The organism is Kolteria novifilia, assembly GCA_007748055.1.
Taxonomy (GTDB): domain Bacteria; phylum Planctomycetota; class Planctomycetia; order Kolteriales; family Kolteriaceae; genus Kolteria; species Kolteria novifilia.
This window is the reverse complement of sequence record CP036279.1, coordinates 2,249,190-2,306,860: the sequence shown is the minus strand read 5'-3', so window position 1 is coordinate 2,306,860 and position 57,671 is coordinate 2,249,190. Positions and strand designations below refer to the sequence as shown.

43 protein-coding genes (1 of these 43 only partly in view) are annotated in these 57,671 nt (G+C 62.6%); 23 read left to right on the top strand and 20 right to left on the bottom strand.

Features of this window, described 5'->3' with window-relative positions:
* The 3 genes from Pan216_RS08505 to Pan216_RS08495 all read left to right on the top strand — a co-directional run.
* Window positions 1-1,010, top strand: the 3' portion of a protein-coding gene (locus tag Pan216_RS08505) for a SpoIIE family protein phosphatase (protein WP_145257507.1). It extends 673 nt beyond the left edge of the window; only the last 1,010 of its 1,683 coding nucleotides appear in the window; the start codon falls outside the window, past its left edge; it ends in the stop codon at window positions 1,008-1,010.
* Between the two features lie 586 nt (window positions 1,011-1,596).
* The gene (locus tag Pan216_RS08500; protein WP_145257504.1) at window positions 1,597-1,866 is read left to right on the top strand and encodes a DUF5132 domain-containing protein; all 270 of its coding nucleotides are present in this window, start codon (window positions 1,597-1,599) and stop codon (window positions 1,864-1,866) included.
* Between the two features lie 3 nt (window positions 1,867-1,869).
* Entirely contained in the window at window positions 1,870-4,143 is a 2,274-nt protein-coding gene (locus Pan216_RS08495; protein ID WP_145257501.1) for a heavy metal translocating P-type ATPase, read from the top strand.
* 455 nt (window positions 4,144-4,598) lie between these two features.
* On the opposite strand, the gene Pan216_RS08490 is transcribed toward Pan216_RS08495, so the two are convergent.
* The gene (locus tag Pan216_RS08490; RefSeq protein WP_419193416.1) at window positions 4,599-5,918 is read right to left on the bottom strand and encodes a rhomboid family intramembrane serine protease; all 1,320 of its coding nucleotides are present in this window, start codon (window positions 5,916-5,918) and stop codon (window positions 4,599-4,601) included.
* A 287-nt stretch (window positions 5,919-6,205) separates the two neighbouring features.
* Here Pan216_RS08490 and Pan216_RS08485 point away from each other — a divergent pair, with 287 nt between their 5' ends.
* On the top strand, window positions 6,206-7,927 hold the full coding sequence (locus tag Pan216_RS08485; protein ID WP_145257495.1) for a serine/threonine-protein kinase: 1,722 nt from the start codon (window positions 6,206-6,208) through the stop codon (window positions 7,925-7,927).
* A gap of 146 nt (window positions 7,928-8,073) precedes the next feature.
* On the opposite strand, the gene Pan216_RS08480 is transcribed toward Pan216_RS08485, so the two are convergent.
* Entirely contained in the window at window positions 8,074-8,982 is a 909-nt protein-coding gene (locus tag Pan216_RS08480; protein WP_419193415.1) for a HEAT repeat domain-containing protein, read from the bottom strand.
* Window positions 8,983-9,365: 383 nt separating this feature from the next.
* On the bottom strand, window positions 9,366-10,007 hold the full coding sequence (locus tag Pan216_RS28135) for a pentapeptide repeat-containing protein (protein WP_419193414.1): 642 nt from the start codon (window positions 10,005-10,007) through the stop codon (window positions 9,366-9,368).
* 226 nt (window positions 10,008-10,233) lie between these two features.
* On the opposite strand from Pan216_RS28135, the gene Pan216_RS08470 reads away from it, so the two are divergent.
* The 4 genes from Pan216_RS08470 (at window position 10,234) to Pan216_RS08455 (ending at window position 12,738) form a co-directional block, all read left to right on the top strand.
* Window positions 10,234-10,686, top strand: a complete 453-nt coding sequence (locus Pan216_RS08470; protein WP_419193413.1) for an Hsp20/alpha crystallin family protein — start codon at window positions 10,234-10,236, stop codon at window positions 10,684-10,686.
* A gap of 11 nt (window positions 10,687-10,697) precedes the next feature.
* Entirely contained in the window at window positions 10,698-11,063 is a 366-nt protein-coding gene (locus Pan216_RS08465) for an Hsp20/alpha crystallin family protein (protein ID WP_419193412.1), read from the top strand.
* A gap of 129 nt (window positions 11,064-11,192) precedes the next feature.
* A complete protein-coding gene (locus Pan216_RS08460; protein ID WP_145257482.1) occupies window positions 11,193-11,720 on the top strand; it encodes an Hsp20/alpha crystallin family protein in 528 nt (175 codons plus the stop codon).
* A 361-nt stretch (window positions 11,721-12,081) separates the two neighbouring features.
* Window positions 12,082-12,738, top strand: coding sequence for a 5-formyltetrahydrofolate cyclo-ligase (locus tag Pan216_RS08455; protein WP_145257479.1), 657 nt, complete (start codon window positions 12,082-12,084; stop codon window positions 12,736-12,738).
* Here the strand turns inward: Pan216_RS08455 and Pan216_RS08450 are convergent.
* Together Pan216_RS08450 and Pan216_RS08445 are read right to left on the bottom strand one after the other, a co-directional pair.
* A complete protein-coding gene (locus tag Pan216_RS08450) occupies window positions 12,695-13,684 on the bottom strand; it encodes a calcium/sodium antiporter (RefSeq protein WP_145257475.1) in 990 nt (329 codons plus the stop codon). The two genes, Pan216_RS08455 and Pan216_RS08450, sit on opposite strands and share 44 nt — an antisense overlap.
* Before the next feature lie 7 nt (window positions 13,685-13,691).
* Window positions 13,692-14,474: a DUF480 domain-containing protein gene (locus Pan216_RS08445; RefSeq protein WP_145257472.1), complete on the bottom strand. Its 783-nt coding sequence runs from the start codon at window positions 14,472-14,474 to the stop codon at window positions 13,692-13,694.
* A gap of 273 nt (window positions 14,475-14,747) precedes the next feature.
* Between Pan216_RS08445 and Pan216_RS28130 the strand changes: the two genes are divergently transcribed.
* Both Pan216_RS28130 and Pan216_RS08420 read left to right on the top strand, forming a co-directional pair.
* Window positions 14,748-18,428: a helix-hairpin-helix domain-containing protein gene (locus Pan216_RS28130; RefSeq protein ID WP_419193411.1), complete on the top strand. Its 3,681-nt coding sequence runs from the start codon at window positions 14,748-14,750 to the stop codon at window positions 18,426-18,428.
* Window positions 18,429-18,547: 119 nt separating this feature from the next.
* Entirely contained in the window at window positions 18,548-20,047 is a 1,500-nt protein-coding gene (locus tag Pan216_RS08420) for an ArnT family glycosyltransferase (protein WP_145257470.1), read from the top strand.
* Window positions 20,048-20,199: 152 nt separating this feature from the next.
* Here Pan216_RS08420 and Pan216_RS08415 read toward each other — a convergent pair whose 3' ends face one another.
* On the bottom strand, window positions 20,200-20,964 hold the full coding sequence (locus Pan216_RS08415) for a sugar phosphate isomerase/epimerase family protein (protein ID WP_145257468.1): 765 nt from the start codon (window positions 20,962-20,964) through the stop codon (window positions 20,200-20,202).
* 502 nt (window positions 20,965-21,466) lie between these two features.
* The gene (locus Pan216_RS28125; RefSeq protein ID WP_419193410.1) at window positions 21,467-21,643 is read right to left on the bottom strand and encodes a hypothetical protein; all 177 of its coding nucleotides are present in this window, start codon (window positions 21,641-21,643) and stop codon (window positions 21,467-21,469) included.
* A 772-nt stretch (window positions 21,644-22,415) separates the two neighbouring features.
* On the opposite strand from Pan216_RS28125, the gene Pan216_RS08410 reads away from it, so the two are divergent.
* From Pan216_RS08410 to Pan216_RS08385, 6 genes are all read left to right on the top strand, one after another.
* A complete protein-coding gene (locus Pan216_RS08410; RefSeq protein WP_145257465.1) occupies window positions 22,416-22,997 on the top strand; it encodes a DJ-1/PfpI family protein in 582 nt (193 codons plus the stop codon).
* A 588-nt stretch (window positions 22,998-23,585) separates the two neighbouring features.
* Window positions 23,586-26,909, top strand: a complete 3,324-nt coding sequence (locus tag Pan216_RS08405; protein WP_419193409.1) for a type VI secretion system Vgr family protein — start codon at window positions 23,586-23,588, stop codon at window positions 26,907-26,909.
* 89 nt (window positions 26,910-26,998) lie between these two features.
* Complete coding sequence (locus Pan216_RS08400) at window positions 26,999-27,604, top strand: DUF6931 family protein (RefSeq protein ID WP_145257459.1); 606 nt, start codon at window positions 26,999-27,001, stop codon at window positions 27,602-27,604.
* A 48-nt stretch (window positions 27,605-27,652) separates the two neighbouring features.
* Window positions 27,653-28,483, top strand: a complete 831-nt coding sequence (locus Pan216_RS08395; protein WP_145257456.1) for a hypothetical protein — start codon at window positions 27,653-27,655, stop codon at window positions 28,481-28,483.
* A gap of 367 nt (window positions 28,484-28,850) precedes the next feature.
* Complete coding sequence (locus Pan216_RS08390; RefSeq protein ID WP_145257453.1) at window positions 28,851-31,244, top strand: serine/threonine-protein kinase; 2,394 nt, start codon at window positions 28,851-28,853, stop codon at window positions 31,242-31,244.
* Between the two features lie 207 nt (window positions 31,245-31,451).
* Complete coding sequence (locus Pan216_RS08385) at window positions 31,452-32,342, top strand: TIGR01777 family oxidoreductase (RefSeq protein WP_145257451.1); 891 nt, start codon at window positions 31,452-31,454, stop codon at window positions 32,340-32,342.
* A gap of 443 nt (window positions 32,343-32,785) precedes the next feature.
* Here the strand turns inward: Pan216_RS08385 and Pan216_RS08380 are convergent, their stop codons facing one another.
* Both Pan216_RS08380 and Pan216_RS08375 read right to left on the bottom strand, forming a co-directional pair.
* Window positions 32,786-34,102, bottom strand: a complete 1,317-nt coding sequence (locus Pan216_RS08380; RefSeq protein WP_145257449.1) for a hypothetical protein — start codon at window positions 34,100-34,102, stop codon at window positions 32,786-32,788.
* Window positions 34,099-35,523 carry a hypothetical protein gene (locus Pan216_RS08375; protein WP_145257446.1) on the bottom strand — a complete coding sequence of 475 codons (1,425 nt, stop codon included), beginning with the start codon at window positions 35,521-35,523 and terminating at the stop codon, window positions 34,099-34,101. Before Pan216_RS08375 ends, Pan216_RS08380 begins: the two co-directional genes overlap by 4 nt.
* Window positions 35,524-35,754: 231 nt before the next feature.
* On the opposite strand from Pan216_RS08375, the gene Pan216_RS08370 reads away from it, so the two are divergent.
* Together Pan216_RS08370 and Pan216_RS28120 are read left to right on the top strand one after the other, a co-directional pair.
* Window positions 35,755-36,708 (top strand): ATP-grasp domain-containing protein, encoded by a 954-nt coding sequence (locus Pan216_RS08370; protein WP_145257443.1) that lies wholly within the window; start codon window positions 35,755-35,757, stop codon window positions 36,706-36,708.
* A 389-nt stretch (window positions 36,709-37,097) separates the two neighbouring features.
* Entirely contained in the window at window positions 37,098-37,460 is a 363-nt protein-coding gene (locus Pan216_RS28120) for a hypothetical protein (protein ID WP_419193408.1), read from the top strand.
* 108 nt (window positions 37,461-37,568) lie between these two features.
* On the opposite strand, the gene Pan216_RS08360 is transcribed toward Pan216_RS28120, so the two are convergent.
* From Pan216_RS08360 to Pan216_RS08350, 3 genes are all read right to left on the bottom strand, one after another.
* On the bottom strand, window positions 37,569-38,156 hold the full coding sequence (locus Pan216_RS08360) for a hypothetical protein (RefSeq protein WP_145257440.1): 588 nt from the start codon (window positions 38,154-38,156) through the stop codon (window positions 37,569-37,571).
* 8 nt (window positions 38,157-38,164) lie between these two features.
* Entirely contained in the window at window positions 38,165-39,802 is a 1,638-nt protein-coding gene (locus Pan216_RS08355) for a sodium:proton antiporter (RefSeq protein WP_145257437.1), read from the bottom strand.
* Window positions 39,803-40,126: 324 nt separating this feature from the next.
* On the bottom strand, window positions 40,127-42,478 hold the full coding sequence (locus Pan216_RS08350) for an FHA domain-containing protein (protein WP_145257433.1): 2,352 nt from the start codon (window positions 42,476-42,478) through the stop codon (window positions 40,127-40,129).
* Window positions 42,479-42,943: 465 nt separating this feature from the next.
* Here Pan216_RS08350 and mch point away from each other — a divergent pair, with 465 nt between their 5' ends.
* Both mch and Pan216_RS08340 read left to right on the top strand, forming a co-directional pair.
* Window positions 42,944-43,900: a methenyltetrahydromethanopterin cyclohydrolase gene (gene mch, locus Pan216_RS08345; RefSeq protein ID WP_145257430.1), complete on the top strand. Its 957-nt coding sequence runs from the start codon at window positions 42,944-42,946 to the stop codon at window positions 43,898-43,900.
* A gap of 5 nt (window positions 43,901-43,905) precedes the next feature.
* Window positions 43,906-44,283, top strand: coding sequence for a hypothetical protein (locus Pan216_RS08340; protein ID WP_145257427.1), 378 nt, complete (start codon window positions 43,906-43,908; stop codon window positions 44,281-44,283).
* 114 nt (window positions 44,284-44,397) lie between these two features.
* On the opposite strand, the gene Pan216_RS08335 is transcribed toward Pan216_RS08340, so the two are convergent.
* The 3 genes from Pan216_RS08335 to gcvT all read right to left on the bottom strand — a co-directional run bounded on the left by Pan216_RS08335 (window position 44,398) and on the right by gcvT (window position 46,786).
* Window positions 44,398-45,159: a cyclase family protein gene (locus tag Pan216_RS08335; RefSeq protein WP_419193407.1), complete on the bottom strand. Its 762-nt coding sequence runs from the start codon at window positions 45,157-45,159 to the stop codon at window positions 44,398-44,400.
* A gap of 143 nt (window positions 45,160-45,302) precedes the next feature.
* Window positions 45,303-45,692, bottom strand: coding sequence for a glycine cleavage system protein GcvH (gene gcvH / locus Pan216_RS08330; RefSeq protein WP_419193406.1), 390 nt, complete (start codon window positions 45,690-45,692; stop codon window positions 45,303-45,305).
* Between the two features lie 5 nt (window positions 45,693-45,697).
* Entirely contained in the window at window positions 45,698-46,786 is a 1,089-nt protein-coding gene (gene gcvT / locus Pan216_RS08325; protein WP_419193405.1) for a glycine cleavage system aminomethyltransferase GcvT, read from the bottom strand.
* A 77-nt stretch (window positions 46,787-46,863) separates the two neighbouring features.
* On the opposite strand from gcvT, the gene Pan216_RS08320 reads away from it, so the two are divergent.
* The 3 genes from Pan216_RS08320 to Pan216_RS08310 all read left to right on the top strand — a co-directional run bounded on the left by Pan216_RS08320 (window position 46,864) and on the right by Pan216_RS08310 (window position 50,532).
* Complete coding sequence (locus tag Pan216_RS08320) at window positions 46,864-48,225, top strand: sigma 54-interacting transcriptional regulator (protein ID WP_145257419.1); 1,362 nt, start codon at window positions 46,864-46,866, stop codon at window positions 48,223-48,225.
* A 318-nt stretch (window positions 48,226-48,543) separates the two neighbouring features.
* Entirely contained in the window at window positions 48,544-49,572 is a 1,029-nt protein-coding gene (locus tag Pan216_RS08315; RefSeq protein WP_145257416.1) for a hypothetical protein, read from the top strand.
* Window positions 49,573-49,986: 414 nt separating this feature from the next.
* Complete coding sequence (locus Pan216_RS08310; RefSeq protein ID WP_145257413.1) at window positions 49,987-50,532, top strand: hypothetical protein; 546 nt, start codon at window positions 49,987-49,989, stop codon at window positions 50,530-50,532.
* 108 nt (window positions 50,533-50,640) lie between these two features.
* On the opposite strand, the gene Pan216_RS08305 is transcribed toward Pan216_RS08310, so the two are convergent.
* From Pan216_RS08305 to Pan216_RS08285, 5 genes are all read right to left on the bottom strand, one after another.
* Window positions 50,641-51,864, bottom strand: coding sequence for a cation:proton antiporter (locus tag Pan216_RS08305; RefSeq protein WP_145257411.1), 1,224 nt, complete (start codon window positions 51,862-51,864; stop codon window positions 50,641-50,643).
* A 264-nt stretch (window positions 51,865-52,128) separates the two neighbouring features.
* Entirely contained in the window at window positions 52,129-53,691 is a 1,563-nt protein-coding gene (locus Pan216_RS08300; protein WP_145257408.1) for a sulfatase family protein, read from the bottom strand.
* A gap of 117 nt (window positions 53,692-53,808) precedes the next feature.
* Window positions 53,809-54,078 (bottom strand): hypothetical protein, encoded by a 270-nt coding sequence (locus Pan216_RS08295; protein WP_145257406.1) that lies wholly within the window; start codon window positions 54,076-54,078, stop codon window positions 53,809-53,811.
* Between the two features lie 185 nt (window positions 54,079-54,263).
* Entirely contained in the window at window positions 54,264-55,127 is an 864-nt protein-coding gene (locus Pan216_RS08290; RefSeq protein ID WP_145257403.1) for an endonuclease/exonuclease/phosphatase family protein, read from the bottom strand.
* A complete protein-coding gene (locus Pan216_RS08285) occupies window positions 55,124-57,211 on the bottom strand; it encodes a heavy metal translocating P-type ATPase (protein ID WP_419193404.1) in 2,088 nt (695 codons plus the stop codon). Before Pan216_RS08285 ends, Pan216_RS08290 begins: the two co-directional genes overlap by 4 nt.
* Between the last annotated feature and the right edge of the window lie 460 nt (window positions 57,212-57,671).

Genomic DNA, 57,671 nt, shown 5'->3' with positions numbered 1-57,671 from the left:
ACGAGCGCAAAGCGATCCTCTCGGCGGACGCGGCCAGCGACGAGCGTTTCGCCATGAGCCAGAGTATCGCGGAATTCCGAATCCGCTCGGTGATGTGCGCCCCGCTGCTCGCCCAAGACCAGGACGCTCTCGGCGTCATCCAGATTGACACGCAAAGCACGCACGAACGCTTCGAGGAAGACGATCTGCAGATCCTCGTCAGCGTCGCGTCCCAAGCCGCCGTCTCGCTGCTGAACGCGCAAATGCACGAAGACGTACTGCGCCAACAGCGAACCGAGCAGGAACTCGCGTTCGCGCGCCGCGTTCAGACCGCTTTTTTGCCGCAAGAGATGCCGGAACTCGACGGCTACAGCTTCTGGGCCTACTACGAGGCCGCCGGCCAAGTCGGCGGCGACTACTACGACTTCGTCAAGCTCTCCAACGGAAACCAAGCGGTCATCCTCGGCGACGTTTCCGGGAAGGGCGTTCCCGCGGCGTTGATGATGTCGAAAGTGACCAGCGACACGAAAGTGAGCCTGTTGAGCCTCGCCGACAATCCTCCCGAGGCAATGGGGCGAATCAACAACGCGATCTGTTCGGCGGGTCTCGACGACCGTTTCATCACGATGGCGATCTGCGTCATCGACCCGACCACCCACAAAATCACGATGGTCAACGCCGGCCACATGTCGCCGATGATCTTGAAGTTGGATGGTTCCGTCGCCGAGCCGGCGGGTGACGACATCGCCGGTCTCCCCGCGGGCGTAATGGACGACTTCGACTACGAATCGACCGAGGTCGTCTTGGAGCCGGGCGAAACCGTCGTCCTCTTCAGTGATGGCGTCGACGAGGCGATGAATTCCAAGAACGAGCAGTATGGATTGGTGAGGCTGCGAGAGGTGGTCGCCTCGGGCCCGCGCGTGCCCGGAGAGCTCGGCCCGCACATTCTCGCCGACGTCCAGAAGCACGTCGCCGGCTACAAGCAGAGCGACGACATGACGATGGTCGCCTTCGGCCGCAATGCGAATTGAAGAGGCGTCTTCGCAGGCGTTTGTTCCCCTCTCCCCGTGGGAGAGTGAGCCTTTTGTTCCCCTCTCCCCGTGGGAAAGTGAGCCTTTTGTTCCCCTCTCCCCGTGGGAAAGTGAGCCTTTTGTTCCCCTCTCCCCGTGGGAAAGTGAGCCTTTTGTTCCCCTCTCCCCGTGGGAGAGTGAGCCTTTTGTTCCCCTCTCCCCGTGGGAGAGTGAGCCTTTTGTTCCCCTCTCCCCGTGGGAGAGGGGTTAGGGGTGAGGGGGTTTGGGTTCAACAAATCGCCTCCTCTACGCAGGCGTTTGCTCCCCCCGGTTGGGCAGCAGTGCCGCTCCGCGACTGGGAGAAGTCCCAAGTCAACCAACCACTCGCCAATCGGGACCAGTCGGTGGGCCACCGCGTTGGATCAATCGCGTGCGCCGCTTCCCGCCCATACGCAACGACCATGACGCCAGAGTCCATCTTGCCTGAATCCGCCACGATCATACGCTGTCATACTCATTTGCCGAGTGAGCCATTCATCCGGCGGCGGCCGCGACTCGTATAACAAGAAATGATGAATACTGACGAGCTTCCTCCAGGAGCCAAACAATGCTTCCCCTGAAATTCCTCCTCTCCCCGCCCGCGATGTTCGCTTTGGGGGCCGTGGCGGCCAATGTCTTCAAATCCGAAGGCATCAAGCAATCCGTTCGCACGGCACTGCGCGGCACCATCAAGGGTGGACTTGTCCTCAAGGACCAAATCGAGGCGATCGCCGACAACGTGCGTGAGGAACTCGAGGACGTGACCGCCGAGGCCAAAGCCGAGCTCGATTCGTCCAAGGACTCGGAGAGCACCGGATCCCCCAATCCCGGAGTGTGACGCTTGGTCATCCCGCTGTCGATCGTCGGCGAACCGAGAATTCGGTCCGCCATCCCCGGACGGATTCGTTGGGACGTCGCGGCGCTGCGCGATCGTCCCGACTTGGCCCGCGGCCTTGCCGCCATCCTCGCCGGCCAAGAGGGAATCCAAAGCGCCGAAGCCAACCCGAGAACGGGTCGGCTATTGGTCCACCATGGGGAGAGCTGGACGCCGTCGGCCTTGACCGATCTGGTCGCCGACGCCCTCTCCAACGGGGCGGCCCACGCGGTCCCCGAACACGGTCATGATCACGATCACGAGAACACCTCCTGTGCTCCCTCCTCGGGATGTTCTCACGATCACGATCACGACAGCGACGAACAACTCGAAAGCTATGTCCGCAACTTGACGATCGGGGGCGTCGTCCTCGCCGGGATCGGTATCAAGCGACTCCTGCTGGGGCCAAGTGTCTTGGCGGGGAGTCCGGTCCTCTTCGCGGTCAGCGCCCTGGCGACCATCGTTTCGGGCTACCCCTTCATCCGCGGGGCGCTGCGTAGCGCTAGCGGCGAGTCGGGCATCAACACCGACACTCTGGTCGGCTCGGCGACGATCGCCAGCATCCTCATGCGCGAGAACGTCACCGCGCTGACGGTGATCTGGCTACTTAACCTCGGCGAGTATCTGCAAGCGATCACGCTTCGACGAACCCGCCGGGCCATTCGCCAGTTGCTCGAGGTCGAGGACGAGGAGATTTGGCTCGTCGTCGGGGAATCGGGTCAAACCGAGATCCGTCGCCCCTTGGCCGAGGTCGTGCCGGGCAACACCCTCGCGGTCTACGCGGGCGAGCGCATCCCCGTCGATGGCAAGATCTCCGCTGGCGCCGGGACCATCAACGAGTCTCCCATCACCGGCGAGAGCATGCCGGTCCTGAAGAACCCCGGTGATCAGGTCTTCGCCGGCACCGTCCTGCTCACCGGGGATCTCAAGATCGCTGTCGAGAAGGTCGGCGACGAGACCGCGGTCGGCCGCCTCATCCAACGGGTCGAGAAAGCGCAAGCCCTCAAGGCTCCGATCCAGACCATCGGCGAGCGATTCTCGGCGAAATTCGTCCCGGCTTCCTTCATTCTCGCCGGTGTCGTCTTCGTGGTGACGGGAGACTTCTCCCGAGCCTTGACGATGCTGCTGGTGGCTTGCCCTTGCGCCGCGGGACTCGCGACGCCCACGGCGGTCAGCGCGGCGATCGGGAACGCCGCCGGTCGAGGCATTCTCATCAAGGGGGGCACCCATCTCGAGGCCGCCTCGCGACTGGATACGATGGTCTTCGACAAGACGGGAACGCTCACCGTTGGGCTGCCGGGCGTCGAACGGGTCGTCTCCCTGGTCAGTGACGTCACCGCTCAGGAAGTGCTGGCGCTTGCCGCTTCGGGCGAACTCCACTCGCAACATCCGTTGGCGCTGGCCGTCGTCCGACATGCGACCGAACAGGAAATCGTCATCCCCCCGCACGAGGAGTGCGAGATCATCGTCGGCCGGGGGATGAAGGCGATCGGTCCGAACAACCGGGTCCTCGTCGGCAATCAGTTGCTCCTTGAGCAGTTCGGCGTCACCATCCCCGAGGAGGCGGCCGCGCTCTACCAGAAGCACGCGCAAGCGGGCGAGACGATGATGTACATCGTCCATCAGGATCGGCTCATCGGCTTGATCGGCGTTCGCGACAAGATCCGCCCCGAGGCGGCCGACGCCCTCGAGGGTCTGCGCCGCGAGGGGATCGGTCAGCTCTTGATGCTCACCGGCGATGGGGAGGAAGCCGCCTCCTCGGTCGCGTCGATCGTCGGGCTAACCGCGTGGCGATCGCGTCTGCTGCCCGAGGAGAAGTACGAGACGATCGAACGACTCAAGGAACAGGGTCACCGCGTCGCGATGGCCGGAGACGGAATCAACGACGCCCCCGCGTTGGCGCGAGCCGATGTCGGGATCGCGATGGGGACCGCCGGCTCGGACGTGGCGATCGAAGCGGCCGACATCGCGCTGGCAGCGGACGATCTTCGCCAGATCACGACGACCGTTCGCTTGAGTCGGCAGACGATTCAGATCATTCGCGAGAACTACGCGATGGCGTTGGGCGTCAACTCGATCGGGGTCGCGATCGGAGCTTTCGGGGTGATCAATCCCTTCATCGCCGCGGCACTGCACAACTTGAGCACGCTGCTGGTCGTCATCAACTCGGCGCGTCTGATTACCTACAACCCCTCGCCGCGCAAGCGACCGAATCCCGCCGAGACATCACCGGGAGGTTGACGCGTTCCCCTAACGCTTGGCGTATCTGGCATGCCCACGCAGGCGTGAGTCTTTTCAGCATGCCCACGCAGGCGTGAGCATGGCACCCCAAACCATGACGGGATGGCCCCCAGGAGGAAGGGATCGATCACTCGACACCTTGCGATGACTGATGTCACCGGCTCGCGGGAGGTCGATCGGCGAGCGAGTCGTTGGGAGCCCCTGATCGGCGAGTTCGGAAAAGTCTCGGAAAAGGGCCGCGAATCCGCATTGACCCCTTTTTTGTCCCATGCCATAAGCACGACGTCGGTACTCGAACTCCATGGTCCTGCAACTCTGACGTTTGCCGACAGCCGATCCTGTCTTCGCTCAGCCGAGGATGCGATCGGCCCTTTCCAACATCCCACGATTTCTGCACCTTCACATACTTCTTGAGTTTTCCCCCGCGACCATGGATCTTTTCTTGACGTGCTTTTTTACCGCGAACCCGAGTGCTCCAACCGCGACTCGATCGCCGCGAGCATCTTCTCCTGATGCGGATCGAGGTTGCCGCGATCGACGAGCCGGAGAAAGCCTCGCGTCGCTTTGGGTTTGTTGGAGATGACCGCGAACCGCGCCGCCTCGAGAGCGAGCGACGTGGGACGTTTCCGCGCCTTGATCGCCTCGCGGTAAGCGCTCAAACTCGCGGCGACGACCTTCTCCGACGCGAAGAGCCTGGCCATTCCGATCAGGACCTTGGGAGTCAATCCGACGTCCCCCTCCTCCGACGTCGCTTGCCGATACCACCGCTTGAGCTTCACGCGTTGGTCTTCGTCGATGTCCTCGACGCGGACGGTCTCGCGAAAAAAGTCGTTGAGCGCCCTGGTCGCCGAGCGGGCCGCGGCCGGCGGTCTGTTCGCCGCCTCCGGTTTGCTCGCGGCGTTGCCCTCTTCTCCATCAAGGGGAATCGGGTCGTCCGGCATGGTCCGCAGCAAGACCGGTTCCGGTTCCGCGACAACTTGCGCTCTCTTGCGACGATCGCTCGGCCGCTTCCCCTTCTTCACCCGCGGCAACTCGGCATCGAAGTAGGCGCTGAGCAAGTCGTGACCATCCGACTCGACCCATCCGAGCTTGAGCATCAGGATCCCCAGTCCGAACCCCAGCAGGGATCCCGCGAGATGGGCCCCGTAGGCGACCGGCGAGGAGTCGCCTCCCACGAACTGGCCGTAGAGATCGAACGCGAACCACGCGCCGACCACCACCAACGCGGGGCACTCGAAGACGCCGACCCGAACGAAGTAGAAGATCCAGACAAGCCAACCGATGCGCACGTCGTTGCGGGGATAGAGCGCCGCCACCATACCGGTGACCGCGCAAACGCCGCCGCTGGCGCCGATCACCGGGGCGTCGCTGAGCAGCACGTGACCGAGCCCCGAGACGATGCATCCCGCCAGGAAGAAACCGAGATAGCGTAGTTGCCCGAGCTCGCTGTTGAGCGCAGAGCCGAAGCAGAAGAGAAAGAGCATGTTGCCGAAGAGGTGAAGAAATTCGAGATGCAAGAACGCGTAGGTGACCAGCGTCCAAGGGCGGTAGGCCCAGCCGATCTTCTCGGGCAACTCGAAGAGGATTCCCTCCTGGTCGACGATGTCCAAGCCGAACTCGGCCCAGCCGGGAAAGAGCATCAAGAGGACAAACCAGACGCCGGGAAAGAAGATCGTCGCGAGGAAGACGAGGGTGCAAATGGCGATCAAGCCAACGTTGACCCAGGGTAGGCGTTCGAAGACCTTGTCGAACCCGATCGGGAGAAAGAAGAACATTCCGAGCCTCGTCCAGGCCTTTCGCCCCAACTGGCAAGCGTTGTCGACGCGCGTTCGCTCGCGCCGCATGCCAATAGTCCGGCAGGCCCAATCAATGGTCGTCACGTTCCCGCGGCTACCATCATACCTCGCGGCAAGCGATCGTCGAGCGACTTCGGTCAACAACACTCCCTTCCCCTCGCCCTCCCGACTCGCGTCGACTACATTGGCTTCGGGGGGAGGCGCGGGCCCAATCGCGTTGGGACGCGAGACGACAGGCGTGGTTCGCATCGGGGAACGTCGATTCGATGGGCGATGCCGCACAGAAGCCGAGACCGGGTACTTCAGGTTCACCAACGACGCCTCCCGCGTCGTCATTCAATTCGATCGAGGGCAACCCGATCGACTTCGTCCTCGACTCCGAGCAGAGCCTTCAGACCGAGACCGAGCAGCTCCTGCGCGACCGCTTGCGGACCGCCGCCACCCTCCTGACGATCATCCTGCTCACGTACTTGCTGCTCTATCTGCTCCGCGCCCCCTATCGCGACATGCTCAACAAGGTCGACGGCATTGCCGCGGGCGTCACGGTCTTCTTGACCTCGATGATCACCGGCTTCCTCTGGTACCGTCGCGTCTTCACCATGCTGACATTGCGGCTGGTCGAGCATCTACTGTTCGGGTTTACCGCGGTCTTTCTCGCCTGGACGCAGATCAGTTGGTTCCATCAGGGCTGGGTGGTGGGCTACGCGGCCAAGGGTCACGAATTGACCGTCGAGCTTTTGGCGGCCTCGAGCGCCGTCTACTCGTGGTTCATCCTGATCGTGCTCTACGGAGCCTTCATCCCCAACACCTGGAAGCGGGCGGTCTGCGTCCTCTCCGTCCTGATGATGATGCCGTTGGCCGTCAGCGCGGTCGCGGCGTACGTCGACACCAACGCGAAGATCGACCATCTCGACGAGATCCTCGTCGAGCAGGCGACGCTGATGCTCACCGCCGGAGCGATCGCGATTTACAGCTCCCATCGTCTGACGGAACTGCGGCTCGAAGCCCACGAAGCCAAGCGGTTGGGGAAGTATCGACTCGGGCAAAAGCTCGGCGCCGGTGGGATGGGGGAAGTCTACCTCGCCGAACATAGCCTGATTCGTCGACCGTGCGCGGTGAAGCTGATCCACCCCAGCCAATCGAGGGATCGAGTCCTTCTGCGCCGCTTCGCCCGCGAGGTGCAAGCGACCGCGGCGCTGACTCACTGGAACACCATCGAGATCTACGACTTCGGCTACGCCAACGACGGGACCTTCTACTACGTGATGGAGTACCTGCCGGGGCTGAACCTCAATCAGCTCGTCCGTAGTTATGGCCCTCAGCCGCCTGGCCGCGTCGTCCACATTGTTCGGCAAGCGTGCGCCGCCCTCAACGAGGCCCACCAACGGGGGCTGATTCACCGGGACATCAAGCCGGGCAATCTCATCATCGGTCCGCGCGGCGGCATCCCCGATATCGTCAAGATCCTCGACTTCGGGCTGGTGCTCGTTCCCGAGGAGTCGCGGGTCAACCCCAAACTGACAATGCACGGCCAAGTCGCCGGCTCCCCCGCCTACATGGCGCCCGAACAAGCGAGCGGCACGGGGGTCTACGGACCGCAGAGCGACCTCTATTCCTTGGGGGCGGTCGCCTACTGGCTGCTGACGGCGAACTTGGTTTTCGACCGAACGACGGCCATGATGATGATGGCCGCTCACATCAACGAGACGCCCGCGGTTCCGAGCCAGCTCCGTGCCGACACGCCGCGCGACCTGGAGAAGGTCGTCATGCGATGCCTCGAGAAGGACCCCGCCGATCGTTTTGCGAGTGCGAAGGAACTCGATTTGGCGCTGTCGCAGTGCGCCTGCGCGAACGACTGGCCCCAAGAGCGCGGGGAACGATGGTGGAGGGAGAACGCTCAGATCCTCGATCGGAGGCAGGACGATGACGAGTCAAATCCCAGACTTGATAGCACCCTGACGCGCAATGCGTCGTCGAGCACGGGGTGAGCGTCTTGGTGGCGCCGAGCACGCTCACGCAGGCGTGGGGTCTCGTTGCACGCTCACGCAGGCGTGGGGTCTCGTTGCACGCTCACGCAGGCGTGGGGTCTCGTTGCACGCTCACGCAGGCGTGAGCGTGGCCCCAGCAGCAAGCGTTAGTTGGCGGCTTCGATGCTCGTAAGGGCCTGCTTCGCCGCTTGCTGAACCATCGCGTCGCCAGTCTTGGCCAGTTCGCGAAGCCGGCCCGCCGCGGGCTTGGCCGACGCTCCGATTCTGCCCAAAACCTCGGCGGTGTACCGCTGCACGTCGCGATTGTCGCTGCCCAACGTCTTGGTCAAGTAACTGATCGAGGCTCCGTCGTCGCCCGAGATGCTCGTCAGCGCATAGGCGGCATTGACGCGCGAGATCTCATCGTCGCGCTCAAGCACCGACTTGACCAACCCCTGGACTCCAAGCCCCAACGACTTGGGCGGCGGAAGCTCACCGGCCATTAGGCTCGTCAGCCTCGGAATCGCCTCTTCGGCTTCGGGACCGAGTTCGCCCAGCGCGAGCGCGGAATTCGACCGGATCACGGGATTGTCGGCGCTGAGTGCCTTGGTGAGCGCGGGTACCAGGATGTCCCGTGGCCCCGTCCCAATATTGGCGATCGCTTGCGACGCCGCGACACGGACTTCGCGATGATTCGATTCGAGTGCCTTCACCAGTGCCGGGATCGCGTCGGTCGCCGAGTCTCCCATCTCCCCAAGCCCGAGGCAAGCGGCGACTCTCGTCTCGGGATAGCCCTTCTCCAGCGAAGTGATCAGCGGCTTCATGCCCTCCTCGCCCATGGATGCGAGTGCCTGCGCCGAGAGACGACGGACCTCCTGGTTGGCATCGCCAAGAGACTCCGCGAGCAACGGAATAGCGCGTTTGGCCTTGGGCCCCATCTCCCCCAAACGGCGCGCACCGTACTGCCGCAAGTCGACTTGCTTGCTTTGGAGATCCCTCATCAGACCTTCGACCGGATCCCGGTTGAAACAACCGGCGACCCCGAAAATCGCCATCAAGAGCACGGCGTTGCGCATCGACTCCTCCACGGAAACCCTATCCGGTTGATGGGAAGGACTCCCAGGTGAATGCATGAGAACTTAGAAAGACGAGTGTCCGGCCCGAAGTCAGCGTACGGCTCGGCGCCCTTGCGATTATGGGGAGATGAAGGCGTTCTGAACAACAGGAACCATGAGGAACAAAAAAGAAGACCCGACCGCTCCCATGATCCGAGGATCACGTTTGCGATCGGGCCTTCCAGCGCAGGAGGGGTCAAGAGGCGACGTCTTGTCGTCTGCCTCCACCTGCTAATACGTCCCGCCGGCGAGCGAGCGTTGGCGCCCTTCATGAAGAGATGATCCTTTTTCTTGAGCGAGAGAGAAGTTCCCTCATCAAACCCGTGCCCGGAGCGTTGGCGCGATCATGGCAACATCAGCAAACTTCCGCTTTGGTCGCGGCGAACGCTTTGAGCCTGGGCTCCGGAAAGATTGACCGCCCGTAGATCGGTCCGCTGGGAAACGCGAGCCGCGTCGAACGTCGCGCCGAAGACGTCGGCGCCGTGGAAGTTCGCGCCGCGAAGATCCGCCTCGGTGAGATCGGCCGCATGGAAGAAGGCTTGGCGAAAGTCGACGCCACGAAGTCGCGCTTCGCGTAGCGTCGCTTGGCTGAGGTTCGCGTGGCGAAAATCGGCCCGGACTCGAATGCGAGCCTCTCGGAGATCTGCCCCCGTGAAATCGGCGTGGCGGGCATCGACATGATCGAGGTAGGCTCCTCGAAGATCCCCATGAATGAGATAGGCTCCCCCCAGGAGGGCGGACGACAAGTCGGCACCGCTCAGATCGGCGTCGCTAAGGTCGGCTCCGCTCAAGTCGGCGGCCCGAAGGTTGGCCCGAGCGAGGTTCGCGCTGCTCAAATCGACCCCTTGAAGCGACGGACGCCAAGCCGGCGCCAACCACTGCGCGACCATCCGGTAGCGATTCCACCGAGTGACCGACTCGCGCAGCAGATCGCACGTCAGGAGGCGCTCGGGAGATCGAATAAGCAATTGGAGTGGCGCGAACATCCTTCCCTCGAGAAGCGAAGTAACGAAAGCAGCGTTCACGTTACGACAAGCCAAGTGCCGCGGCTCAATCGCTCTCGCGTGGGCACCGATGGGAGTATCCCTCCCTTGTGGAGACGACGAGCGTTGTTCTATTCTAGGGGCGGCGCATCGCGTCGCCGTTGACTCGACGCGGGGGGCGTATAGCTTCATCAACGGAGTGACTACTCGGCACGAAAGGGAAATTCGGATGACCCGCTTCGGACTGCCCAACGGCTTGGATGCGATCGCGCGACTTCGGGACGAGATGGACAAGGTCTTCGCCAACGTCTTGCGTGAGGTTCCCTCACTCGGATCGGCAATACCGAGCATCCTCGAGTCGCAGCCGCGACTGAACATGTGGGAAGACGAGTCGACGCTCTTCGTGGAGGCGGAAGTTCCCGGACTCAAGCTTCAGGAACTGGACGTCTACGCGAAAGACGACGAGCTGACGATCGCCGGAGACCGGTCGGCACCGGAACAAGCGGAAAGCGACTTTCGCACGCGCGAGCGGGCTCACACCAAGTTCCGTCGCGTGGTCCGTCTTCCCGTGCCCATCAATCCCGAGTTGATCGAGGCTCGGCTTCAGCAAGGGATTCTGACGCTGACCATGCCCAAGGCCGAATGCGCCAAACCGAAGAAGATCGACGTCAAACTTGGCTAAAGGAGCAGGCGATGAGTTCGACAGGTTCCCCCAAGACATCTCCCAGCATCGAAGTCACCGCTCCGATCGACGTGATCGCTTCCGAACAGGAGTTGGTGATCCGCGCGGATCTGCCCGGATCGAGCGTCGAGTTGATCGACGTCCGCTTCGACGAAGGAACGCTCAGCCTTCGGGCCACCATTCCGCCGCGTCAACTCGAGTCGACGGCATACCTCTTGCGCGAGTTCGCCCCGACGGTCTACACCCGAAGCCTCGAGATCGGCGAGCAGTTCGACCTCGACCAGGTCAGTGCGGACTACGAGTCAGGCGTGCTGACGCTCCGCCTCCCCGTGGTCCAAGCCAAGAAGCCGCGGCGAGTCCCCATCACCGGAGGCTGACCCGGCAAAGGCGTAGAATGAGACGAAAGAGTCCCCCGACGTCGAGCAGGTTTCACCGACTGGCCGCCGGCCATTGGTACCCGAAACCTCAGGGAACGGACAGAGTCCTCGAATTCGCGGAAGGAGGCAATGATGCCGCTGCGTGACCTGTTGACAAAGAGTCCGAAGGAAGAGCCGTCCGAGTCGGCCGTCAAAAAGCTCAAGGGAGAGATGGAACGCATCTTCGATCGGATCGTCGACGAGGGCGTGCATTTGCACGATAGCTTCTTCGGATCGACGGGTGAATGGCTCCCCGCCGTCGACGTCAGCGAAACGGTCGAGGAAGTCATCGTCATCGCCGAACTCCCTGGCGTCGATCCAGCGACGTTGGACGTCACGATTCAGGGCCAAACGCTCGCCATCGCCGGCGAGAAGAAGCCACGGGTACTCGCTTCGGAGGAGAAAGTCCACGAGACGGGATGCCGCTACGGGTGCTTCATCCGCCGCGTGACCCTTCCCGTCGATGTCGACGATTCCAAGACCGACGCGACCTTCGCCAACGGCGTGTTGACGCTACACATCGCCAAGGTGGTCACGAATCCGGGAAAGCGTATCGACATCCAAGCGGCGAGCGCCCCCTTCCCAGGCGACGATCCCCTGGCCTCGACCAGTTGCTAAGGCACCGTCAAGACCTGATGTTCGGGTGCCGCTGGCTGCTTGTCAGCCAGTGAGAAGCGATCATGCGTTCCCCACCCGATCTCTAGTGTTTGACGAAGCACTTGTGCTCAGTCCCAACTTGACGTTGGTGTTTGTGCGCCCCCAACCCTTTGGCACTGGCTGACAAGTAGCCAGTGGCCCTCCCAAGACTTAGATGGACCAGTTCACTAGGGTCCTGAATGGTAAGTTCGTTTCATGAAAGCTCGCTCCCCACTCGCTCGGGAGTGTGCTGAGTCAGAGGCTTTTCCAACCGATGATCGACTCTTGAGCCGAGCCCGAGGGCGTTGGTTCTCTTCCACCCCGTTCACGTGCGACCCCGATCATGGCGATCGGGCGCCAAGTCCTCCAGTCACCGACCAAACGCATGGCTTCGCCCATCTCCCAGGAAAAGGACGAACTTCGCCTGCAAGCGCGCCGGCGGCGCCGCGCCCTCGCCCATCGCGAAGAACGGAGTGTCCAGATCGCCAGTCGGGTTCAATCTCTCCCGGAGTACTCGGGCGCGAAGAGCCTTCTGGCATACGTCGGCATCGCGAGCGAGGTCGGCACCGGGGTGTTGATCGCTTCGGCAATCGCTGGAGGGATTCGCGTCGCCGTCCCTTATTGTGTCAACGACCAATTGCGGCTCTGTTGGATCGAATCGTTGGAGGAGTTGGTGCCGGGAGCCTACCGGATCCCCGAGCCCGCTCCGCATTGCCGCGAACGCTCCGACCGGATCGCGACCTTGGGGGAAGTTGACCTCGCGCTGATCCCTGGGCTCGCGTTCGACGAAAACGGAGGCCGACTCGGCCAAGGGGCGGGCTACTACGATCGCTTGCTCGAGGAGGGTCGCACCAACACGGCGCTCGTCGGACTCGCCTTCGATTGCCAGATCGTCGCGAGCATCCCCGTGGAGGCTCACGACGTCCCACTCCCGATGATCGTGACCGAGTCGCGGATCATCCGCCCGTCGGCGCCGCCCCGGTCGCCGTCGCGTAGATAAGGTAGGCGATGTAGCCAATGTAGATCGCGAAGAGGATTCCCCCTTCCAGCCGCGAGACGCGATGGTGCGTCCTCACGAAGAACCACGTCAGCAGCCCGGTGAAACACATCAACGGAAAGTCGCGTTGCAGGATCACCGTCGAGATCGCGAGGTCGCTGACGACGCCAGCACAGCCGAGAATCCCGAGCATATTGAAGATGCAACTACCGACCAGGTTGCCCAGGGCGAGGTCGGGCCGATCGCGCATCACCGCGATCACGCAGGTGAAGAGTTCCGGGGCACTGGTGCCGAACGCGACCAACGTCAAGCCGATGATCAGTTCGCTGATCCCCAGGGTCCGCGCGATCCAGACGGCCCCTTCGAGAAAGAAGTGCGAACCGACGACCATCAGCAGGAACCCACCGACCATTAGCGCGACATCGAGCAGTATCGGCGCTTTCTCGTCGGGAATCTCCTCGTCGAACTCCTTCTCGACAAGGGGCTCACGTTCTTTCCGCGCCCAATGAACCGCCAGGGCGAGATAGCCGGCCAACAGGAGCAAAAGTACGATCGCCAAGGGACGGTAGAGGATTCCCGGAAGACAAAAGAGCCACGAGATCACCATCACGGCTATCATGATCGGAATCTCGCGATCGATGAAGACCGCCGTCGAGATGACGGGGCGAACCATCGCGACGATACCCAAGGCCGCCAGGAGATTGAACAGATTGCTACCGACGGCGTTTCCGACCGTCACGTCGGTCACGTCCTGGAGGGCGGCGTAGACACTGACGACCAATTCCGGCAATGACGTGCCGATCGCGACGATCGTCAAGCCGATCACCATCGGGGTCACGCCAAGGGTTCGGGCGAGCCGCGCCGCGCTGCGGACAAGGACCTCACCGCCGTACATGAGACCGGCGATGCCGCCGACGATCTCCAGAATTGCCAGAAGCCACGACACCATCGGCTAACTAACCTCCAAGCTGGGTCCGCAAGGACTCCAGTTCGTCACGAACTTGTTCGTGCGCTTTTTCCAGTTGCTCGAGCCGGGAAGTCAAGTCGGCAACTTCCACCTGAGCCTGACTAAGTTCCGTTTCCAACTTCTCCAGACGATCGTCGGCAACGGTCGCCCCCGTTCGCGGAGGCGACGGCGCGGAGGGGGACGACGGTGACGAAGACGACGCGGGCGCCGAGGAAGCGACCTCGGCCTCGACGCGCGAGAGTTCATTGTCATTGAAGAGGAGATGGGTCCAGACGCGCCCTCTCTTCTGGCCTTCGGGGGAGAGGAGCCTCGTGAAGCCGCGCCGGGCCAGTTCCTCGAGAATGGTCTTCAGCTCATCGAGCGAGGGAATCTCGACCATGCGGCTGGCGCGGGTGCGAAGTTCTCCCTCGGTCTGGGCTCCGCGAAGGAGCAGTTCCCCGATCACCGCTCGCTGGGGCCGATCGAGCTGCCAAGCCTCTTTGATGTTGTGTTTCCAGCGTTCGGTGCGACCGCTGGCGGGGTGAACCTGGATGGCGAGGCTGGCCGACCGCAAGCGAAAGAGGGCCTCGTCGACCTCGTGGCCTTCGAGGGTCATCATCGGATGACGATTGCTCTTCTGGTTGCAAGCGGAGATCGTCGCGTTGGCGGTCAGGGGATAGTAGTCGGGGGTGCAAAAGGCTTTCTCCACGAGAACCCCCAGCACACGTCGTTCGGTTCGATCGAGTGTGCCTGGAGGCGCCATCGTCGATTCCGCGGTCGATTCGTCGTTCATCGGTTCCTCACCCAGGTCCGGAAATGGTGCGTGGAGGAGATCATAGTCGTTGAGGCCCGACCTGCCTATCGGAGTTGGTCCGCGAGTCGGCCCGAGCGCGACATGGCCCGTCGCCGGACCAACGAAGATCAACGGAGCGAGGGGGCGACCTTGACAGCCCCTTGGAGAACTCCTAAGCTACGGCGCCGGTTAAGATAGCGCACTTTTGCGTGATGGCAGGCCATCCCCCCAACTCACGCACTTTGAATCAACCCACGTCTGCGGGGCCCTCCAGTGGAAGAACATGCGGACGTCGATCTGGGCCGTCTAGCCCAGGACCTCCAACTCAAACGTCGCCAAGTCGAGGCGGCCGTACGCCTACTCGACGAGGGGAACACCGCGCCATTCATGGCGCGTTTCCGCAAGGAAGAGACAGGTAATCTCGGCGAAGAACAGATCCGAGAGGTCCAGCACCGCGTCGCCAAGCTTCGGCAGCTCGCCGAACGCCGGCAGACGATCCTGCGGACACTCGAGGCACAGGGCAACCTCACCGACGAGCTTCGCACGGCCATCGCCGGCGCGACCTCGCCCAAACGCCTTGAGGATCTCTACCTCCCCTTCAAGCCGAAGAAGCAGACGCTCGCCACCCAGGCCCGCGAACGGGGACTGGGACCACTGGCCTCGGCGATCTGGACCAACGACGAAATTGTTCGCAATTTCGACGAAGTCCTCGAACAGTCGGTCGACGCGGAACGTCAACTCGCCACCACCGCCGACGTCCGCGACGGACTCAAGCACATCTTGGCCGAAATGATCGCCGAGAACGCGGAAGTCCGGGAAGCTGCTCGGATCGCGGTCTGGGAAGGGCGCATCGTCACCACCCGCTCGGGAAGTGGCGATCCTCCTCCAGCGAAGGTGGAGCCGTCCGGCGAGGACGATGCCGGCCATCCCGACGTCGATCACACCCAGGGCGAGTTCCGCAACTACTTCTCGTACAACGAACCGCTGCGTCAGGTTCCTCCGCACCGGATTCTGGCAATCAACCGCGGCGAAAAGCTCGGCATCATCAAAGTTCGCATCGACGTCGAACGCCCCAAGATCATCGAAGCGATCCGAAGCCGACTCCCGCTCGAGGACCATCCCCACGCAGCGTTCCTCATCGAATGTGCCGAGGACGGCCTCGACCGACTCCTACTCCGAAGTCTCGAACGCGAAGTTCGCACCGAGTTGACCGACGTCGCCGAGGAACATGCCATCGGCGTCTTCGCGAGAAATCTTCGCAACCTGCTCCTGCAACCGCCGATCCGCGACAAACGCGTCCTCGCGATCGACCCCGGCTATCGTACCGGGTGCAAATACGCGGTCCTCGACGAGATCGGCAATCCGCTCGCCGAGGGCGTCTTCCACCCGCATGCCAGGCGGAAGAAGAAGCGAAAGAAGCGCAAACGTTCGGGTGATCGGTCAACCCCCACCGCGGCGGCGACACCCGATGGAGCCATCGACGCGGTGTCGTCCGTGTCGGACGCCGAGTCGATCGTGATCATGACCGAGGCGCCGCAGTCCTACGAGACGTTGATTTCGACGACCGACGTGGCAACGGCACCTTTGGAGAGTCTCCCCACGGAGTCACCGTTGGAAAACGCGCCCCAGCCGACGGGCGAGGTTGAGAGTTCCTCTCCCGAGACGCAATCCGAGGAAGAGAAGAAGCCGACCGGGGACGACGATTCCGAGTCCTCGCCTCCGATTCTTCCCGCGGACTCGTTCCATCGATCCACTGACGACGAGTCCGACGAGCCCGATCAGACGCCCTTGGAAGACATGGTTTCCAAGGAACCCGAGCCGAAGTCTGAGCCGACTTCGGAGGCGATCGCTGAGCCGACTTCGGAGGTAATCGCTGGGCCGACTTCGGAGGCGGCCACGGACTCGACTTCGGAGGCGGCCACGGACGCAACTTCGGAGGCGGCCACGGACGCAACTTCGGAGGCGGCCACGGACGCAACTTCGGAGGCGGCCACGGACTCGACTTCGGAGGCGGCCACGGACGCAACTTCGGAGGCGGCCACGGACTCGACTTCGGAGGCGGCCACGGACTCGACTTCGGAGGCGATTCCGGAACCGACTGCGGGACCGGCGTCGGAGTCGGAGCCCACGGAAACGACTCCCGAGCCCGCGACGCCAGCGGCTCCCGAGGAACAACCCGCTCCGACAACCGCCGAGAGTCCCGTCGCGGAAACGGCTCCCGAGGGCGCTCCGTCCGAGTCCCCTGAGCCGTCGGCCCCGGAACCTGCCGCTGCCGACGATGGCGCCGCGAGCGAATCGACGCCCGTCGCGGAAGGGAGCTCTACCCCGCCGCCGACGGAAGGGCACGAGGGCGAAGAGCCCCCGATGCCACAGCTTTCCGAAGACGTGGACAATCAAATGCCGCGCCGCGAACGTGCCAAGCGGCTCATCGCGGAACTGTGCCGACTCCACCGAGTTAGCGTCGTGGCGATCGGCAACGGTTCGGCCTGCCGCGAAACCGAAGAGCTGATCGCGGAGGTCATCTCCGACGGACTGGCCGACTTCGAGTACTGCATCGTCAACGAAGCCGGTGCCGCCGCCTACTCGACCAGCGCCATCGGCCGAGAGGAATTCCCCAACCTCGACGCGACCGCGCGAGGAACGATTTCGATCGGCCGGAGACTTCAGGATCCGCTCAGCGAACTGGTCAAGATCGACCCGCAGAACATCGGCGTCGGACTCTACCAGCACGACATCAATCCGAAGCTCCTGCGCGAGAAACTCAGCGAAGTCGTCGAATCGTGCGTCAACTACGTCGGTGTCGACCTCAACACCGCGAGCGTGCCGCTCTTGCAGTACGTCTCCGGTCTGAACCAACTGCGTGCGCGCAACATCGTCGAGTACCGCAAGGAACAGGGCCCCTTCCCCAACCGCGAGAAACTCAAGGAAGTGCCCGGCGTCGGCCCCGCGGTCTTCACCCAGGCGGCCGGCTTCCTCAAGATCACCGGCAGCGACCAGCCCTTCGACGGAACCTGGATCCACCCGGAGAGCTACTCGACCGCCGAGAAGATCCTGGAGCAGCTACAGGAAACGCCCGCCACGATCAGCGATCGCTCGCGCACCGACGAGGTCACGCAAAAGCTCGCCGAACTCGACCGTGAAGCGACAAGCGCCGCCATCACGGTGAGTGTCACCACCGTGGACGACTTGGTCGCCAATCTCGCCCGACCGGGACGTGACCCGCGTGAGGATCTCCCCGGTCCGATCTTCCGCCGAGGCATCCTCAAGCTCGAGGACCTCTCTCCGGAGATGGAACTTCGAGGCACGGTCCTCAACGTGGTCGACTTTGGTGTCTTCGTCGATGTCGGGCTCAAGGACAGCGCGCTTGTCCACATCAGCCAGATGGCCGACCGCTTCGTTCGCAGCCCGCACGACTTGGTCTCGGTTGGCAACATCGTGACGACGTGGGTGCTCTCGGTCGACTTGGACCGCCGCCGCGTCTCGCTCACGATGATTCCTCCCGAGCAGCGAGAACAGCGCCGCGAACGTCGTCCCAAACGGGGCCGTAAGCCTCAACAGTCACCGCAAGCCTCGGAGCAATCCGACCAACAGGAGACGCGAACGGAAGGTCGCTCGGGTGGTCGTGGTCGACGTCCCTCCCAGCGTCCCCAGGGCCGGGGCCAGCAACGCCGCCGTCCCCAGACCGCTTCCCCACCATCGGTCACGGGAAAATTGCAACGGAGTTCCGCCCCAGGCGCGGAAGCCTACTCCACCCGCTCGAAGCGTCGCGACAAGGTCGAACTCAGTGACGAAGCGCTCGAGGGCAAGCAGGTTCTCCACACCTTCGGGGAACTGAAGGCGCTCTTCGAAGCCAAGAAGGACGAGCCCGACGACACAAAAGATAAGAAGGGCAAGAAAGGCAAGAAGCCGCCGGAGAAGAAGGACGACGACACGAAGGCTGCCGAGTCCGAGTAAGCGATGGGGGATCTCATCGGCCAACACGCCGCCAGGGCTCCTGGAGGGAAACGCGGCCCCAAATACTCGATTCCCGAGCCAGATCATCCGGGAAGAACGACGCACAAGGATGTGCACCGTTGGAACAGACCGCTCGACAACGCGCTGACGCCGCACTCGTGGCGGGACTGCTCGCCCTCGCCGGAGTCCTTCTGGCGATCCCGACACTTCTTCGGCCAGATTTGCGTCACTGGGACGAGGCCTGGTACGCCCAGATGGCGCGAGAAACGCTCGCCTCGGGGGACTGGCTGACGATTCGTTGGAATCGAGCCCCCTTTTTCCACAAACCCCCGCTCGGTCTCTGGCCAACGATGGTGCTGTTTCACACCGTTGGCGAATCACCACTCACCGCTCGGCTCTTCTCCGCCGTGTGCGGCCTTGGGACGGTCGTTCTACTCGGCAGCTTCGTCACCTGGAAGGCTGGGAAACGAGCGGGGCTCCTCGCCGGCACCCTGCTTCTGGGAACGCCCGAGTTCTTCGGCTACGTCAATCAGGGCCAGCTCGACGGACCGCTCACGCTCGTCATCACGGCACAACTGATCTGCTTCTGGGAGGGGCTATCCCAGCCGAAGTGGCATTGGGCGCGGGGCCCACTCTTCGGCGTCGGCCTCCTCATCAAGGGCTCGGCCGCGGCGCTGGCGCTCGTGGTCGAGATCGCAACCCTCCTCGTCCTGCGCGATACGCGTCCCCTGCGACGTCCTTCGTTCTGGCTCGCGGTCCCCATCGGGCTTCTGATCGCGCTGCCGTGGCATCTCCAGCAACTTCTCGCCCACGGACCCCGCTTTGTCGAGGAGTACGGCGGCCAGCACCTTTGGCAGTTCTTCGCGAATATCTATCCGGAACGAGCCAGCCAGCCGCCCGAGTTCGATTACTACCTCATGTTCCTCTTGGAGAAACGGATCCCGTGGGGATGGGGCATCGTGTTCGCGGTAGTGATCGGCGGAGTCCTTCTCCTGCGGCGGCCCCATCGCCTGCTGGCATTCGCCTGGGCGTGGACTTTCGCGATTCCCGTGTCGCTTTCGCTCGCGACGACTAAATGGAACTGGTACCTCGTGCCGATGTATCCCGGAGCGGCAATGCTGATCGCGCTCTCGCTCGTTCACGCTCCGTTTTGGAAGAGGTACTCCGTCGCCTTTCTCACGATCGGCGTTGGACTTCTCGTCTTTAGCCAGGGGCAGTTCTGGACACGGCCCCTCGCCCGCGATGGCGAACCGGAAACTCGTCGGCTGGCGTCGCTGATCCAGGAGCACATTCACCCACAGGCCCCGATCACGGTCTATCAGGGCGAGGATGGCCGAAGAGCGGTCTACCCGGTCGCGACGCTGTACTATGGGCGTCGGCTGACACAGACAGTTCACCGCATGGAACAGCTCGAATCGACGAGTCGGCACTCGGCCGGCCCATTCCATCTGCTCCTAGACGAGTCCTATCTCGAATCGTTCATCGTGGCGGGATCGCAACCGGTCGACGGCATGGGTTTCGACGTCGTGCCGGTTGCCAAGGAAGGGAGAATCTATTTCTGCCGCGTGCAGCCACGCGCGGAAGTGGCGAAGAGCGCGCCCCCATCGAGCCGTCGCTAGAGAGATCTGTTGCAACTTGACGTTCGTGCTGGTGTCGTCCCAGCGTCTTTGGCACTGACTGACAAGCGGCCAGTGGCTCCCGAGTATGTTCATAGACCAGCGCAAGAGCGGCACCCTCGAACGAGGGCACCGTCTGCTTGATCGGTGATGGACTAAAGAACGAGGCTTTCGAGGACGAGCCGAAGTTTGCGGACTTCGATCTCGATGTCGAGTCCCTCGGCAAGATCCTTCTCGATCTTGACGCAAAGGGCGCCACGATAGCGATAGCGATGCAGCGCCGAGATCAACCGACCGTACTCGACCTCGCCCCGCCCTACCTTGATTTGAAGCTGATCGCGACCGCGACCACTATCGCGCAGTTGGACGTGACGGACGAAGGGGAAGATCTCCTCGTAGTCCTTCCCCTGGTGCGGTCCACTGATGTAGTAGCCCGGATCGAGACAGACGCCGAGTCCCTGTACCCGGTTGCAAAGCTCGATCGCGACTTCGGGCAATTCGGTCAGGGTCCCGATCGTGTTGTTGACGGCAAGCAACGTGCCATGACGCGAACAGATCTTCTCGAGAGCCGTGAGCCGCTCGACTTCCTGTTCGATGGGAGTTCCCGTAGCGGCGGCTTCGACCGAGACGACGGGGGACTGCAACTGCTTGGCCAGATGGGCAACTTCATCGATCCGTTCTCCAAGATCGCTGGCCATCGGATCGATGCGGGTCGTCACCGCACAGACGTTGATTTGCGGCCCTTGGCGAATCTTGCGAATCACCGCGGCACTGTCGCTCATCACCTCGTCGATATTGAGGTGGGGTCCATGATCGGCGATGACGAGCTCGACCCGACCGAACTCCATCCCCGCGATATGACGGAGCGCCTGCTCAAGAGGCTCATCCGTAAAGCACAGTGTCGAACACGCGACGTCCATCCCGACTTCTCCCGATTGAATTGGTCCGCCGAAGGGCGCCGTCAAAGCTCCGAGCGAGCGAGGCGCCACGCCAAGGGGCCTCCTATAGTCGGGAGCTCCCTAAACTGGTAGAGCAATCCCGCAAAGAAAGATGCCACAGGGTGGGCCAACTTCGTGAAGGAATGGTACCGTCGGTGTGCGCGCTCCCTCGTTCAACGGATAGACTCTCCGCTGCTCCCGCTTCACGTTTCGGTGCTCCCCCTTGGCCAAGCGGGAGTTAGTGGGGGTCATCTTTAGAGAGAGTCATGAGAACCGACCCCCCTCTTTCCCCCCTTGGACAAGGGGGAATGAAAGAAGGCTGCCCCTTGGGCAACTAGAGAAATCGCTGGGAAGATCGTTGAGTGAGTAAAGTCTTGGCAGGATGCCGTGTGGGAGGAGCCTTCCCTCAACCGATTGGGAGGGAAGGGCCTAGATCACTGGGAAGTAGCGCCGGCAGGCTTGGGAAGAAGTCCATCGTCGCCCTCTACTCTTCACTCGGGTCGTCGAGCTGGGAGTGCTGATCGAGCAAGGCCTCGAGCGCGGCCCGAAACCGCTCGGGAGTGTCGTAGTTCCCTTCGGCGATCTGTCGTCGAACGCGGAAGATGAGCTGACGACGCTCTTCCGGCAAGCGGTGCAATTCTTTAGCAAACTGAAGCGTCATCGAGTCGTTCTTCACCGGTGTCAATCGTGAGGTCAGTGGACGAACCGTCAGGGCGTTCTCCAAGGACTCGGAGAAAGGGTTGCCAGGCAATGAGCGATGTTTGCCGAACCGATCAAAGTGTACCATTTTTGTTCCGTCGTGCTCGCTTATTCTCGTCGCTGTCGCTTCGTCGACCGATCCGTCGTGGACTTCCGAGGTAGGCGTCCAATCCCATCTCACCGATTTGGGCACATGGCGTGCCACTTACCTAGCCTTCCTATCGTCGGCCAAGGGGTGTCAACTTGCGGACACTTCTCGCATCGGGGAGACGGTATTGGATCCTTTTGCTCGGTCAGCCTACGGAACGCTCACGCACGCACTTACCCGCTCTTTGTGACCACCAGTAACAGCGGTTCAACGCGGAGCATCAGACACGTCCGCCGCGATGAGAACAACCCTCAGTGCCGGTTGACCCGGCAACCTATTTCCCAGAGCCCACCATCACGAGGTTGACTCTCCCAATCTTTTCAGAACGAGTTAGAGCATGAGCCGTGCCAAAGAACACAAATGGAAGTCGATTCATTGCAATCACCACGGAGACATCACGCTTCTGCAAGGAGATCACGCAAAGAATCGGACTTTGGGTCGACGTTGCCGGAACTTTCAGGTCGCATAAGCAAGAGCACGGGGGACGCGGAAGTTGTAGAAGCGTTTCACTTGAGGAAATCTTTGCAGGCTCGCCCTCAGCGAGCCAATCGCGAGCCTGGAGTAGTTCGGACAAAGGGGAAAGAACGTGGCAAGCAAGCGGATCCTGATGGTAGTGGGTGACTTCGTCGAAGACCTCGAGGCGATGGTCCCCTTCCAAGTCCTCACCATGGTCGGCCATCACGTCGATGCCGTCTGCCCAAACAAGAGAAAGGGTGATCACGTCAAGACGGCGGTGCACGACTTCGACGGCGATCAAACCTACCTCGAGCGCCGCGGCCACAACTTCGCGATCAACGCCGACTTCGACTCGATCCATGTCGAGGACTATGACGCGTTGGTCCTCCCCGGCGGCCGAGCGCCCGAGTACCTCCGGCTCGACGAGAAGGTCCGGCAAGCTGTCCGACACTTCGCCACCAGCGACAAGCCGATCGCCGCGCTTTGTCACGGTCCCCAGTTGCTGACGGCGTCCGGCTGCCTGGAGGGTCGCTCCTGCACCGCCTATCCCGCGGTGGGCCCGGAGATCACGATGGCGGGAGGGAAGTACGTCGAGGTCCCCATCGACGGCGTCCACGTCGACGGCTCGTTGGTGACCGCCCCCGCGTGGCCCGCTCACCCGGCTTGGCTCAGCGCGTTTCTCAAGCTACTCGGTTCGCAGATCGTGGCGTAACGTCCACTCCAAGTGCGAAGGATGGGGGCGCGGAACGGGGACCTCGGCGCCCCGATGCAGATAATCACGAAATCTTCACAACAGGCCCTCGCGGAAGATCCGGTGCGGTCCCACTCCCGGAGAGGGTCGTCATCCGCGGCTTATCCGCGACCGGCGGGATGATCAATTCAACGGAGTCCTTCTCGACTTGTGGGCCCCCCTGTGCATCGTTTGGCCGTGAACGCCGAGAATCCATGTCCCAAACGACGCTCGACCAATCAGTCGCGCACTTGATGGTCGTCCGGGAACCTGGCCCAATTCCCGCGCGAGGATTGATCTTCGCCAACCCTTCCTCGCCTGACCGCGTAGCAACAAGTGCGAAAGAGCGCCCGTCTGGCGCTTCCTTGGAATCCACGCGACGATCGGATCGACGTTCAGGGATCCCTTTCGCTATCAATGCAGAAGATTTGCGGATGACCGACCGCGGCACTCCGTGGTTTTCGTCCACTCCCCAGGAGGTGACGAGACCCCCTCTCGCCGAGTGCCGCCAAGTGAGTCGGACGGCGCGGATCGCACGGCAGCCGATGCACCATGTCCAAGGAACCGACCATGGATTCGAAAGCTTCTCGCTTCTCCCAGGATGATCGCCCGGTCCGCCTCCACACACCGCTCGGCAAGGACACGCTCTTGCTGACGAGCTTCCAAGGGAGTGAAGCGGTCTCGGATCTCTACGAGTTCCAGGTCGAAGCCGTGGCTCCGCGCGACACCGTGATCGACTTCGAGGAGCTCATCGGCCAGGACGTGACCATCGAGTTTCCCCAGTCGGACGACGAGCACGGCTCGCCGGGGCCGACGCGGTTCTTTCACGGTATGGTGCGTGCGATGGCCGAGACCGAGCGCGATCCCGTCTTCGCTCGCTACGTGCTCGACCTCGCGCCGCGCCATTGGTTGCTCACTCAGAATGTGCAGTGCCGCGTCTTTCAGCGTAAGAGTGTTCCGGAGATGGTGGGCGAGGTGCTTGATGGGTTCGAGGTACAGTGGCGACTGAAGCGCGAGTACCTCCCGTACAACCACTGCTTCCAGTACTGCGAGTCCGACTTCAATTTCATCAGCCGCCTGCTGGAAGAGGAAGGCATCCACTACTACTTCGAGCACGACGCCGTCGGCCATCGGCTGGTCCTCGCCGACGCCTCGGATGCGGCTCCGGATCTTCCCGATGGTGCCCAACTGCGCTACGATCACGTCCGTGGGGGAGTGCGCAACGAGGCGCGGATCTGGCAGTGGCACAAACACCAGTCGATCCGAGCCAGCCGGTTTCGCATGGCCGACCACTCGTTCGAGATGCACCCGGAAGTCGATATCACCGGGACCGACCAAATGCGGGATGCGGCCCTTGCCGGGCAGGTTCAGCACAACTTCCAGCTCGCGTCGCGGGTGAGCAGTCGGAACCTCGAGATCTTCGAGTATCCGAGTCGGTTCGCTCATCGCGTCGACAGCGTGGGACGCGACGGGGAAGACAACTCCTCGAGCATTCCCCTTCTCTACCGGCACAACAAGCGAGCCGCGAAGCACCGGAGCGAGCAGGAGGCCATTCGCGCGCTGCGGATCGGGGCCAGCTCCAATGACGCCCACGTTCGCCCCGGCTATCGTTTTCTCCTCGAAGGTCACGATCACGCCGACGGTGCCTACTTCATCTCACGGGTCGAGCACTCGGTCCGGCTATCGGAATACACCAGCGGTGAGCAATCGGCACACGGCTACGTCAACCGCATGCAGTGCCTGCCGCTGGAGGTCCCCTATCGTCCCTTGCCCCTCACGCCGCGTCCGGTCATGAAGGGCTCGCAGACCGCGACGGTGGTCGGCCCCGCCAACGAGGAGATCTTCACCGACAAATACGGGCGCGTGAAAGTGAAGTTTCACTGGGATCGCTCGGATCACAAGAACCCCGAGTGCTCCTGCTGGGTGCGGGTCTCGCAAGCGTGGGCCGGGGAGAACTACGGGATGATCACCATCCCCCGCATCGGTCAGGAAGTGGTCATCGACTTCCTCGAGGGCGACCCCGATCGTCCGATCGTGATCGGATCGGTCTTCAATGCCTACCACATGCCTCCCTCCTCCGTGCCGGGCGAGCGAACGCGCACCATGCTCAAGAGCCACACCTACCGTGGCAAGAGCGACGAGTTCAGCGGCCTGATGATGGAGGACAAGCCTGGCAAGGAACAGGTCCGTTTCCGCTCGCAAAAGGACTTGCTCATCGAGGCCAAGGAGAATCAGACCTACACGGTTCCGAAGACGCAACAGCGATTCATCGGTGATGCTGACTTCGAGATTGTCGGCGGCATTCCCTTTGTCACGAACTACGCCATCGGCGACGACGGCGGTGGCGGCGGAAGCAGTCAGGGCTCCGGGGGCAGCTCATCGAGTTCCGGTTCCGGCGAAGGGGGATCGCTTAGGAGACCCACGGTCGTCGAGGAAACACCCGCAGACACCGTCGAGGAAGGTTCGGCGGACGTGGTCGAGGAGAACTCGGCGGACGTCGACGAAGAGATGACCTCCGGCGGCGGCGGTGGCGACGAGTCGGTGGCCGCCGACGAGTGGAAAGGCATCACGGTCAAAGCCCCCGTCTGCGGCTTTCAACACAGCCAGGTCTATGGATCGAAAGTCGACGGCGTGGTTGGGGCGAAGATCGGCTATCAGCTCTTCTCGAAGATCGACGTGACGACCGATCCCTTCATCTTCGTCGCGTCGGCCTTTGGTGGCGCCACGCCGGTGATGAAGATGCTCTCCGGACTCACCGCCGGACTTCTGGGAAAAGTCGACTTCATCTACGGAAACGAGAACAAGTACCACTACGGTCCCAAAGTCGAGATCCAGCGCGATCACAAACTCAATTTCAAGATCGAGAAAGGTGGCGGGCTGGCGATGTCGGGGGGAGCCGGTGTCGCGATGGTGTTGCACAATCTCACGATCATCTTGACGCACATTTTCGCGGGGACGGGAGTTCCCGCCCTTACGAAGACCGGGCAATTCGCGTCGGGCGGACTGGCGACGCTCTTCGGGTGGATCCTGTTCCAATTGGAAATCGGTTCCGAGTACGGACTCGAGGCCCTTTCACACGCGAAGAAGATCAAAGAGGCGACGGCCAACGCGACCCTCGCCTTCCCCGACGACCAGGAGGCGGCGAAGAGGGAGGCCGACAAGGCCATCAAGAAAATCAAGGACGCGGCTTATCTCGGCGACGCCGCCATCGCCGCCCTCATCTTCCTCGGGTTCTTTGCGACGACCGCGGCGCTCATGACAACGGCGACCCAACTAAACAGCAGCAGCGACGGCGACTCCAATGATGACAGCTCCGGCGGCGACGATGGCGGCGGCGACACCGGCGAAGACGACAACTCGGGCAGCGGAGCGGGACTCGCGAGTGCCGAGGACTACTTCTCCCATCACCGCATCGACGGTGAACACTCGGTCTGGGCCGACTCGATCCGCATGGTTAGCGACGGCGATGACGGGTTCTCCGTCACCGCGGACAAGGGCATCCATCTCCACGGCGACGACGGCGTCCTGGTCGCGAGCAACACCGAGGCACGGGTCTACAGCAAGAAGGTGATGCTTAACTGCGGTCTCACCGGCGATATCACCCTCACGACGGGCGACAAAGCGGCCCCGACCTCGATGAAGCTCAACAAGACGGGATTCGAATGGGCGGCAATGGCCGGAGCGGTCAAGATCGCCGCCACGACAACCAGCATCACGCTGCAGGCCGGGGTCAACAAGATCGAGATCGGACCCGCCGGGATCAACCTCTCCGCCGGAGCCTCGACCCTCAGTCTGGGAACCGCTTCGGCCGCGCTTTCGGGCCCGGCGACCTCGGTTTCGGGCAAGGCATCATTGAGTCTGGGAGCACCGTCGGTCAGCGTCGGGGCAAGTTAGTCCCCCGTCCCCTGTCAACGGACCAGCGGGTCTCTACAACGCCCGTGGTAAGGATCAACGAAGCGTCAGCATTCCAACAGAGGGCTCGGATGACGACTTCTCCCGCGAGCGATGTCGATCAACTTGGACCAGCCTTCTTGCCGGCCGATCGACTCGAAGATCTAGAACTCGGTGGCGACGCGAAAGAGTTGGCGAAGAACGCCGAAACCGCGGAAGCGTTGCTCGACACGCTCGCGTCACGACAACTCGTCGCCGACGCGGTCGCGTTGCTGAGTCAAACCTTGCCCATTCGCCGCGCCGTCTGGTGGGGCTGTCTGGCGGCATGGCATCCTGAGATCGAGCGTCCCCCCCAGGGCGCCAACGCCGTGGCGCTCCGCGCCGCGTTGGCCTGGGTCAAACATCCAACCGGGCCCAACCGTCTCGCGGCCGAACGATGCGCGCAGAAAGTCGATCCCGCCTCGGCGATCGGCGCTTGCGTCAAAGCCGCCTCCCTGGCCGGTCATTGCGAGGGCGACGACGAGCCATTCGCGCCGCTCGAGATTCGCTTGACCGCTCGTCTCATCGAAGCGGCGGTTCTCCTCGCCTTCGAACGGGCATCGACCCGAGGTACCGAGACCGGGGCGATGGAGCTTATCGAGATGGGTCGACAAGTACGCGACGGAGCACTCACTTGGAACGTCGACGACGCGAGTTGACGACCAGTAACCACCCTTAGAACGGATTCGCAAGCTAGGAGTTCCGCAGTGAAAACCCCAGATGGCCGCCCGATGATTGACGTCATCAAGCTCCACGCGGATTCGAAGGCCTACCATCGGGAGATGCTCCAATCGTTAGACAACATCACCGACCCGAACTTTCGACGCGAAGTCGCCAAACTTGTCGACGAGTACGGCCGTAACTCCGACGAGTTCCTCGATGTCGTCAAACGCGAAGTCGAGTCGATCAAACAGAATGTCGCCGAAGCGAACGCGATGAACGAAGAGAGTCTGGCGCAGATTCGCCAACTCCAGCAAGCCGCCAAGGAAGCTCCGCCGGCGCCCGAGACGCCCGAGATCGCCGTCGATTCCAACTTTCCGCGACGCGTACGCGACAGCCTCTTGGCCTGGTACGGGACCGAAGCGCCCGCGACGGTAGCGCCCAACCGAAGCGACATCTTCGCCTTCGAGGACTGGGCGCGCACCAGCATGGTTGGTGGCCCCATCTCCACCGCGACCACCAACGACGATGCCGAAACGACACCACAACCGCCCGCCGCCAACACCGTCGCGCCCTTGTTTTCGCAGATGACGCGCCGGACGTCGTCGAGTCATGTCTGGATGTCGGACAACGCGGTCAATGGGTCGTCGATCATCTACACCAACAACTCGGCGACGGACGAGAGCAACGGCAATCGTGGAGCGTCCGAACCGGCGCCGCCCATCGATCACGCCCCGGCGTTCGATCCGACGCGCAGCGCCACCTGGTCGGTTTGGTTCCACCGCGCCGACGGGCCCACTCCGGGGACGCCCACAGGCGACCAAACAGGTTACGAGCAAACCAAGGATTCCGGCACTTGGGATGACTTCCTCGGCTAGTACCCCGTTGACTGAGTGTCTCGATTGGTTGGTTCATTGCCCAAAAAACCCTTGGGTGCCATGCCCAGGGACGAACGTGGGCATGCGGAGAACGCCTGAGATTGGGCAATCTTCCGCACAACTTGAGCGCCGAGATTTGATGCGACGAACTTGCCAATCAGGACATTGGCAATTCGTTGATCTAAACGGCTAAGTCGAAAACGAGCACCGCTGGCCGAGATCAAGGAGAGGAAACCCAGGCGAATCCGTCGATTCGTCGAGTCTCTCAGGCGCCGAGATTGATCGAGAGCGCTGTTCATCGCCGGCGACGATTGGATCAACGGACGGCCAACAGATTCAGCCCGACACGAACACTGGGAACACGACGATGAGGACCGAAGCGACGCCGAGTTTGGAGATGGAGCGTCTCTTCGCCGCTGGCCTTCTCTTCCAACGGCGCGTCACCGAGGACCAGTTGCGTGACGTCCTGACCGACCGCTCCAATGACGGCGACCACTCGCTCATCGACTTGATGGTGGATAACCGCATCGTTTCCGAGGAGGACTGGCAAAACTTTCGCGACTCGCTTCGTCGCCGGATCCTGAGCGATTCTGGAACCCCTCAGTCCGAAGCGACCGACATCCACAAGCTGCTCAATCTCGCGGTCGGCAAGATCGTCGATCAAGTCACCGATTTCGACGTCAAAGCCTTCCTCACCGAAGGCAAATTGCCCGGAAACTCCGAGATCGGCCAACACTTCGACGCCACCGTCTCCTACGAGTTGATTCGCGAGTTCGCCTCCGGTGGGCTCGGCAGCATCTGGCTCGTTCGCGAGGATCAGATCCAGCGCGATCTCGCTCTGAAGCGGATGCGGCCCGAAGTCGCGTGTCACCCCGAATTGCGGCGACGATTTCTCCGCGAAGCCCGCATCACCGGCGAGCTCGATCACCCGAACATCGTGACGGTTCACGTCCTCGGGCACCAGGGCAACGAACCCTTCTACACCATGCGTCTGCTCAAAGGGCGGACGTTGGCCGAAGTCATCCAGGATCAGCCCCGAACGCGCAAGGGCATCCCGCGAAAGCTTCGCGATCTCAACCGGTTGCTCAGCATCTTTCGCGATGTCTGCAACGCGGTCGCGTACGCGCATTCGCAGAGCACGATCCACCGCGATCTGAAACCCTCCAACGTGATGGTCGGAGACTACGGGGAGGTCTCCTTGCTCGATTGGGGACTGGCCAAACGCCTTGATGAGCACGAACACGTCCTCCCCACATCCTCGGTCACCGAACCCTCGTCCCTGGAGCTGACGATCAGCGGAACGATCGTCGGAAGTCCCTCGCACATGTCGCCCGAGCAGGCCTCCGGCCAGATCGAGCTCTTGGGCCCCGCCGTCGACGTCTACGGGTTGGGGGCCATTCTCTACTCCATTCTCACAGGACGCGATCCGCATCAACGCATGGGAGGGGAATCGGCTGAGTCGATGATCTCACGGATTCGGAACACCCCTCCGCCGCCGCCGCGAAAGATCAACCCCGCGGCCCCTCCGGGACTCGAGGCGATTTGTCTGCGAGCGATGGCGATGCGACCGAGCGATCGCTACCCGAGCGTGACCGCCCTGATGGAAGACATCGACTTGTGGCTCGGGGACGAACCGATCTCCGTCTATCGCGAGTCGTTCACCAAGCGGGTGGCGCGTTGGAGCGTCCGGCGACGCTGGCTTTCGCAGTTCATCGGCGTCTTTTTCGTCGCGCTGGCGATCACCGCCGCCACGCTATCGACCTACTACTGGGTCGCGACCAACGCCCTGGTGGAGCGGGAGTTGAGGGAACTGCGCGACACGACCAATTACGTCAGCATGTCGCTGCAACGAAACATCGACATCTGCGTGCAGGATACCCGCGTCGTCAGCGAGTTCCCGGTCCTTCAGTTCCTGATCAAGGCGCGACAGAAGCAGGACGTCAAGCAACAACGACAGTGGACCGACTTGCTCGCCTCGTCCCTGCGCAACATCGTTCGGGTCTACGAAATCTACGTCGAGGGACTGATTGTGACCCGCGAAGGCGAGAACATCGTGACCTTGAGCACCCGCGTCTCGGGCGACGATCATCCCAGGATCGACGTGTCTCCCGCCAAGGTCGCCGACGAGGAGATGGAGCGACTTCGACCCGCCTTCACCTTGCCGCCCGATGGAGTCTTCGTGTCGCGTCCCTACATCGAATCGTCCGTCGGGATGCGCGATCGCAGGTCGAGCGTGGTGATGGACTTTCTGGCCGCCGTTCGCGAGCAGGATCATCCGCGTCCCTACGGAGCCACCGCGCTGAAGGTCTCGTTCGCGAAGATGGTCAATTGGGACGATCTCGGCCCACAGGGACCGCTGAGCGCGACGGTCTACATTGCCGACGAGACCGGTCACTACCTCGCTCATCCCGATCCACTCAGGTCCTTGGGAGCCACCAACGACGGGGAGGGAAGCCTGATGCAAGAGGAGTTCCCCCCGCTGTCCCCCCTCTTCGAGAGAGGCAACGACCGGGACTCGATCTTCATTCGTCCTCCCGAGTCGGGCGACGAGGTGATCTATGCCAGCAAGCTTCACTACGCTCCCGGGGATCACAACCGCTACTTCGTGATCGGCATGGCGATGCCCTACCACGAAGTCCTCTCCGCCCCGGTCCGGAACTCGCGATTCATCGCGCCGATCACGCTTGGTGCCACCGCGTTGCTCATCGTCCTGGGACTCGTCTTCGCCCAGACGGTCGCCCGAGCCGCGCACCGCCAATAGCGATCGCTCTCCTCGAGGAGAGTGATGAATTCGTAGCGGGTCCGTACGCCCACCACTACAGTGGGTTGCCCGACTGCCATTCGGCGGTCATCCGCCGCCATCGCCGTCGCCCTCCTCGAGGAATCGCGATGGTGGCGTGGTCGGAAGGTCGATGACCTCGACCGCATCAATGGCTCAGCACGAGGATCGTGACACGGGAGAAGATTGATGAAAGTGGCCATCACCGGCGCCTCCGGACTGATCGGAACCCGACTGACCCAACGCCTCGAGCAATCCGGCCACGAGGTCTTGGCGATATCCCGGTCGGCTGGCGACGAAAGCGTCCTGCGCTGGGATCCCGCCAAGGGCGAGATCGACGCCCAAGGTCTCCAAGGGGTCGACGCCGTGATCAATCTCGCGGGGGAAAACATCGCCTCCCGCTGGACCGACGCGAAGAAGCGAGCGATTCGCGAGAGTCGCGTCGACGGTACCTCGCTGATCGCCCGGACCATCGCGGCTCTGGACCCGAAGCCCTCGGTGCTCGTTTCGGCCTCGGCGATCGGCTACTACGGTGATCGCGGCGACGAGGTGATGACGGAGCAGAGCGCCGCGGGAGACGGATTCCTACCCGACGTCTGCGTCGCGTGGGAAGAGGCGGCCGACCCGGCGCGAGATGCCGGCATCCGCGTCGTGCACCCTCGCATCGGCGTCGTGCTCAGCCCCGACGGCGGAGCCCTCGCGCAGATGCTCACTCCCTTCAAGCTCGGAGGCGGGGGAAAACTCGGGTCGGGCAACCAGTACTTCAGTTGGATCACGATCGACGACGTGGTCGGCGTCCTGGAACACTGCCTCAACCACGATCAGTGCGATGGCCCGCTCAATGCGGTGTCCCCCAATCCCGTCACGAACAAGGTGTTCACCAAGACACTCGGCAAGGTGCTCGGTCGGCCGACCGTCATCCCGATGCCGGCATTCGCCGCCAGAATGGCTTTCGGCGAGATGGCCGATGCCCTGCTCTTGGCGAGTACGCGGGTCGTCCCCAATCGGGCATCGGAATCGGGCTTCACCTTCGGGTATCCCGATCTGGAAGAGGGACTGCGGCACTTACTCAAGACCTAGCAGTCTGCCGAAGTGGGTGGACCAAGTCCCAGGCGTAGGGTGCCATGCCCATGCTCGTCGTGGGCACGCGGGAAACGCCTTTGATTCGGCAAGCTCCCGCAAGATCTGAGCCCAGACTTCACGGGACGAGTTTGCCAATCCGGACACTTGTGCTCTGCTCCAACTTGAAGTCGGTGCTCTTGCAACCCCACCCTTTCTCTCTTGCATTTAAGCAGCCAGTGGCACCCGAACACCTCGATGGACCAATGCACTCGCAGTCCGTCGATTTAAGCGGGCCAAGGCGAGAACGTTCAAGGGCGGCCAAGATCAAGGAGGAGAAACGCAGGCGATTCCGTAGATTCGTCGAGGTTTTTCAACGCCGAGATTGGTCAAGAGAGCCGTTCGCGGCCGGCATCGAATAGATCAACGGGCTGCGAGTCTATTCAAGAGAGAGCCCTCGCCGCTCACGGTCGATAGCGTTCGACAGTGATGTCGCGACGGCGTTTGAGGGTCCGGGCAACATGCTCCCGATCCGCCCGATTCGAGTAGCCGGCCAGATGCACAATCATCTCGATCTGTTCATCGTGGAATCGGGCGATCCGCCGCGCCGCCCAGCGACGATCCTCGGGCGTGACGTCGAGCAGACCGATGTTCTCGTAAAAGGGCCGCCAACGATCGGGATCGTAGCGTTCGGAGAACGTTCCCACCGCCGGACTCACCACGGCATAGGGGGCTTCCCAGGGAACCTTCCGCCATCCCCGGTCGTAGAGGGGCTGCGTGAACTGATCGTAGACGCTGAAGAGCTTGGTCCAACCGAGCCGGGCCGGCTGAGGCCGGAAGGTGAAACTGCCCAGCGACGCCCCGAAATCGAGCACGTAGTGCCGGATCACCCCTGACTCGTTGATCGTCAGTCCCGTATTCTGTTCGGTCTGGTCGACGTTGTTGATCCAGCCGGCGAAGAGTTGCAGCGCCCTCACGGCCCGGCGATCGCGAAACGGCCCCGCGCGCCATCCTCCCTCGAAGTCGTCCAGCGCGATCGTCGCGACGGCACGGCGACCATCGTAGAGATCGTCCCCGGTCCCCTCGACGGTGATGATCGTGGTCGTCGGAACGTAGAACCCGGCGATCCGCATCAGCGTCGAACCGATGTATTCCGCCGAGGTCGTCATCTCCGGACAACACGGCGGGTCGAAGACGAGAATGTAGGTTCGTCCTTCTTCGTCCTCGGCCCACGCCCCTTCGGACGTTCCGCTCGACTTCACCTTGGTGATGGTGAGCTTACCCCGTGGGCGAGCCTCTTCGGCTTCCCTCACCAGCCGCTCGGGGGTGTAACTTTCAATATGAGTGTTGGTGAAGAAACTCGAGTGCAGCACGCGGTCGCTCTTGGGGGAGACATCGCGGGCGACGTTCCCATTCCCGGAAACGCGGCGGAACAGCCTTCGCGGGTTGGCCTTGGCGAGCGGGACGCGCCAGTACTCGTTGAACAGCATCATGCGGGGAAAGTCGTCGTTGGCGGGTCCACGCACAAAGAACGATTCGACATCAACCGCCGCGGCCCGAAGCTCGGCTCCAGCGGCGGTTTCTCCCTCACGGTGCCTTGACAACCGATCGTCGAGCCAACGCTCGAAGACTTGGCGCTGCTCGGCCGACACCTCTCGAGGGCCCGCGGAGAGATGACGTTCCCTTCCAAAGACGGACGAGCCGTCGAGGTCGGGCAATGGGTTCGGCTCTCCGGAGACCAGCAGGAGAACCAACGCCAGGAGCTGCGTGCTGAGTGTCATGCCGCGACCCTCCTCTCGTTCTCGGCTTCCCCTTCTGCCCCGTCGGTCGCCAACTCGGGGAGGTCAATCCTTTCGGGTTGTCCCGAGCCGGCGCGGTCGACCTCATGATCGAGTGCACGCCGAAGCGACCCGACCGCCCCCAACCACGCGAGGAGCGAGAGAGCGATCGTGCCGGCAAGCACGCTCTCGCCGAGAGGTTCCACGAGGAGACTCGTCCCCATCAGAAAGAGGCCCGCGAGCAAGAGCCCGTAGCGTCCGAAGACGCCCTCCGCCGTCGCCTTGACGGGTCGGACCCAGTTCGTCGGCAGCGGCGTGTAGAGCAATTCCTGGCAACTACGGTACAGGCTGTGCGAGAGAATGCTGTCCACCAGCTTCGTCAGGGCGGCGAGAGCCAGCCCAGGCATCGCCATGTTGAGAATCGTCAACAACCCGAGGGTGGCGGGACTGGCGAAGAGGCCTCCGAAAGGACTCACACGCCGCAACAGCCACGGGGTCACGATCACTTGGACCATCAACGTCAAGAGACCGACCAGCAGATAGAAGCCGCCGAAGAATGACGTCAACTCGGTCACCGCTCCGCCGAACTGCCGATCGGCCTGGATCTTGTAGTGAAAGTCGACCAACGTCGTACTGAAGACCATCAGCAGCGCGACCCAGCCGAATCGTTGGGTCAATCGGCGGCGAAGCTGCGAGCGTGACGTCCGCCGCTCCGCTGACGTCACCTGGTCGGGCACCGGAAACGGAGCCTCGTTCCAACCGTGGGACGACTTCGTCATCTCGTCGCGGAGTCGCCGACTCTTCGATCGGAAGATCGCCAAGAGTGCCGCTTGACACGGGATCAGTAGGGCGATGACACCAATCGCGCGTCCCGGTTGTGCCGATACGACAAACGTCGTGATCGTCCCCCCGACCACGCTTCCCGCGATCCCCCCGGTGGCGACGAGCACGTAGAGTCGTCGCGCCTGCCCGTAGGCGAAGATGCTGTTGACGCCCGCCCAGAACTGAATCGTCGTCAACAACGCGAAGCACTCGACGCAAAGATAGAGAAGCCCGCAAAAGAGCGATGATTCGGCGACGTCGTGAACCTGCATCCCGCCGAGGAACACGACGCCCCCCAAGAGGGAGATCCCCAGCGTCGTCATCGCCAGACGAAACGTACTCCAGGAACGCGCCAGCCGTTCGGTCATCGCCACCAGTCCGGCCACGCCCAATGCGACCAGAATGTAGGCGCACGCCAACCCGGCGCGATCGAATTTGGAGAGAAAATGAGCGGCCGCAACCGAGCGTCCCACGACCACGGTCACGATCAGCAAGCAGAGCTGAGACCATAGCACCAACGTGACCGACCAGTCGATCGGGGGCGCGTCCCCCGCCCGGCGGAAGGGAACGGTTCTCGCGAATGTCTTCGCGTCTTCCGACAAGCGGCCAACTCCTCACGCGGACCAACCATGGCCACGGCGTCCACGACGTCATCCCCTGGGGAAAGTCGTCGTGTCTCTTAAAGGCGCGGATTTTTCCACCGATAGCTCGCCGGATAGACCAAAAGCGACCAACTGCGTCAATCCGAATGAAACCGGGAAACATAGACAACCAAGTAAAGAAACCTGTCTCCCCTCGGAGGTCTCTCCCGCGAGGCGCGGCGATCGCGGGCGATGGCGTCCAACCTGAGCCTGACCATGCATCTAACGATTTTGGGCACGAGGGATAGCTGGCACGTCACCCAGCTTTGCCATGCCGCCGACGACGCCGGGTTCGACCTCGAAGTCCGTCCGTTCCGTTCTCTAACGGCGACCTTCCACCCCCATGGCCTCTTCACCCAAGGCAGCCCAACGAACCTGCTCGAAACGGACGCCGTGCTCGTTCGCCACCTTCCCCCAGGGTCGCTCGAACAAGTCGTCTTTCGCATGGATGCTCTCCATCGACTCGAGGGGTTGGGGATTCCGGTCATCAATCCCCCTCGGGCCATCGAAGCGTGCGTCGATAAGCATCTCTCGACCGTCCGCCTGCTGGAGGCACAGCTTCCCATTCCCAGAACCGTCGTCTGCGAGACCTCGCGTTCGGCGTTGGAAGCCTTTGAGGAACTCCAAGGCGATGTGGTCGTCAAGCCCCTCTTCGGCTCGGAGGGACGAGGCGTGATTCGCGTCAGCCGTCGCTCCGACGCGAAAGAGCTATTCGACGAACTCGAGGCGCGCGACGCGGTCCTTCATCTCCAGGAGTATGTTCGCCATCAGGGATTCGACGTGCGCGCCCTCGTCATCGGGGAGCGGGTGATCGCCTCGATGCGCCGTTGGGCGACCGGCGAAGACTTCCGGACCAATGTCGCGTGCGGCGGCCGCGGCGAGCCCTACCCTCTCTCCGAGACGGAGGAGCGACTGGCCATCGCGGCGACGAGAGCGATCGGAGCTCGCCAAGGAGGTGTCGACCTCATCACCGATGAGCGTGGTCGCACCGTCGTCCTCGAGGTGAACTCGAACCCCGGATTCAAGAAGCTCGTCGAGGTCACGGGCGTCGAGGTGGCAAGAGCGGTTATCGAGGACGTCCGCGAGAGCATCGTCGGCGGTGGGATGAACCAAGGCTCCCAACGTCCAACGCCTCCGGGGCGGTAGCATGCCCTTCCACCGGCGGAAACCGATCGACCGGAACTCTCTCTTTGGGAAGGTTTTGCATTCATCGCCCTCGCCTCGTCGCTCGAAGGTGGGCAAAGGCTGAATCTTGAACTAAAATTGACTAATCTCAACACTGGGGCGACCGATGTGGGGCTTCGTCTCAAGAGCCGATCGTCGGCCCGTGGCACAGCGAGTTGGTGGGGGGCAAGGAGGGAAGCCAAGACCGTCAAGGTCTTGGCGCCCATGGCTCAAGGCGAATCCGCTGGACTCGTCGATGCGGAACGACAGATTTCCGCGCCAACGGAGCCAGCCGAAACCAGAGCCGACGTCTGAGACGGAGCCGAGTCTCCCCGAGCAACACAAGGACCAAAGCGATCGCTGACTCATCCATGAAAAAGAAGAAGGCCGCGAAGAGCGCGGACTCGTGCGTGACAGAGCGTCGCGAAGGGGAGGATCGCCGCAAGCAGGACGTCCCCGTCGCGGTCGACCGGCGCAAGGGTGAACGGCGTCGTCAGATCGACCCGACGACGTGCGAACGCGACTATGGCAATGACGAGGTCGAGTTCATGAAGGCGATGGACGAGTACAAGCGCGAGTTCGCTCGTCCCTTCCCCACGTGGAGCGAGGTTCTGGAAGTCGCCCACGCCCTCGGCTACCGCAAAGTGGCCGATCCGGTCAGCATCGCCTCGATCCGCTACAAGAACAAACCGAATCCCAACGCGGACGAGGATGCCTCTCAAGACGCGGACTAGGCTCCGTCAAGATCTTCCTTTCGAGTGTCACTGGCTGCTTGCCAGCCAGTGACAACAAGTCGTGTGGTCGTGCGACTGGCAACCCGAAGTGAGACGTTTGACAGCGTGCTAGTCGTCGCCATCGACGTAGTGAACCGCGATCCGCTCGATGTCCATCAAGTCGTGCTGCTCGCACTTCTCATGGAATGCGACGATCCCGCGCACGTCACCGTGTAGCGTGCCGTGGGCGGTCGATTCGTAGGGATGCGTCGGCGAGTAGAGTTCGACTTTCTCCGCGGTCGGATCGACCCGCTCCTTCACCTCATAACCCGTCAGGATGATCCCCTCGGGGATATTCTGGACGAGCTCCTCGAGTTGCTCGGCATGGCCGCGATTGTAGCAGCGGTAGCGAAACGCGAACGAGGCCGACTTGATCAGTCGTTCCTTGGCGATGGAGAGCCGCAGCGTCTCCTCGATCTTGCCGAAGTCGCGTTTGAGCTCGGGGAAGAGACGGTCGGGCACGATCAAGTGCGTGTAGTGATGAAGGCCGACCCATTCGCTGAATCGCTCGCCAAGCGACTCGCCAACAATGTCTTGTTCACCCGCGAACATGATCTCGCCGCTCGCGAGTCCCCGTCCCACCAAGTACCCGGCGATGAATCCCTTGACCATCGCCGTCGGTCCTTCGACGACCACTTCGTGATAGGTATCCGCCATGCTGGGCCTCACATCAGGAACAGGAAGGTCATCAGGACAAAAATCGGGACCAACAACGGGAGCGAGTACTTGCCGATGTAGGAGAAGAAATCGGGCATCTTGATCCCCGCTTCCTCGGCGATCGACTTGACCATGAAGTTGGGAGCGTTGCCAATGTAGGTATTGGCTCCCATGAACACGGCCCCCATCGCTATCCCCAGTAGGAAGTCGTTGTGCTCGGAAATCAAGAGCGGAACGGCACTCCCTTCCGACATCCCCGGATAGAAGCGGCCGAGCGCCGTGTTAAAGAAAGTCAGGTAAGTCGGGGCGTTGTCGAGGAAGCTCGAAAGAACGCCAGTCACCCAGAAGTAGTTCGCCGGCGTTTGGACGTTGGCAATCAGCGGTGCCAGAGCCCCGTTCTTGCCCGCGGCGAGGATCTCCAGCGCTGGGACGATCGTCATAAAGATGCCGGCGAACAGGATGGCGACCTCATTGATCGGGAACCACGTGAAGCCGTTGGCTTGGCGGAGTTCCTTGGAGGTCAGCAGCAACGAAAGGATCGCCGCGGTCACCAGAATTAAATCGCGCGCGATATTCTGAATCGGGACTTCGACCCCGTGTAGTTCCAGTTCCGCGGTCGCCGAGTCGAGAGGTTGGGCGGGAATCACCGAGGCGACTTGCATGCCCGAGAGTTCGGTTTCCGCCTCTCCTTCCGCGTCCTGGTTCTTGGTGGGCTCCGCCTTGGTTTCGCCGTGGGGCTTGCCGCTTTCATCCTTGGCCTGGAACTCGTGGTCGGCGGTATTCCCCTCCCCGTGGTGTTCCTCCGCCTCGCCGCCATGATGTTCCTCGTCGTGGTGCTCGACGGGATCGAGAATGACGAGCTCTCCGTCGTGGACTTCCAACGCCCCGTAATCGAGATCGATGTGGGTCGGCTTCCAGTAACCGCTGAGCAGGACGCCGCCGAGGATGGCGCCGAGCAGGATGAAGTTCTGCTTGCCCGCAATACGCAGCGGCTTGGGATCGCGCGGAGCCATCTTCGCTTCCGCTGGTTCCTTGCGGTACCAGAACGTATCGATGGCGAAGTACATCACCAAGAGGGTCGCGCTGGCGACTAAGAGTGGACTGAAGAGGTTCGTCAGCGTCCAGAAGAAAGGAACTTTGTGGAGGAACCCGAGAAAGAGCGGCGGATCGCCAAGCGGCGTCAACGCGCCCCCGATGTTGCTCACCAGGAAGATGAAAAAGACGATGGTGTGGATCTTGTAGCGGCGCGACTCGTTGGCTCGCAAGAGGGGCCGAATCAGAAGCATGGAAGCTCCCGTCGTACCAATCCACGAGGCCAACGCCGTGCCGACCAGGATGATCAGCGTGTTGGTGATTGGGCGACCGACCAACGTCCCGGAGATGAGGATTCCACCCGAGACGACGAAGAGCGATCCGACAAGAATGACGAACGGCACGTAGTCCAGCGCGTAGATGTGGACGATGTCGACAACCGCCTCATAGCCGTAGACCATGACGAAGGGAACGGCGAGTAGCGCGGCCCATCCGAACGAGATCTTCCCGAAGTGATGATGCCAAAAATGGGGGGCAAAGAGAGGGCCGAAACCGATCGAGAGGAGCATCCCCGCAAACGGCAAGGTCCAAATCAGCGATAGTTCCTCACCCATTGGCCATGGCCTTTCTGATGCGGGCTTTGCAAGCGTGACCGGGTGTCACCGATGGCCATCGGCCAGCGAGAGGTCACCGAGACGGGCGCTGTTGGCCAGCGCCCATGTTGAGTGTATTTGTGGCGCCTACTAGGTGCAACTAGACGCGAGGAGCGGTTCGAGAGGAAATCGTGGGTAGGTGGATCGGTGGGAGGACGTCGAGCGTCCCCGGAGGAAAGGATGCAGAAACGGGGTCGGTGCCATTCAATCGGCTTGCCGGGACGAGAGGCTCGACGACGGCCGCTCGAGGAGCTGGCCCATCGCTTCGCCCGCCAAGGTCCCCCGTCAGGCGGCTCGGCGGAGCTGCTTTGAAGCGGGCGCGACCTCGTTCGGATCGATCATTGTCGAGGCCAACTGCTCCATTTCGTCGCGTAGGCGGCCGATCGTCTCGAGATACTCGCTCCGTTCCCCCCTCCAACGCCGCGCGCCGGCCAGGAGTTCCTCGTGCGCCTGCCGCAGCGAGGCCGCGTACTGACGTAGTCGTCCGCGCAGATGGGCGTTCTCCCGCCCAAGCGTTTCAAACGTCCGCCGTTCGCCGGCTAGGCGGCTCCATTCCGCCTCCAGCCGCTCGACGATGATCGCCAGGGAGTTGCGTCGCGTCGCGGCGAACTGTTTCGCGAGCGTGGTTTCGCAGTCCAGCCGCTTTCGCAACCGCTCGACGCCTTGTCGCCCTCGGGGATCCTCGAACAACCTCGCCCGCAGTTCTTCCGCTTCGATCCGCTCCTGGAGCGCCCGACGATGTTGCCGCTGCGTCTCCGCCGCCAGCCGGGCCATGTGCGATTCCAGACGGGCCAATTGCCCCAAGCGGTGCTCGCACGACTTGGTCTCTTCCGCCAACAGGGTTCGCTGCTGCTCGAGCTGGCGGAGCATCACCGCATGTTCCTGTCGCAACTGGTTGCGATGACGCTCGACGTCGAGTCGCTGGTGGCGAAGCTCGAGATCGGAGTGGCGTCTCCTCTCCTCCCAAGCCGTCATCTCGTTGAGAAGCCGTGCCCGGCGGCCGGCGAGATCGAACACCCGGCGGTTGAGCTCGATCCCCCGCAACTGGAGTTGGTGCTTTCGGTCGTCCAACTCCCGACGCAGCTCGGTTTCGAGTGCCTGGGAACGGTCCTCGAGAGCCTCCCGCAACCGTCGCGACAGATCGGCGACGATGGCCTCTTCGGACGCTTGGGCGCCGAGATGTGCCTCGACGTCGCGCATCTTCTCGACGATCGACTCCGACTCCGCACAAAAGTGCTCGATCGTCAGCGTCACCTCCTCGAGCCCGCCGGCGACGCTATCGAGGGTTTGCGTCTCCTCTCGCAGGGACAGCTCCCGCGATGCCGCCCGGTCCTCCCGTTCGCGAAGCTCGCGCCGCTCGCTGGCAAGCTCCTCCATTTGCCGCCGCGCCTGCTCGAGCACGTCGCCAGCGTTTTTTCCCGACGCCACGGTGAGGTCTTTGCGAAGATCGTCGATCGTCCGTTTCTGGTAGGTGATCGTCAGTTCGTTTCGCTGAACCTCCTCGGCGGTCTGGGCAAGCTCGGCCCGCTTCACTTCGCCACGGCTCGCGAGGGCCCGTAGCAGCTGGCCGGAAGCCTCTCGCTCCGTTTCGGCGATGATCGCACGTCGCTCCACGAGCCCCATGCGCCGCTGGGCCTCAAGTTCCTGGACTTCCGCCCGGTCGCGGCTCTGGCGAGCGCTCTCGAACATGCCGGCGATGAGTACCTTCGCCTTCTCCTGGTCCTTGTGGACCTTCCGTTCGAACTCCCGCAACGACTCGTGCTTGAACGAGGCCTCCTTGAGGGCGGCTTCCGCGAACTGCCGATCGCGCTCGGCGCGCCGCTGACGCCGACGGAGTCGTTCCTCAAGGCGGAGCGACCGCTTTAGGGCGGTTCGCTCGGATCGTTCACGGGCTTCATCCGCCCGGGCGAGCCGCTCCGGTTGCTCCAGTCGTTGCGATTCCCAGGCGTTTCGTTCCTCGAGGAGCAACTTGCGCTCGGCCTCGACTTGTCGCTGCCAGCGCTCGCGTTCGGAGAGGTGCGCCGCTCGCTCGGTCGCCAAACGGACCTGGGCTTGGGTCAGTTCGCGGGCGAGCTTCTGCCGGAGACGTGTCCACTCTTGACGGGCCTGTCGCAAACGCCGTTCCTCGTCCGCGTTCTCTTGCTTCCGTCGCGCCATCTCCTCCTCGAACGCTTGGCGGCGCCGAGCGAGGGAGTTCTTCTCCTTGCGAATCGACAGGGTGTCGCGTTCGAATCGCTCGGTCAGCTTCGTGACGTAGCGAACGACGCGGGCGGTTTCGGCATCGACTTGGATCGTCACGGCGAAGGTGTGCCCCGCAATCTTGAGTTCTTGACCCTCTTGCAACAGCAAGCGGTCGAACGGTTGCTCGTCGAGGGTGAGTTCGGCCACGGGGGAGAGTCGGCGAATCGCCCACCCCTCTTCTTCCTGACGCACGCCCGCGTGGAATGGAGCGACTCCGGCGCCGGCAAGTTGGAGATCACACGAAGGATCGCGACCCATCATCACCCCATCGGCCAGTGGAAACTGCGTTCCCGTGGCGACATCGACGAGTGTCGGTCTCGGTTCGGGGACGGCGGCGCCGCGCTCGGTGATGGGTCGCTTGGGGTGCCTTGGAGCACCTCGACCGCCAGCACTCATGGTGTCACATCCTCGGTTTCGCCCCACCGGGCGAACTTGCGGTTCTGTTCGTGGTCAGTGAAAGAGATCGGCTGGGTTGCTAAATTGCATCCAGAGGATCTGGCACCCAAGCACGGATACCCGCGAGCGCGCCCGACCGGGAAAGCGGTTCGCCGGACCGTGTCGATTGCGCAAGACGCGTCAACCGGCCAAGAGGTGCCCTCTGTGCGCACCGACGGCGAGAGAACCTTCGGCTCGTCGAGGATTTCGGCTAATCGTGGCCCGATCAGTGATCATTCGCCCACTATTCGGTTCCCGTACCTGCTTGTCAGAATGACTCAGACGCGGTCGCGACCGCGCGATTGCGGGCGAAGAGGCATCGCGAGAACGATGTCGGTGGAGTCGCCTCGCTCAAGTGAGCGACTTGACCCACCCCGTGACCCGATGTCGCGAGAACAACCAGCTTTCCCGCAAAGGAACCCATTGATGACGGCTCCGAGAGCAACGCTCAACGCCCGCGCCCACGCTATCGCCCAACAGCTCGTCGAGGACGCGACCGCCGCGAAGGTCAACATCGAAACAATCGGAAAGGCCACCGTCGTCGATTGCGGCGTCGCCACCGTCGGCAGCTTGAAAGCCGGCCATGCTCTCGCCGAGGCCTGCATCGGCGGCATGGGCCGCATCGCGTTTGGCATGGACCGCCTCGGCTCGCGTCCCTGCGGAAAGATCACCGTCGAGGTCGACGAGCCGGTCGCCGCCTGTCTCCTCTCGCAATACGCCGGTTGGGAGCTATCGCTCGGTGACTACTTCGCGATGACCTCGGGGCCGATGCGGATCAGGCGGGGAAAAGAACCACTCTTCGAGAAGATCAAGTACACCGAAACGACCCGTGTCGCCGTCGGCGTGCTGGAGTCGTCCAAACTACCGACCGAAGAGGTCATCAAGCACATCTGCGACGAGATCAACATCCTGCCCGCGAGTCTCATTCTGCTCGTCGCCCGAACCGCGAGCATCGCCGGAAGCTACCAAGTCGTCGCTCGCTCGGTCGAAACGTGCATGCACAAGCTCTTTGAGCTGCAATTCCCCAATCGGATCGTCGCCGCGAGCGGCACGGCGTTTCTGCCGCCGATTCCCAAAGATGACCTGACCGCGATCGGACGTACCAACGACAGCATTCTTTACGGCGGCGAAGTCGTCATGTGGGTGGAGGGCGACGATGAGCCGATCGAACGGCTCGGACCGCTCGTCCCTTCGTGCGCGTCGTCGGATTACGGGGAACCTTTCGCGTCGATTTTCGAACGTGCCGGGCGCGACTTCTACCAGATCGATGCGAATCTCTTCAGCCCCGCGTCGGTCCTGTTCAACAATGTCCAAACCGGTTCGAGCTACCACTTCGGCAACATCGACGAAACGTTGCTGGAACGTTCCTTCTTCGAACTGTGACGATCATGAACGCATCATCAACGAGCACCTCGCAACGGCATCGCTTCCTCGTTCTCGGCATGGGACTCGCGATCGGCGGTCTCGTGGGATGGATGTGGGACGGGCCCGGGATCGGACTGCTAGGCGCGGTCGCGGGAGGAATTCTCGGCTGGGCCATCCTGAAGAGCGCTCTTGCCGAGGCCCTCGCGGGCGCGGTCAAGGGAGCCCTCTTCCTTACCCTGGTCGGGCCGCTCGCCGACTGGCTGATCAACGGCAGTTCCTTCACCGCCCGCTTGCCACTCGCGGTTGTCGTCGGGATCCTTGTCGGGGCAACCCTGGGAGTGCGCAACGCCCGCAAACGCAAGATCGACGCCGCCCCCGCCGAGCAGCCCTCCGCCGATTAGCGCTCGATCGCAACTTGACGTTCGGGTTGGTGGAGGCCCAATCGACTCGCACTGGCCGACCAGCAGCCAGTGGCACTCGACGACGTAAAGGCATCGGTACCTTAGGTCGCTCCCCTAGGGGCAAATCGCGAAGACGCGGGCGGGAAACCCGGATCCGTCCTTGGGCTTGGGAAAGGCGGCCACCACGATCGCGCCCGACTCGGGGACCTGGTCGAGATTCGCGAGTAATTCGATCTGGTAGCGCCCGTGCATCAGGACATACCGCTCCATCGCGTAGTCGCCCCGACTCGTCGAGGTGCCCGGATCGGTGTCGGTCGTCTCGTGACCAACCGCGATGATCCGGCGCTCCTGAAAGAGATACGCGAGAGCGTCCGGCCCCCATCCCGGATAGTGTGCCGTCCCATCGTCATCGGCGTTCTTCATCGCCACCGGGTCAGGCCAACGCTTGGACCAGTCGGTTCGCAGCGCGACGAAGCCGCCGGCCGGAATAGCCCCATGCCTCGCCTCCCAGGCGCGAACATCGTCGAGTGTCGCGATGGAGTCGGGATCACCCGCGACCCGCTCGTGGATGTCGAGGACGGCCAGCGGGAGCATCATGTCGTCGACCGCGATCGCGTCGAGCGACGCTCCCCCGTCGATGAAGTGATTGGGAGGATCGGCGTGCGTTCCCCACTGCCCCACGTGCGCATAGCGATGGACAAGAAAACCCGACCCGAGCGTTCCCTCCCCTTCGCGATGGGCATAGATGGTTTCTCGCACTTCATCGGGAAAGCCCGGAAAGTGCGGCGATCCAGGCTCGAACGCGTGCGTGAGATCGACATAGCGGCAGGACTTGAGCCGAGAGAGCAGTTCGACCGGAGACTCGTTCGTCGCCAACGCAACGCCCCTTCTTGACTGAAGCGTGGAGCCAACACGAAACGCCGGCACCGCTCGACGCGAGAGTCATTCGAATTCCCGATCACCATCTCACTGGCTGATCAACCGCCCGTGAAACCCGAGGGATGAACGGACCCGACCCGCTAGTGGCCGGCGTCGCCCTGGATCTTGGCGTCGTAGGCGGCTTTGTCGAGCAGCGACGAGGCATCGACCGGCTCGACGATCTTGATCTTGATCATCCAACCCTTGTCGTAGGGATCCTCGGTGAGGATGCTCGGATCATCGACGACCGCAGTATTGGTCTCGATGATCTCTCCCGCGACCGGGGCGTAGAGATCGCTCACCGCCTTGACCGACTCGATCACGCCAAAGGGATCGCCCTTGCTGAGCGTCTTGCCCACTTCGGGCAGTTCGACGTAGACGATGTCGGTCAACTGCTCAACCGCGAAACGGGTAATGCCGATCGTGCACTGACCCTCTGATTCACTCACCCACTCGTGGGACTCGGCGTAGAGGAGCTTCGATTCATCCATTCCGATCAAGCCTTCTTTCTCTGATAGAAGGGAAGAGCCACCACCGTTCCGGGGACCGCGTCCCCGCGAACCGCCACCGACAAGGACGTCCCAATCTCCGCGAGCGCGGGGGGAACGAAAGCCATCGCGATCGAGCGTTGGAGCGTCGGCGTGAAACTCCCGCTCGTCACCCGTCCGACCGTGGTCCCCTCGGCGTCTAGGACTTCATAGCCCTCGCGGGGGATCTTGCGCCCTTGAAGTTCCAACCCAACTCGCACGGGCCGCACCGGGTCGCGCTGCGCCAGCGCATCCTTGCCGATGAAGTCCTTCGACTTGCTCTTCACGGCCCACGCAAGCCCGACCTGGAGCGGGTCAATCGTCTCATCGAGCTCATGCCCGTACAGCGGCATCCCCGCCTCGAGCCGCAGCGTGTCGCGAGCTCCCAACGCGGCCGGATGAATGCCGTGGCTCGATCCGACCTCGAGCAAGGCGCGCCAAAGCCACTCGGCGATCTCCGTCCGGACGATGAACTCGAAGCCGTCCTCGCCCGTGTACCCGGTTCGGCTCACCAGCAGCTTCGAACCCGCGAACGACCCCGGACGAGCGGTGTAATAGCCCATCGAGTCGAGATCGTCCTCGACCACCTCCGAGGCGATCTTGACCGCCGCGGGCCCTTGGCAGGCGATCATCGCCGTCTCGAGCGTTTCGTCGGTCATCGTCGCGTCGAACGAACCGATCTTCTCGGTGAACCACGCGAGCAGCTTCTCGCGGTTGGAGGCGTTCACAACCAAGAGATGATGATCCGGACAGCGCGTCACCAGGACATCGTCGAGCGTCCCGCCCTCCTCGGAGAGGACCAGGGCGTAACGCACCTGATGCTCCGCGAGGGTGTCGACGCGATTGGTCAACACGTGATCGAGAAACCGGACAGCATCCTTGCCCTCGAAGCGCAAGCGTCCCATGTGGCCGATGTCAAAGAGTCCGGCCGCTTGCCGCGTCGCCTGATGCTCCTCCTGAATGGAGGAGTAGACGATCGGCATTTGCCAGCCTGCGAAATCGACGAGTCGGCCGCCGCTGGAGGAGTGCCATTGATGAAGTGGCGTCTGAAGCCCCACGTTTGATTCCTTTCGTATTGCCCTCTTTGTACACTGCATGTCCGAAAGTGCCAACCGGGAGAACAAGGGAGCGAGCCGTGGACCAGGCCCCGATCGACGTGAGCGGGCTACTCGACCGAGTCGATCAGGCGATGTTCATCCTCAGCGGCGAGCGCCAACTCGTCTTCGCCAACGAGGCGCTACTGAGCCGTCTCGGCGTCAGCGACCTCCCGACCCTCGCCGAGCAGTCGGCCTTCCTCCAACCGCCCGCGGAACTCCCGAGCCTCGGCGTCCTACGCATGGAGCGACCCTGGGATATTCCCAAACGTTGCTGGTATCACCTCCTCTTTGTCCACTTGAGCGACGAACGAGGCGACGAGGTCGGTACGCTCGGATTCCTCCACCAAGGCCGAGCCCCCGTGAGCGTCCCGAAGGCTCCCAGCGGCGAGCCTGATGAACGCCTCGAACGCCTGCGCGACCAGCTACGCCTCCAGGGGGGCTTCGAAGCGATTCCCGCACGCGGCCCCCTGATGAGACGCGTCGTGCAGCAAGTGCGACTCGCGTGCGGCGCCAAGGAACCCGTCGGGCTCATCGGCCCCACCGGCAGCGGAAAGGAGACCCTCGCCCGCGTCATTCATCGCGAGAGCCCCTTCGCACGCGGCTCGTTCAGTGTCGTCGACGCCGCCGCGATGCCACCGGAATTGCAGCGGCAAACGCTCCTGGGAAGCGGAAGACTGGTCGCCCCTGACGAGTCCGCGACGGTCGGACTCCTCGATTCGCCCTTCTCGGGAACGCTCCTCGTCAAGAACGTTACCCAGCTCGCTCCCAACCTCCAACAAGCCCTGGCCGAACGCCAACAGGAGGCAAATCTTCCCTGGCGGCTGATCGTGACGGAGAAGCGATCCCCCGAGGATTTGCTGACGCGGGGAGAACTCGCCGAACCGCTCTACCACTTGATGTCCATCCTGACCATCGATGTTCCCGCCCTCGCCAAACGACCACTCGAATTCGAGGATCACTGCCTGTTGGCCCTCGAGCAGCTTCGCACGAGCAAGGAACAAGCCACACCCGTGATCGAGGCGAGCGCCATGGAGCTGCTTCGCGAATACCACTGGCCCGGCAACCTCCGCGAGTTGCGTCAGGTCCTCGAGCAAGCCCTCGCCCGTCAGCCGAAAGACGAGAACGTGGTCACCATCGCTCGCTCGTCACTTCCCCGTCGGTTGCGTCGATCGGCCAGCGCCAGCGGCTTGGGGATTCCGGAACCGGCCACGCCGAAACTGGGCTTGGCCGAACTCCTGTCGGAAGTCGAACGTCGGCTGATCGACGTCGCGCTGGCCGAGTCCGCCGGCAACAAGGCGGCCGCGGCGCGTCTGCTGAAGATCTCCCGCGCCAGCTTGCACCGACGCTGTGACCAACTTGGGGTCGGCGTTTCCTCCGGCGACGAGAGCTCTTCCTCCTAATCCACGCAACCGAAACTATCCCCTCAAGCCTCCCTATTCACCTGCACGCTCCATACGCCTCATGCATCCTGACGGCCTCATCCCCCAACTTGACCATCAAACAGCCTAGCTTGACGCGCGACACGACCCTTACGGGACATAAGGCCGGCGCTTTCACTAAGGACGGAATGAAGCGATCCTCCCCTCTAGCGAGTAACTCCGCTGAAATCCGTGAACCTCGCTTCCTCGCTAAAGTTCACTCGACCGGTCCGCCGAAGAGACCTTCGAACGATGCCTCCGGTCACTTTCGTGCCCGACCTGTTAATCTGGAGAAGCAAAATGAGCATGGTAACTTGGCTGGGCCCGATCGTCTGTTCCGCCAGCATCCTTGCCGGGGGGGCTCCCGAGTCTTCTCAGAACGACTCCATGTCGACGACCAAGCAAACGGGTAAAGTCTTCGGGTTCGCCAAGAAGATCGGCAAGGTCTTCGACGGCCCCGAGAAGCCCAAGCAAAAGGTCGTCCAGAAGACCACGAAACGACGATCCAACAGCAAGCCCGGCTTGATTTCCAAGCTGATCGGCTTCCGCGAGGAATCGAAGCGTTCTCCGCGAACCAAGCCGACCAGTTTCCCCAAAGCGACAGGCCCCAAGGTCACGAGCCAAGTCGCCACCAACAAAAAGACCCCTTCGCCGACCACGAAGACCTCATCGGTCAACGTGAGCTCGACGACATCAACGAAACCGACGACGTCGCCGCTGGAGGTGACCGAAGCTCCCGAAGCCTTCACGCTGCTGCCGACGGACGACCCGGTCGTCGAATTGGCCAAGCAGATGCTCAAGGAAGAGAAGGACGTGGTGGCGAGCGACCTCGTGGTCGATGCCGATCAGAAGGAAGAGTCGCTCACGACGACTTCCCTCGTCGAGGTGCCGACGGAGAATAGTCTCAGCGAGACGATGTCCGCGACCGATGTCATGATCGGCGTCCCGAGCTTGGACGAGCCCGCCGGCTTGTTCGAGGAGCCCAACGCCGAGACCGAAGAGGTCGTTGTGCGGGAGGAGAAGGTGAAGACGACTCCCGCTCCGATCGCCACCAAGCCGATGGACCACGGCGACGAATACGAATGGCTTCGCGGTCGCCTCGAAAAGGTCCACGTTCGCGGCGGTGCTTGGCTGCTTCGCTACGCGTCGCTCGGCGAGTACGACAAGCACGGCGGCATGGTCGTCCTCGCCCGCGACCCTCGCCTCGAGGACTTCAACGAGGGAGAGACCGTCGAGATGAAGGGTCGCATCGTCGATCGTCGCTCGCGGGTCTTCTCCGAGTCGCCGGTCTATCGCTTCCACGCGATCGAGCGAGTCGAGACCAACTGACGCCCAACCGTCAGCAACGATCATAGCGTAAGGGGTGTCGGACCAAGATCCGGCACCCCTTGTCGGTTTCTTGAAGGGGACCTCTCGCCAACGACGATGTTCATCGCTCCAGGGTGCCATGCCCACGCTCGCCGTTTGCATGCGCAGAAGACTCTCTGATTTGGGAAGTGCGCCCCGTTCGACGATCCGGCCGTACGAGTCCAGGGGACGAACTCACTCATCGAACTTGTCCAGCGGAACACCTTCACATCGTTGAATCGTTCGATGCGTCAAGGGATCGACTCCCCTTATTGTCGGCGGCGGTGGCGCGTGGTACAAACCGTGGGGATCGTTGACACCCGGGCAACACGTGAGAACGACCACCGCGACGCCCTACGGATCTCAGGTCGTTGGAATGCGGAGACACCCTGGCCGATGGAACCCGACGACATTGAGATGGCGAAGTTCGAGATCGAGCAGTTGGAACTGATCATTGCCAGGCAGGACGAACACACCTTCAAGTTTCGCGGCTGGCTCTTTGTGGTCTTGGGTGCCTTGGCCGTTTGCTTGTACTCGAAGACCGGCTACATCGAGCTGACGGCCTGGGAGTTCTTCTGGCTAGGAGCCTTCTCGATCGTGGTCTTCGCGATGCTAGAACTCGTTCAGCGCGCTCCGGCTCGACTGGCCATTAACCGCGTCAAAGACGTGGAGCGAATGATTCGCCAGAACACCAGCTACGATGGACCACTCATCGCGGAGACCTTCGAACCTCCCATGTACGACCTCCGAAGTGAACTCAAGATTAAACTCATGTGGATGCCGTATGTCGTCGCGTTGGCGGCAGTGGTCGTGTTGTCCTGGGTCAAAGAATCTCCCTCGGCGGACATGATTGGTTTTGTCGTTGGTTTGCTCGCCATCGTACTGATGTTGACGTTCTGGAAGCCAATCCAGGCGATTCTCAACGCCATCCCCGTGAAATAGAAATCACTTCGTCGGCACACCATCGTCTTCCCGACGGTGATCGAGAAAACGACTCCAATGACGTCGTACCGTGGATCATCCAACAACATTCATCGAGCAACCAACTCGCTAGACCTCTCCATCGCGATCTCTCACCAGCTTGCCGTACATCGTCGCGAGGGGCTCGGCGGAGAGGCCGTGGACGATGACGCTGAGCGTTACCGTCCAAGTCACCACCGCGACCATGGTGTCGTTGCCGGGCAATTGGTCCGCCATCACCATCACCACGAAGACCACACTCGCCAACCCGCGCGGGCCGAACCAACCGAGAAAGAGCTTCGTATCCCGCCTCACCGGCGCGCCGTGGAGAGAGACGAAGACCGGCAGCATGCGCACCAGCGTCAGGCTAAGCACGGCGTAAACGACGACTTGCCAACTCAACGCCTCGAGACTCCTGTCGAAAACCACCGCCCCGAAGGTGAACCACGTCAGGAGCGACAGCACGTTGCCCGCCCCCTCGGCGCCATTGAGCACCGCTTCCTTGTCCTTGAGCGTGTTGGTCGAACCGCCGAAGACAAGCCCCCCCACGAAGGCCCCGATGAACCCGCTGCCGTCAAGTCGTTGCGACAGGGCGAAACAGAGCATCGCCAAGGCCGCGACGGGAACTTGGTTCCACGAGCCGCCGATCCATCCACGCTTGCCGCATGCCTTGATGGCGTAGCTTCCCGCGAGTCCGAGTGTCGCCCCGACCGCCGCCCCGATGCCGATCTCCCGAATCGGCAACTCGATCGCGAGCCAAAGCGTCTCCCTCCCCGACGCCTCTCCGGTCGCGAGCGCGAGGAAGCCGAGCAGGACAGGTACGCAGATCCCATCGTTGAGGCCACTCTCCACGTTCAGACTTTCGCGCACCGACGCGGGAACGTCCTCGTTGGTCACGACCGCTTGCCCCAGGGCCGCGTCGGTCGGGGCGAGCATCGTCGCCAACAGCGCGATCTCGACGAGAGTCAGTTGGCCGACAAAGAGGCAGCCGACGACGAACCCCGCGAGAATCGTCAGCGGCAACCCGACGAGCAACAGGCGAACGGGCAGATCCTTGACCCGGCGCAACACGCTCAGGTTCGCGGTTGCCGAATCGGTGAAGAGCACCAAGGCGAGGGTGAACTCGGCCAGTCGCTTGAGACCGTCGCCGTCGAACTCGGCATGAATGAGTTGTAGCCCCGAAGCCCCGCAGACGAACCCCGCGAAGAGGTAGAGGACCGGCCCGCTGATCGGGGTCCGTTCCAAACGGGACGCGACGAGACTGTAGAGAAAGGCGAACGCCGCCAGGATCGTGAGAAGCTGATACTCCGACATCGCTGGCTCACTTCGGGGTCAACGGGGGAACAGTGGCGAACGCCGCGCGCGGCTCGGGCGTGCTTTACGGAAACAAGGCCGTGGAGGCCATCGCCCGTGCGGCGGGGAATGATCAACGGGCGGACACCATGACGCGATAGGAGCGACGAGCTGCGTTTGTCGCTACGGCTCTGTTCCAACTGGAAGTCGGTGTTTGTGAAGTCCTAACCCGGTACTGGCTGACAAGCAGCCAGTGGCACCATGCAAGTTAGACGGACAGTTGCCCTACTGTCCCGAGTTCTTCGCGTAGTCGGCGCCGCGGAGGCTCTCGAGAACGGAGTCTTGCCAGGTTCGAAGTTGTCGTTGCAGCCGTGCGACGGTCTCGGGCTTGCTGGAAGCGAGATTGTTCTTCTCCTCACGATCGGCCTCGAGGTCAAAGAGTTCCACCTTCCCATCGCCGGAGCCATCGACGACGAGCTTGTAGCGATTGTCGAGCAGGACGCGCGGGCCACGATAGTCCTCCTCGGTGATCGGCGGTTGGTGGAAGTTCTGAAAGCTGCGGGTCTTCTTCCCGGCAAGGTACTTGACCAAGGGCGTCGTCCCCTCCTGGAGCGCAGGTTCGATATAGGGCGTCGGCTTGGGAGTGCGATCGGTGACCCGGTCGGCGTTGTAGCTCCAAAAGCCGATGGGCGATGGCCGCTCCGAAAGGTCACCCTCGATCAACGCCGTCAGATCAATCCCGTCGAGCGGTCGCTGGGGAAGCGAAACGCCCGCGAGCGAACAGAGTGTTGGGAGCATGTCGCTGGTCACCGCGTTGACGTCGCTCTCGCGTCCTTTGGAAATCCGCGCCGGCCACTCGATCACGCCCGGGACGCGAACGCCCCCCTCGTACATGAGCGCCTTCTCGCCGCGAAATGGGGTCGTGACGCGATCGCAACTCGGCGGGCTTCCGTTGTCGCCGCAGTACCACACCAGCGTGTTGTCGCGCAGTCCGGCCTCGTCCAAATGCTCGCGCAACGTGCCGATCGCTCGGTCCATCGCGGTGATCTCCGCGTAGCGTTCGCGAAGCACATCGCGCAGCGGACGCGTCGTCGGCTTTCCAGTCTTCATCGAGGTGAGCCGAACCTTCCGATCGGCGTACCCCTCGGGCAAGTCGTCATAGAGGGCGAGATCCTTCTCGAGTCCGCTGTAGGGCTCGTGAGGCGAACCGAACCAGACCACCGCGAGGAAGGGCTTTCCCTCTTCTTTCGCCCGGTCGATGAACTCGATTGTCTCGTCGATCGTCACTTCCGAGCCCTCGCCCGGAAACTCCTCGGGCGGCGCGCCGTTGCGAGAGAAGATCGGGTTCATCTCGTAGAAGTTGTCGTGCGAGACATACTCGTGAAAGCCCATCGCCCGCGGATTCGTTGGCGAGTCGGCCTTCACCGGCCCGAGATGCCACTTGCCGAAATGAGCACAATGATACCCCGCGCCGGCGAGCAAGTGAGCGACGGTAACCTCCTCCGGACGGATCGACCAGCCGGGGTGGAACGTGCCGTAGCGATTGGGATGCCGCCCGGTCAGGACACTGCCGCGCGTCGGCGAGCAAGTCGGATGCCCCGAGTAGAAGTGATTGAGCTGTAGTCCGGAAGCGGCCATCTCGTCGAGCACGGGCGTCTGGAGATGAGGATGCCCGTTGTAGCCCGTCTCACTCCAGCCGTGGTCGTCGCCCATGAGGAGGATGAAGTTCGGCTTCTCGGCGAAGGCTTGACGCGCCGCGACCAGCGAAATCGTCAAGGTGAGCAATGCCGCCGCGATGCGCGAGGCCTTCCGCGACCAAGATTCCGAGCTTCCGAGGGTCCATGGCATGGCGATCTTCTCTGCTGAAGGTGGGAGCGTGACGGACAGCCCTCCAGCGTATCGCCATCGGCGGAGAAAATCATCCGCTACTCGGCGCGGGAATGCGAGATCGTCGCCCCGACGCGCTCACCTCATGGGTCGGATCGGCATCGGCTCGCTCTCCTTGCCGAGGCAAGGCATGCAGTAGCCGAGAGTTCGCCACGCCGTGAGGGGAAGGATCTCCGCGCCGCAGCGTCGGCAGGAGACTTTGACTTTGTCCCTCGTCACGCTCGCCGGCGCCGGGCCCACCGCATAGCCCAACTGGGCGATGCACTCGGGACAGCGACCCAACCTCGGATCGAGAGCCGCGACAGGCGTCTCTTTTCCGCAGTAGGAACAGAGCGTCCGTGTCATCATTCCCTCTCGCGAAAGGGATCGAACGGCAAACGCCCACGCACCGACGCGTCGGCGATCAAGCTCAACAAAGAATCGTGATGACGTGCCCCGGTCTTCGCCCCATTCACCAGGCCGGGATCCAACGCTATCAGAATTGGTTTGATGGCCGACAAAATCAAGTCGAGAAATCGCCCCGCCGTGAACGGTTATCGACCCAGCCGCAACCTTGCACCAATCGGCCGATGATCGCTGGTCCGATGATCGTCGGGAAAGTCGCCTCGACGCTCGATGATCCACGCTTCGGGAGCGAGTCTCTTCGCGTCGTCATTGATGAAGAAGAAATCGAGGACACTATTGAAACGAGGCGCCGGGTTGCTGTTGGAACGCTGCGTGTAGGACGTCCGTTTGAGGTCTCGCGGCCTAACCCACTCGAGCCGATTGTCCTTCGTCATGAGATCGAACCCCTTGCGTCCCGATGGCGGCGATTGCGTCCGAAGGTTCCAGTCGAGGTTCAGATCCCCGGCCAGGATCACCGGTAGCGACTGCTTGCCCGCCCACGCGTTGAGGGTCTTCGCGGCCTCCTCCCGCTTCCACGCCTTGCCCCGCGCCAGATGGTTCATGACGAACCAGAATTCGACGCCGCTGTCGCGATCGCGAAACCGAGTCATGAGCGGCCCTCGGACGCTCCCTCCGAAACTGAGCTCGTTCCATTCGCGGATCTCGAGCAGTTCCAGCCGGTCACGATCGTAAGCCACCATGAGCCGATCCTGATCGCCGGTCTTCCCTAGAATGAACCACCAGGTTCCTCCCTCGTCGGCACCGAGGGCCTTGGCGTAAGCCTGGGCGTGCTGAGGCTCGACTTCGCACAGGCCCACAAGCTGGAAACCGTCAAAATCGTCGGCCAACTGCTTGGCGATCGTCTTCGCATCGGCCCCTTGGGTCGGGTCCTGCCGACTCGCCCCGCCCCCTTCCACGTTCCAAGAGAGCACCATGAGCTCGGCCGCGTCACTTCCCGCCGTCACCAGCAGCAGGGAGACCACAATGCCGAGCATTCGATTCGCGAGCTTCACGAGAGCCTCTCTTCAATGGGGATGGGCCGCGGGCGATTCGCGGGGGTTCTCGGGAGGACCGTTTGCAGCCGCATCGAGCGGGCCCCGATAAAGAGGCTCGATCCGACCATCAAGGTCGCGGCGGCCACCGGGTGCAGGTAGCCGCTAACCGCGAGCGATACCCCCACGAGATTGTACCCCAACGCCCAACGCATGTTCGACTCGACGAGCCCGGTCGTCCGGCGAGCGAAGCGAATCGCCCACCCCAGAACCGACAAGTCGCCGTGGTGCAGCGTCAAGGGAGCAGCCTCGATCGCCAACTCGCTTCCCGAGCCAAGCGCGACCGCGATCTCCGCCTCGGCCATCGCCGCGGAATCGTTGATGCCGTCGCCGACGAAGAGACACCGCTGGCCGCTCTCTTGCCGCTGGATGACCGCCTCTCGTTTCTCTGTCGGGGTCATCCCGGCGTGAATCTCGCAGTCGTGAAGCGTCACGGCCCGCGCGGAGCGATCGCCGGTCATGATCTCGACCTCAAGTCCCAATTGACGCAGGTCGCGGATCACCTCGCCGAAGCCGCCGCGCCAACGCTCACGCAAGCGAATCGACGCCACCAGCCTCCCATCGAGTTCGACCAGAACGCCCATCTCGCTCGACGGTGAATGGGAACCATCGGGCTCCGCGAGAACGCTCCCCTCGGGGTCAAGCCAGTCCCCACGCCCGACACGTAGTTCCCGCCGATTGGCCGCTGCGTCCCGAAACCTCGCCACGAGCCCCGCCCCAGGGACGACGTCGAGTTCGAGTGCCGCGAGCGACGAGCTCTCTGCTGAAGGGGCGATGTCGGCCAACGCCCTCGCGACCGGGTGATCGCTACAGGACTCGATTTCCGCGAGCCAACCGAGCAATTCCGCTTCAAAAACCGCCCGATCTCGACCGTTATGATCAAAAAAGGTGACATTCACGACCGAAACTTCGTCGGTTAGCGTCCCGGTCTTGTCAAAAACCACCCGATCGACGCGCGCCAGCCCTTCGAGGACGTCCGCCTGCCGGGCAATGAGACCCTCTTCGGCAAGCCGCCCCAAAGCCGCCGCGACGGCAATCGGCGTCGCAAGTCCAAAGGCACAGGGGCAGGCGATGAGCAAAACCGCCATCGCTTGAAAGAGCCCCACGTTCCAACCGGCCGCGAATGTCCAGCCGAGAAGCGTCGCCACGGCGATCAACGCGACCACCGGAACGAAAAGCCGTGCCCAACGATCGGCGCGGCGCTGCATCGACGTCGGTCGCTGGCTCGCCAGTTCGACGATGGCCAGCAGATGATCGATCTCGCGATCGGTTCCGGAACGACTTGCCCGCAGTTCAAAGCGAGCGTCTTCCGCGACCGAGCCCGCCAAGAGCCGATCGCCCACCCGGACGACTCGCGAGAAAGGCTCCCCCGTCAGGGGCGACTCGCGGACGAAACCGACTCCACGCTCGATCACGCCGTCGACGGGCACAAGCCTCCCCGGATTGACTTCGACGAGATCCCCCACGGCGATCACGCTGGTGAGCACGACAGTGCGATTCCCCGACGCCTCGATCCGGTTCGCCTTCGATAGTCGGCGCGTCCATGCCCGAGCGGCGTCGAGCGCCCCGCGCCGCGTTCTGGCGGCGAGCAGTCGGTTCGCGGTGTAGACGATGAGCAGGATCGAAATGACTTCAAAATAGACCGGACCGGTCCCGAGCAGCATTGACTGAAGTGACGCCAGGAGCGCTCCGGCCATCGTCAGCAGAAAGAGCGCCTCAATCGTCAGCCGGCCCGAGCGAACTTCGCGCAGCGCCGCGGCGGCCAACGGAAACCCGAGAAGGACGACGACCACGAAGGTTGCCACGAGGATGAGGCTTTGGAGTGTCAGCCGTGCCGTACCGACCGGCTCGCTCAGATTCACGGCCAGCGCGAGCAGCATCGATTGGCCGGCCAGGAAGACCGACGCCCCTAGCCGCCACCAAACCGAAGAGGGGGCGTCGCCGAGGAGTGGCAACGAGGGAGTCGCCGCGGAAGCGTTCGCGTCGCTTTCGGTTCGTGGCAGTCGTGGCGGGGCGAGCCCCATGTTGCGAGTATGCGCGGTCACGGCACCAGGGCTCTCTCCTGGGCTAGCCCCAATTGCTTCGCTACCTTCACTCTTGGCTAGACCAGGTTGCTCGTCAATCAACCCTTTCAACATCCGTTCGCAATTTGCCTAACAGAACGAGTCAAGACGCAACGTTCGGAAATGAAGCAGGATGATGATCCGGAGAACGCCCCGGTGTCTCCTAGTGACGGCATTCTCTCCTGAGCCGCGAAGCGGCAGTGGTTACTAGCCAGGGGTGGCAACCCCTGGAATGGAAACCGATCCATTCTCGAAGCCCCGACGGGGCGCAGGTCGTTCGAAGGATACCGGCGCCACCTTCGGGGCTTGATTCAAATCCTTCGTTCACCTAACCGGCGCCGCTTCGCGGCTGAGGCATTGCCAATCTTCTTCACTCACTTTCCGGGAATCGCTCCCTTTCGGTGGTGATGTTCAAAGGGTTGGTTGCTCCGCTATCTTCACT

Excerpts from the sequence above, each read along its gene's own strand:
- Pan216_RS08470 (WP_419193413.1), top strand. The coding sequence starts at position 10,234 with ATGACCCGCTTCGGACTGCCCAACGGCTTGGATGCGATCGCGCGACTT.
- Pan216_RS08465 (WP_419193412.1), top strand. The coding sequence starts at position 10,698 with ATGAGTTCGACAGGTTCCCCCAAGACATCTCCCAGCATCGAAGTCACC.
- Pan216_RS08400 (WP_145257459.1), top strand. The coding sequence starts at position 26,999 with ATGACGACTTCTCCCGCGAGCGATGTCGATCAACTTGGACCAGCCTTC.
- Pan216_RS08390 (WP_145257453.1), top strand. The coding sequence starts at position 28,851 with ATGAGGACCGAAGCGACGCCGAGTTTGGAGATGGAGCGTCTCTTCGCC.
- Pan216_RS08305 (WP_145257411.1), bottom strand. The coding sequence starts at position 51,864 with ATGTCGGAGTATCAGCTTCTCACGATCCTGGCGGCGTTCGCCTTTCTC.
- Pan216_RS08480 (WP_419193415.1), bottom strand. The coding sequence starts at position 8,982 with ATGCGCAACGCCGTGCTCTTGATGGCGATTTTCGGGGTCGCCGGTTGT.
- Pan216_RS08315 (WP_145257416.1), top strand. The coding sequence starts at position 48,544 with ATGAGCATGGTAACTTGGCTGGGCCCGATCGTCTGTTCCGCCAGCATC.
- Pan216_RS08500 (WP_145257504.1), top strand. The coding sequence starts at position 1,597 with ATGCTTCCCCTGAAATTCCTCCTCTCCCCGCCCGCGATGTTCGCTTTG.
- Pan216_RS08450 (WP_145257475.1), bottom strand. The coding sequence starts at position 13,684 with ATGGTGTCGTGGCTTCTGGCAATTCTGGAGATCGTCGGCGGCATCGCC.
- Pan216_RS08415 (WP_145257468.1), bottom strand. The coding sequence starts at position 20,964 with ATGGACGTCGCGTGTTCGACACTGTGCTTTACGGATGAGCCTCTTGAG.
- Pan216_RS08370 (WP_145257443.1), top strand. The coding sequence starts at position 35,755 with ATGGCGTCCAACCTGAGCCTGACCATGCATCTAACGATTTTGGGCACG.
- Pan216_RS08490 (WP_419193416.1), bottom strand. The coding sequence starts at position 5,918 with ATGTTCTTCTTTCTCCCGATCGGGTTCGACAAGGTCTTCGAACGCCTA.
- Pan216_RS08300 (WP_145257408.1), bottom strand. The coding sequence starts at position 53,691 with ATGCCATGGACCCTCGGAAGCTCGGAATCTTGGTCGCGGAAGGCCTCG.
- Pan216_RS08385 (WP_145257451.1), top strand. The coding sequence starts at position 31,452 with ATGAAAGTGGCCATCACCGGCGCCTCCGGACTGATCGGAACCCGACTG.
- Pan216_RS08485 (WP_145257495.1), top strand. The coding sequence starts at position 6,206 with ATGGGCGATGCCGCACAGAAGCCGAGACCGGGTACTTCAGGTTCACCA.
- Pan216_RS08295 (WP_145257406.1), bottom strand. The coding sequence starts at position 54,078 with ATGATGACACGGACGCTCTGTTCCTACTGCGGAAAAGAGACGCCTGTC.
- Pan216_RS08460 (WP_145257482.1), top strand. The coding sequence starts at position 11,193 with ATGATGCCGCTGCGTGACCTGTTGACAAAGAGTCCGAAGGAAGAGCCG.
- Pan216_RS08340 (WP_145257427.1), top strand. The coding sequence starts at position 43,906 with ATGAACGCATCATCAACGAGCACCTCGCAACGGCATCGCTTCCTCGTT.
- Pan216_RS28125 (WP_419193410.1), bottom strand. The coding sequence starts at position 21,643 with ATGACGCTTCAGTTTGCTAAAGAATTGCACCGCTTGCCGGAAGAGCGT.
- gcvH (WP_419193406.1), bottom strand. The coding sequence starts at position 45,692 with ATGGATGAATCGAAGCTCCTCTACGCCGAGTCCCACGAGTGGGTGAGT.
- Pan216_RS08360 (WP_145257440.1), bottom strand. The coding sequence starts at position 38,156 with ATGGCGGATACCTATCACGAAGTGGTCGTCGAAGGACCGACGGCGATG.
- Pan216_RS28135 (WP_419193414.1), bottom strand. The coding sequence starts at position 10,007 with ATGTTCGCGCCACTCCAATTGCTTATTCGATCTCCCGAGCGCCTCCTG.
- Pan216_RS28120 (WP_419193408.1), top strand. The coding sequence starts at position 37,098 with ATGAAAAAGAAGAAGGCCGCGAAGAGCGCGGACTCGTGCGTGACAGAG.
- Pan216_RS08380 (WP_145257449.1), bottom strand. The coding sequence starts at position 34,102 with ATGACACTCAGCACGCAGCTCCTGGCGTTGGTTCTCCTGCTGGTCTCC.
- Pan216_RS08310 (WP_145257413.1), top strand. The coding sequence starts at position 49,987 with ATGGAACCCGACGACATTGAGATGGCGAAGTTCGAGATCGAGCAGTTG.
- Pan216_RS08405 (WP_419193409.1), top strand. The coding sequence starts at position 23,586 with ATGGATTCGAAAGCTTCTCGCTTCTCCCAGGATGATCGCCCGGTCCGC.
- Pan216_RS08355 (WP_145257437.1), bottom strand. The coding sequence starts at position 39,802 with ATGGGTGAGGAACTATCGCTGATTTGGACCTTGCCGTTTGCGGGGATG.
- Pan216_RS08455 (WP_145257479.1), top strand. The coding sequence starts at position 12,082 with ATGGCGATCGGGCGCCAAGTCCTCCAGTCACCGACCAAACGCATGGCT.
- Pan216_RS08445 (WP_145257472.1), bottom strand. The coding sequence starts at position 14,474 with ATGAACGACGAATCGACCGCGGAATCGACGATGGCGCCTCCAGGCACA.
- mch (WP_145257430.1), top strand. The coding sequence starts at position 42,944 with ATGACGGCTCCGAGAGCAACGCTCAACGCCCGCGCCCACGCTATCGCC.
- Pan216_RS08350 (WP_145257433.1), bottom strand. The coding sequence starts at position 42,478 with ATGAGTGCTGGCGGTCGAGGTGCTCCAAGGCACCCCAAGCGACCCATC.